The organism is Allorhizobium ampelinum S4, from assembly GCF_000016285.1.
Classification (GTDB): domain Bacteria; phylum Pseudomonadota; class Alphaproteobacteria; order Rhizobiales; family Rhizobiaceae; genus Allorhizobium; species Allorhizobium ampelinum.
On the sequence record NC_011989.1, the window covers coordinates 2,692,778 to 2,750,221 of the forward strand.

Annotated in this window: 52 protein-coding genes and 2 pseudogenes (2 of these 54 only partly in view); 37 read left to right on the forward strand and 17 right to left on the reverse strand. The window is 57.9% G+C overall.

Going from position 1 to position 57,444, the window contains the following annotated elements; genetic code table 11:
* The 9 genes from AVI_RS12830 to AVI_RS29145 all read left to right on the forward strand — a co-directional run.
* Positions 1–87 carry the 3' end of a hypothetical protein gene (locus AVI_RS12830; protein ID WP_015916750.1) on the forward strand. The gene continues 750 nt to the left of window position 1, outside the view, so the window shows 87 of its 837 coding nt (coding positions 751–837); its start codon lies off the left edge, out of view; the stop codon is at positions 85–87.
* 6 nt (positions 88–93) lie between these two features.
* The gene (locus AVI_RS30570; protein WP_015916751.1) at positions 94–561 is read left to right on the forward strand and encodes a hypothetical protein; all 468 of its coding nucleotides are present in this window, start codon (positions 94–96) and stop codon (positions 559–561) included.
* Positions 562–685: 124 nt separating this feature from the next.
* Entirely contained in the window at positions 686–991 is a 306-nt protein-coding gene (locus tag AVI_RS12835; RefSeq protein WP_015916752.1) for a PAAR domain-containing protein, read from the forward strand.
* A 153-nt stretch (positions 992–1,144) separates the two neighbouring features.
* Positions 1,145–1,915: a Stf0 family sulfotransferase gene (locus AVI_RS12840; protein WP_015916753.1), complete on the forward strand. Its 771-nt coding sequence runs from the start codon at positions 1,145–1,147 to the stop codon at positions 1,913–1,915.
* Positions 1,916–2,136: 221 nt separating this feature from the next.
* The gene (locus tag AVI_RS12845; protein WP_015916754.1) at positions 2,137–4,326 is read left to right on the forward strand and encodes an anthranilate synthase; all 2,190 of its coding nucleotides are present in this window, start codon (positions 2,137–2,139) and stop codon (positions 4,324–4,326) included.
* Positions 4,323–4,829, forward strand: coding sequence for a GNAT family N-acetyltransferase (locus AVI_RS12850; protein ID WP_015916755.1), 507 nt, complete (start codon positions 4,323–4,325; stop codon positions 4,827–4,829). Before AVI_RS12845 ends, AVI_RS12850 begins: the two co-directional genes overlap by 4 nt.
* Positions 4,830–5,028: 199 nt before the next feature.
* On the forward strand, positions 5,029–5,946 hold the full coding sequence (locus AVI_RS12855; protein ID WP_015916756.1) for a cation diffusion facilitator family transporter: 918 nt from the start codon (positions 5,029–5,031) through the stop codon (positions 5,944–5,946).
* The gene (queF, locus tag AVI_RS12860; RefSeq protein ID WP_015916757.1) at positions 5,943–6,407 is read left to right on the forward strand and encodes a preQ(1) synthase; all 465 of its coding nucleotides are present in this window, start codon (positions 5,943–5,945) and stop codon (positions 6,405–6,407) included. The genes AVI_RS12855 and queF overlap by 4 nt, the downstream gene beginning before the upstream one ends.
* A gap of 126 nt (positions 6,408–6,533) precedes the next feature.
* On the forward strand, positions 6,534–6,977 hold the full coding sequence (locus AVI_RS29145; RefSeq protein WP_015916758.1) for a hypothetical protein: 444 nt from the start codon (positions 6,534–6,536) through the stop codon (positions 6,975–6,977).
* A gap of 452 nt (positions 6,978–7,429) precedes the next feature.
* On the opposite strand, the gene AVI_RS12870 is transcribed toward AVI_RS29145, so the two are convergent.
* Both AVI_RS12870 and AVI_RS12875 read right to left on the reverse strand, forming a co-directional pair.
* Positions 7,430–8,260, reverse strand: coding sequence for a DUF2076 domain-containing protein (locus AVI_RS12870; RefSeq protein WP_015916759.1), 831 nt, complete (start codon positions 8,258–8,260; stop codon positions 7,430–7,432).
* Positions 8,261–8,416: 156 nt separating this feature from the next.
* Complete coding sequence (locus AVI_RS12875) at positions 8,417–8,989, reverse strand: HupE/UreJ family protein (protein WP_041698144.1); 573 nt, start codon at positions 8,987–8,989, stop codon at positions 8,417–8,419.
* Between the two features lie 205 nt (positions 8,990–9,194).
* On the opposite strand from AVI_RS12875, the gene AVI_RS12880 reads away from it, so the two are divergent.
* Positions 9,195–10,646: a protein adenylyltransferase SelO gene (locus tag AVI_RS12880; protein ID WP_015916761.1), complete on the forward strand. Its 1,452-nt coding sequence runs from the start codon at positions 9,195–9,197 to the stop codon at positions 10,644–10,646.
* A gap of 144 nt (positions 10,647–10,790) precedes the next feature.
* Positions 10,791–11,750 carry an extensin family protein gene (locus AVI_RS29640; RefSeq protein WP_015916762.1) on the forward strand — a complete coding sequence of 320 codons (960 nt, stop codon included), beginning with the start codon at positions 10,791–10,793 and terminating at the stop codon, positions 11,748–11,750.
* 15 nt (positions 11,751–11,765) lie between these two features.
* Here the strand turns inward: AVI_RS29640 and AVI_RS12890 are convergent, their stop codons facing one another.
* Both AVI_RS12890 and AVI_RS12895 read right to left on the reverse strand, forming a co-directional pair.
* Positions 11,766–13,952 (reverse strand): TonB-dependent hemoglobin/transferrin/lactoferrin family receptor, encoded by a 2,187-nt coding sequence (locus AVI_RS12890; protein ID WP_015916763.1) that lies wholly within the window; start codon positions 13,950–13,952, stop codon positions 11,766–11,768.
* Positions 13,953–14,175: 223 nt separating this feature from the next.
* Positions 14,176–15,843, reverse strand: coding sequence for a formate--tetrahydrofolate ligase (locus AVI_RS12895; RefSeq protein ID WP_015916764.1), 1,668 nt, complete (start codon positions 15,841–15,843; stop codon positions 14,176–14,178).
* 911 nt (positions 15,844–16,754) lie between these two features.
* On the opposite strand from AVI_RS12895, the gene AVI_RS12900 reads away from it, so the two are divergent.
* Together AVI_RS12900 and AVI_RS12905 are read left to right on the forward strand one after the other, a co-directional pair.
* Positions 16,755–17,432 (forward strand): helix-turn-helix transcriptional regulator, encoded by a 678-nt coding sequence (locus AVI_RS12900; protein ID WP_187152360.1) that lies wholly within the window; start codon positions 16,755–16,757, stop codon positions 17,430–17,432.
* Positions 17,433–17,567: 135 nt separating this feature from the next.
* Positions 17,568–17,921, forward strand: coding sequence for a PAS domain-containing protein (locus tag AVI_RS12905; protein ID WP_041696930.1), 354 nt, complete (start codon positions 17,568–17,570; stop codon positions 17,919–17,921).
* A 38-nt stretch (positions 17,922–17,959) separates the two neighbouring features.
* Here the strand turns inward: AVI_RS12905 and AVI_RS12910 are convergent, their stop codons facing one another.
* Positions 17,960–19,069, reverse strand: coding sequence for a DUF2333 family protein (locus AVI_RS12910; protein WP_015916767.1), 1,110 nt, complete (start codon positions 19,067–19,069; stop codon positions 17,960–17,962).
* Between the two features lie 191 nt (positions 19,070–19,260).
* Positions 19,261–19,839 (reverse strand): thymidine kinase, encoded by a 579-nt coding sequence (locus tag AVI_RS12915; RefSeq protein WP_015916768.1) that lies wholly within the window; start codon positions 19,837–19,839, stop codon positions 19,261–19,263.
* 476 nt (positions 19,840–20,315) lie between these two features.
* Between AVI_RS12915 and choX the strand changes: the two are divergent.
* The 5 genes and pseudogenes from choX to AVI_RS12940 all read left to right on the forward strand — a co-directional run bounded on the left by choX (position 20,316) and on the right by AVI_RS12940 (position 24,659).
* Positions 20,316–21,289 (forward strand): annotated as a pseudogene (gene choX / locus AVI_RS12920) (choline ABC transporter substrate-binding protein).
* Between the two features lie 106 nt (positions 21,290–21,395).
* Positions 21,396–22,241, forward strand: coding sequence for a choline ABC transporter permease subunit (choW, locus tag AVI_RS12925; protein WP_015916770.1), 846 nt, complete (start codon positions 21,396–21,398; stop codon positions 22,239–22,241).
* The gene (gene choV / locus AVI_RS12930; RefSeq protein ID WP_015916771.1) at positions 22,238–23,281 is read left to right on the forward strand and encodes a choline ABC transporter ATP-binding protein; all 1,044 of its coding nucleotides are present in this window, start codon (positions 22,238–22,240) and stop codon (positions 23,279–23,281) included. Before choW ends, choV begins: the two co-directional genes overlap by 4 nt.
* A gap of 191 nt (positions 23,282–23,472) precedes the next feature.
* On the forward strand, positions 23,473–24,204 hold the full coding sequence (locus AVI_RS12935) for a HugZ family pyridoxamine 5'-phosphate oxidase (RefSeq protein WP_015916772.1): 732 nt from the start codon (positions 23,473–23,475) through the stop codon (positions 24,202–24,204).
* A 137-nt stretch (positions 24,205–24,341) separates the two neighbouring features.
* Entirely contained in the window at positions 24,342–24,659 is a 318-nt protein-coding gene (locus AVI_RS12940) for an ArsR/SmtB family transcription factor (protein WP_015916773.1), read from the forward strand.
* A 365-nt stretch (positions 24,660–25,024) separates the two neighbouring features.
* On the opposite strand, the gene AVI_RS31135 is transcribed toward AVI_RS12940, so the two are convergent.
* Positions 25,025–25,201 carry a hypothetical protein gene (locus AVI_RS31135; protein WP_156555058.1) on the reverse strand — a complete coding sequence of 59 codons (177 nt, stop codon included), beginning with the start codon at positions 25,199–25,201 and terminating at the stop codon, positions 25,025–25,027.
* Between the two features lie 330 nt (positions 25,202–25,531).
* Here AVI_RS31135 and aptA point away from each other — a divergent pair, with 330 nt between their 5' ends.
* Positions 25,532–26,857 carry an omega-aminotransferase AptA gene (gene aptA / locus AVI_RS12950; RefSeq protein WP_041698146.1) on the forward strand — a complete coding sequence of 442 codons (1,326 nt, stop codon included), beginning with the start codon at positions 25,532–25,534 and terminating at the stop codon, positions 26,855–26,857.
* Between the two features lie 65 nt (positions 26,858–26,922).
* Here aptA and AVI_RS29645 read toward each other — a convergent pair.
* Positions 26,923–27,685, reverse strand: a pseudogene (locus AVI_RS29645) (IS5-like element IS869 family transposase).
* Positions 27,686–28,008: 323 nt separating this feature from the next.
* Here AVI_RS29645 and AVI_RS12970 point away from each other — a divergent pair.
* The 9 genes from AVI_RS12970 to AVI_RS13010 all read left to right on the forward strand — a co-directional run bounded on the left by AVI_RS12970 (position 28,009) and on the right by AVI_RS13010 (position 34,982).
* Entirely contained in the window at positions 28,009–28,968 is a 960-nt protein-coding gene (locus AVI_RS12970) for a hypothetical protein (protein ID WP_015916775.1), read from the forward strand.
* The gene (locus AVI_RS12975) at positions 28,958–29,224 is read left to right on the forward strand and encodes a hypothetical protein (RefSeq protein ID WP_041696936.1); all 267 of its coding nucleotides are present in this window, start codon (positions 28,958–28,960) and stop codon (positions 29,222–29,224) included. Before AVI_RS12970 ends, AVI_RS12975 begins: the two co-directional genes overlap by 11 nt.
* Before the next feature lie 41 nt (positions 29,225–29,265).
* Positions 29,266–29,532 carry a hypothetical protein gene (locus AVI_RS12980; protein WP_041696938.1) on the forward strand — a complete coding sequence of 89 codons (267 nt, stop codon included), beginning with the start codon at positions 29,266–29,268 and terminating at the stop codon, positions 29,530–29,532.
* Between the two features lie 229 nt (positions 29,533–29,761).
* On the forward strand, positions 29,762–30,868 hold the full coding sequence (locus AVI_RS12985; protein WP_015916776.1) for a branched-chain amino acid ABC transporter substrate-binding protein: 1,107 nt from the start codon (positions 29,762–29,764) through the stop codon (positions 30,866–30,868).
* Between the two features lie 283 nt (positions 30,869–31,151).
* Positions 31,152–32,021, forward strand: a complete 870-nt coding sequence (locus AVI_RS12990) for an aldose 1-epimerase family protein (RefSeq protein ID WP_015916777.1) — start codon at positions 31,152–31,154, stop codon at positions 32,019–32,021.
* Positions 32,018–32,680, forward strand: a complete 663-nt coding sequence (locus tag AVI_RS12995; RefSeq protein WP_015916778.1) for a chloramphenicol phosphotransferase CPT family protein — start codon at positions 32,018–32,020, stop codon at positions 32,678–32,680. Before AVI_RS12990 ends, AVI_RS12995 begins: the two co-directional genes overlap by 4 nt.
* Positions 32,681–32,699: 19 nt before the next feature.
* The gene (ade, locus tag AVI_RS13000; RefSeq protein ID WP_015916779.1) at positions 32,700–34,394 is read left to right on the forward strand and encodes an adenine deaminase; all 1,695 of its coding nucleotides are present in this window, start codon (positions 32,700–32,702) and stop codon (positions 34,392–34,394) included.
* A gap of 54 nt (positions 34,395–34,448) precedes the next feature.
* On the forward strand, positions 34,449–34,712 hold the full coding sequence (locus AVI_RS13005; protein WP_015916780.1) for a type II toxin-antitoxin system Phd/YefM family antitoxin: 264 nt from the start codon (positions 34,449–34,451) through the stop codon (positions 34,710–34,712).
* A gap of 3 nt (positions 34,713–34,715) precedes the next feature.
* Entirely contained in the window at positions 34,716–34,982 is a 267-nt protein-coding gene (locus AVI_RS13010) for a Txe/YoeB family addiction module toxin (RefSeq protein ID WP_015916781.1), read from the forward strand.
* 7 nt (positions 34,983–34,989) lie between these two features.
* On the opposite strand, the gene bglA is transcribed toward AVI_RS13010, so the two are convergent.
* Positions 34,990–36,657: a beta-galactosidase BglA gene (gene bglA, locus AVI_RS13015; RefSeq protein WP_015916782.1), complete on the reverse strand. Its 1,668-nt coding sequence runs from the start codon at positions 36,655–36,657 to the stop codon at positions 34,990–34,992.
* 276 nt (positions 36,658–36,933) lie between these two features.
* Here bglA and AVI_RS13020 point away from each other — a divergent pair, with 276 nt between their 5' ends.
* Positions 36,934–38,001: a glycosyltransferase family 4 protein gene (locus tag AVI_RS13020; protein WP_015916783.1), complete on the forward strand. Its 1,068-nt coding sequence runs from the start codon at positions 36,934–36,936 to the stop codon at positions 37,999–38,001.
* Positions 38,002–38,020: 19 nt separating this feature from the next.
* Here AVI_RS13020 and der read toward each other — a convergent pair whose 3' ends face one another.
* From der to AVI_RS13035, 3 genes are all read right to left on the reverse strand, one after another.
* Positions 38,021–39,445: a ribosome biogenesis GTPase Der gene (gene der, locus AVI_RS13025; protein ID WP_015916784.1), complete on the reverse strand. Its 1,425-nt coding sequence runs from the start codon at positions 39,443–39,445 to the stop codon at positions 38,021–38,023.
* 152 nt (positions 39,446–39,597) lie between these two features.
* Complete coding sequence (locus AVI_RS13030) at positions 39,598–40,269, reverse strand: tetratricopeptide repeat protein (RefSeq protein ID WP_015916785.1); 672 nt, start codon at positions 40,267–40,269, stop codon at positions 39,598–39,600.
* 264 nt (positions 40,270–40,533) lie between these two features.
* A complete protein-coding gene (locus AVI_RS13035; RefSeq protein WP_041698149.1) occupies positions 40,534–41,112 on the reverse strand; it encodes an NnrU family protein in 579 nt (192 codons plus the stop codon).
* A gap of 275 nt (positions 41,113–41,387) precedes the next feature.
* Between AVI_RS13035 and AVI_RS13040 the strand changes: the two genes are divergently transcribed.
* A complete protein-coding gene (locus AVI_RS13040; RefSeq protein WP_071203824.1) occupies positions 41,388–42,359 on the forward strand; it encodes a polysaccharide deacetylase family protein in 972 nt (323 codons plus the stop codon).
* A 148-nt stretch (positions 42,360–42,507) separates the two neighbouring features.
* Here AVI_RS13040 and sbmA read toward each other — a convergent pair whose 3' ends face one another.
* Both sbmA and AVI_RS13050 read right to left on the reverse strand, forming a co-directional pair.
* Positions 42,508–43,758, reverse strand: coding sequence for a peptide antibiotic transporter SbmA (sbmA, locus tag AVI_RS13045; RefSeq protein WP_015916788.1), 1,251 nt, complete (start codon positions 43,756–43,758; stop codon positions 42,508–42,510).
* A 169-nt stretch (positions 43,759–43,927) separates the two neighbouring features.
* On the reverse strand, positions 43,928–45,133 hold the full coding sequence (locus AVI_RS13050) for a YbfB/YjiJ family MFS transporter (protein WP_015916789.1): 1,206 nt from the start codon (positions 45,131–45,133) through the stop codon (positions 43,928–43,930).
* A gap of 198 nt (positions 45,134–45,331) precedes the next feature.
* Between AVI_RS13050 and AVI_RS13055 the strand changes: the two genes are divergently transcribed.
* Positions 45,332–45,562, forward strand: coding sequence for a hypothetical protein (locus tag AVI_RS13055; RefSeq protein WP_060719926.1), 231 nt, complete (start codon positions 45,332–45,334; stop codon positions 45,560–45,562).
* A 48-nt stretch (positions 45,563–45,610) separates the two neighbouring features.
* Here AVI_RS13055 and map read toward each other — a convergent pair whose 3' ends face one another.
* From map to glpK, 3 genes are all read right to left on the reverse strand, one after another.
* Positions 45,611–46,360, reverse strand: a complete 750-nt coding sequence (gene map / locus AVI_RS13060) for a type I methionyl aminopeptidase (RefSeq protein ID WP_015916791.1) — start codon at positions 46,358–46,360, stop codon at positions 45,611–45,613.
* A 39-nt stretch (positions 46,361–46,399) separates the two neighbouring features.
* Positions 46,400–47,458: an LLM class flavin-dependent oxidoreductase gene (locus AVI_RS13065; RefSeq protein ID WP_015916792.1), complete on the reverse strand. Its 1,059-nt coding sequence runs from the start codon at positions 47,456–47,458 to the stop codon at positions 46,400–46,402.
* Positions 47,459–47,768: 310 nt separating this feature from the next.
* On the reverse strand, positions 47,769–49,262 hold the full coding sequence (glpK, locus tag AVI_RS13070; RefSeq protein ID WP_015916793.1) for a glycerol kinase GlpK: 1,494 nt from the start codon (positions 49,260–49,262) through the stop codon (positions 47,769–47,771).
* 267 nt (positions 49,263–49,529) lie between these two features.
* Here glpK and AVI_RS13075 point away from each other — a divergent pair, with 267 nt between their 5' ends.
* The 6 genes from AVI_RS13075 to AVI_RS13100 form a co-directional block, all read left to right on the forward strand.
* On the forward strand, positions 49,530–50,300 hold the full coding sequence (locus AVI_RS13075; RefSeq protein WP_015916794.1) for a 3-hydroxybutyrate dehydrogenase: 771 nt from the start codon (positions 49,530–49,532) through the stop codon (positions 50,298–50,300).
* 30 nt (positions 50,301–50,330) lie between these two features.
* Complete coding sequence (gene xdhA / locus AVI_RS13080; RefSeq protein ID WP_015916795.1) at positions 50,331–51,803, forward strand: xanthine dehydrogenase small subunit; 1,473 nt, start codon at positions 50,331–50,333, stop codon at positions 51,801–51,803.
* Between the two features lie 252 nt (positions 51,804–52,055).
* The gene (gene xdhB / locus AVI_RS13085) at positions 52,056–54,401 is read left to right on the forward strand and encodes a xanthine dehydrogenase molybdopterin binding subunit (RefSeq protein WP_015916796.1); all 2,346 of its coding nucleotides are present in this window, start codon (positions 52,056–52,058) and stop codon (positions 54,399–54,401) included.
* Entirely contained in the window at positions 54,398–55,201 is an 804-nt protein-coding gene (gene xdhC, locus AVI_RS13090) for a xanthine dehydrogenase accessory protein XdhC (protein ID WP_015916797.1), read from the forward strand. The genes xdhB and xdhC overlap by 4 nt, the downstream gene beginning before the upstream one ends.
* A 64-nt stretch (positions 55,202–55,265) precedes the next feature.
* Complete coding sequence (locus AVI_RS13095) at positions 55,266–57,002, forward strand: tetratricopeptide repeat-containing sulfotransferase family protein (protein WP_015916798.1); 1,737 nt, start codon at positions 55,266–55,268, stop codon at positions 57,000–57,002.
* Positions 57,003–57,347: 345 nt separating this feature from the next.
* Positions 57,348–57,444, forward strand: the 5' end (the start) of a protein-coding gene (locus AVI_RS13100; protein ID WP_015916799.1) for a LysR substrate-binding domain-containing protein. 821 nt of this gene lie beyond the right edge of the window; the window shows 97 of its 918 coding nt (coding positions 1–97); its start codon is at positions 57,348–57,350; its stop codon lies off the right edge, out of view.

The window sequence follows — 57,444 nt, forward strand, 5'->3', positions numbered from 1 at the left end:
AGCCTTTCCGCTGCAAATAAAGCTAATTTTTTCGATATAGTCGGAGAAACACCCGAGCTATACGTGAATTACGGCCTCGCAAGGTGAACTAAAATGAAAAAAGTATTTTTTTTAATATTGATTATAATTTTTTCAATTGGAATTATATTGGTAATTTTATCAAAATTGGGCTCATCACTCAATTATTCTTCAGAAAGGGGAGACATTCTTTTGGAAAAAAATACAGTCTTAGAGCTAACAAAATTATCAGATATAAAAGAAATCATCCATATCGAAGAACAGGAAAAATGGGATGGAAAGGATCAGACACTCCGCCTGCGTGGCTTTTTTGAAACCAATAGGAAGGAAGATTTGATAAAAATACTCTATCAAAAAGGATTTTCAGAAAACAATGATCTATATTTTTTTACAGGTGATGATGATTTGTGGTGGCACAAACCCAACAATACAAAAAATCCAATTTATCTTACAAGAGAAGCGGTTTCTCAAACTGAAAATATAAAGATTTATGACACCCAGGAAAATAGAAGTATATTTCTTATGGAATCAGTAAGTTTTTAAATTTTAATATTTCATATAATTACCAGATTAAAATTGAGATAAAATTATTTTTTAAAAATTAAATCACAAGAAATATTTAATTGCATAAAATATTAAAAACCATTCGTGCTTAAAGGAGAACACCATGCCCGCCATCACCCGCCTCGGCGATATCGGTTCCGGCCATGCCTGCCATTTCCCGCCGACGCCCTCCATCGAGGCCAGTGGCAATGTGTTCATCAACGGTCGCGGGGCCGTCCGGGTTGGGGATGCCTATGGGGCGCATGCCTGTTCGTCCTGCCCGGAACCAAGCCATGGCCGGGCTTTGGCCGCAGGGTCGCCAACGGTTTTCATCAATGGTCAGCCTGCGGGGCGGATTGGCGATGCGATTGATTGCGGCGGGGCGGCTGCCGAAGGATCAGGCGACGTGTTCTTGGATGATGGCGCTTGAGCCGCTTCATAAACATTCGTTTCTTTAAAGTCCCCCAACAAGCATTGTTTCACCGCCTGTAATATCCGGTTTTATTGTCTGCGGTCACCGAGCTGTCACACCTCGTTACTATAGGGCTGGGCATCTTCAAATGATTGCTCGGTTCAAAAGACGATGGCGAAATTCCAGTCCTATGTGATCTGCACCTCGCCACGCAGCGGCAGCACCTTGTTGTGCAATATGCTGGCAGCAACCGGAGTGGCGGGTAAGCCGAAATCCTATTTTCATCACGGATCGATTACCGATTGGCTGTCCTATCTCAATCTGGACATCAACCCCTCTTTGCCGGAGAGCGATCTTCTGGCGGCAATCTTTGAAGCTGCGGTCGAGACGGGCCGCAATGGCACGGGGCTGTTTGGCCTGCGGCTGCAACGGCACAGTTTTGATCTGTTTGTCGAAAAGCTTGCCGTTCTTTACCCGACGCTGGCCAGTGACCGGCAGCGGATTGAGGCTGCGTTCGGATCCACGCTGTTCATTCACCTGACACGCCTCGATAAGGTGCAACAGGCCGTCTCCTATGTGAAAGCCCAACAAACTGGATTATGGCATCGCGCACCCGATGGTACGGAGCTGGAACGGCTGTCTGCGCCACGCGATCCAATTTACGACGCCGCCAAAATCCACGCCAGCTACGACGAATTCATCCAGTATGATCGCGCCTGGCAAAGCTGGTTCGACATGCAAGGCATCCAGCCCTTGCGGATCACCTATGAAGCGCTTTGCGCCGACCCCATTGCCAGCCTGAAGGATGTGCTGGTGCAACTGGGAGTGAATGGTGAGGCTGCAAGCAGCGTCGTGCCCGGCACCGCCAAGCTGGCAGACGGGATCAACCAAAGCTGGGAGACACGGTTCCGCACGGAGCATTTGCACAGCGATCCCCTATGATCGGGGGGCTGAAAATCACTCTTGCGCGGCGTGGCGGACCGGGTTATGAATTCCGCCATGAAGATCGTTTTGTCCATGAATGCTTGGTGGTGGGTTCGCTAACGCGGCCTTGACCAGTCATGTCTAAAGACGATTGACCCAAAGCCGCCCGGATTTCCTGAGGCGGCTTTTTTGTGTTCATGGCCCCTCACTGACGGGCTTTACGATGAGGAAGAAGCGCCATGGCAACCATTATTCGCGACGACAATAGCGATGTCTACCAGACCCGGGGCGGGATTACGGTCACGCGCCAGCGTCGTGCCACACCCTATGCCGATGCAGTGTCCAGCTATGTCGAAAAGCTGGATGAGCGGCGCGGCGCGGTGTTTTCCTCCAACTACGAATATCCGGGCCGCTATACCCGCTGGGATACGGCCATTGTCGATCCGCCGCTGGGCATTTCCAGCTTTGGCCGCGCCGTGTGGATCGAGGCCTATAATGGCCGGGGCGAAGTGCTGCTGTCGCTGATCGCCGAAAAGCTGAAGACCGTGCCGGAACTGGTGCTGGGCGCGCTGACCACGCAGCGGCTGGACTTGACCGTGAAGACCCCCGACCGGGTATTTACCGAGGAGGAGCGCTCCAAGGCACCTACGGTATTTACCGTGCTACGCGCCATTACCGATCTTTTCTATTCGTCGGCTGACAGCAGCATCGGCCTGTTCGGGGCTTTCGGCTATGATCTGGCCTTCCAGTTCGATGCCATCGATCTGAAACTGAAGCGGCCGGACGATCAGCGCGACATGGTGCTGTTCCTGCCCGATGAAATTCTGGTGGTTGACCATTATTCCGCCAAGGCCTGGATCGACCGCTATGATTTCGAAAAGGACGGCGTGACCACGGCGGGCAAGGCCGAGACGATTGCGCCGGAGCCTTTCCGCCACACCGATACCATTCCGCCGCGCGGCGATCACCGGCCCGGCGAATTTGCCGAACTGGTGGTGAAGGCCAAGGAAAGCTTCCGCAAGGGCGACCTGTTCGAAGTGGTTCCCGGCCAGAAATTCATGGAACGGTGCGATAGCAAGCCCTCGGATATTTCCAAGCGGTTGAAGGACATCAACCCGTCGCCCTATTCCTTCTTCATCAATCTCGGCAATCAGGAATATCTGGTCGGCGCTTCGCCGGAAATGTTCGTGCGCGTCAACGGACGGCGCATCGAGACCTGCCCGATTTCTGGCACGATCAAACGCGGCGACGACCCGATTGCCGATAGCGAACAGATCCTCAAGCTGTTGAATTCCAAGAAGGACGAATCCGAACTGACCATGTGTTCGGATGTTGACCGCAACGACAAAAGCCGGGTCTGCGAGCCGGGCTCCGTCAAGGTGATCGGCCGCCGCCAGATTGAAATGTATTCCCGGCTGATCCACACGGTGGACCATATTGAGGGCCGTCTGCGCGACGATATGGATGCGTTCGACGGCTTCCTCTCCCATGCCTGGGCCGTCACGGTTACCGGCGCGCCAAAACTCTGGGCGATGCGTTTTGTCGAAGCCCATGAGAAAAGCGCGCGCGCCTGGTATGGCGGCGCGGTCGGCATGGTCGGCTTTAATGGCGACATGAATACCGGGCTGACGCTGCGCACTGTGCGCATCAAGGACGGTATTGCCGAAGTGCGGGCCGGTGCGACGCTGCTGAATGACAGCGATCCGCAGGAAGAAGAAGCTGAAACCGAATTGAAGGCATCGGCCATGATTGCTGCAATCCGCGACGCCAAATCCGGCCAAAATGCCAAGGCCCAGCGCGGCGTGGCAGCTGTCGGCCATGGCGTCAAAATCCTGCTGGTCGATCATGAGGACTCTTTCGTCCACACGCTGGCCAATTACTTCCGCCAGACCGGCGCTACCGTCAGCACGGTGCGCAGCCCGGTGCCGGAAGAGGTGTTTGATCGCCTGAACCCCGATCTCGTCGTCTTGTCGCCCGGACCGGGTTCTCCGTCGGATTTTGATTGCACGGCAACAATCAAGAAAGCGCGCGACCGCAACCTGCCGATCTTCGGCGTCTGCCTTGGTCTCCAGGCGCTGACGGAAGCCTATGGCGGCGTGCTGCGCCAGTTGGATGTGCCGATGCATGGCAAGCCATCGCGCATCCGCGTGCTGGAACCCGGCATCGTGTTTTCCGGCCTGAACAAGGAAGTCACGGTCGGGCGCTATCACTCGATCCATGCCGATCCGGCCAGCTTGCCCAAGGATTTCATCATCACCGCCGAAAGCGAGGATGGGACGATCATGGGTATCGAACATGCCAAGGAACCGGTCGCTGCTGTGCAGTTCCACCCGGAATCGATCATGACGCTCGGCAACGATGCCGGGATGCGAATGATCGAGAATGTGGTGGAAAAGCTGGCCAAGCGGGCGAAGGTGAAGGCGGCGTGAGTGCGCTTGTCATTCAGCCGATAGAGGCGAGCAATGTCGAGAGCTTTCATCAGGCTCTCGACGCGGTCGCACGCGAGCGTCGCTATCTGAGCATGCTGGAAGCGCCGCCACTGGACCATATGCGGGATTTCGTCACCGGCCTCAAGCACGGCGGCAATCCGCAATTCGTGGCGCTTGATGGTGCGCGTGTCGTCGGCTGGTGCGACATTCGCCGCCACGACCGAGAAATCCACGCCCATCGCGGTGTGCTGGGCATGGGCATTATCGATGGCTACCGGGGCGCTGGCCTCGGAAAACGGCTGATCGAAACCACCCTTGCGGCATCATGGGCAATCGGCCTGCACCGGGTGGAACTGGATGTTCATGCCGATAACGACCGCGCCATTCGTCTTTACGAAAGCGTCGGCTTTGTCCGCGAAGGTGTGGCCCGCGATGCGGTGCGGATCGATGGACGATTTGTCGATGTCATCCATATGGCGATCCTTCGCTCGAACACAGCATGATCTTCATCGCACATTAATTAGCAATATCTACTATTTATTAACGCCGCTTTGGATTATCCATCCTTCGGGTTTGACAGATTAGCAGATATCAAGGATATGAGACCCATCATAAACCGTCCAGCCTTTGCAGGCTTGGGCGGTTTTGCCGTCTTAAGGGCATGAATTTTGCAACTGGTTCGCAAATGCAGGAGTGGGCGTGATGTCCGAGCATAATCCTATCGTCAAGCGACTGGCCTTCTGGGGCATTCCGCTATCTTTCGGCGTGCTGGGCCTGAAGCTTCTGGCCTGGTGGGTCACGGGGTCCGTGGCGCTGTTGTCGGATGGGTTGGAATCCACCGTCAATGTGGTGGCGGCTTTCATCGCCTATTTCGTGATCGGCTATGCTCAGAAGCCTGCCGACCATGACCATCCCTATGGGCATCACAAGGCGGAATATATCTCGGCTGTTATCGAGGGGGTGCTGATCGTCATTGCCGCGCTGCTGATCATGAAGGAGGCGGTGGCCGCCCTTGAAGCGCCAACCATGCTGGATGCACCGGCGCTTGGCCTGGCGATCAACTTCGTCGCCGGTGTCGTCAATGCGGTCTGGGCGACGATCCTGATCCGGGTCGGCAAGGCCAACCGGTCCCCTGCCCTGACGGCGGATGGGCAGCATATCATGTCGGATGTGGTGACATCGGTGGGCGTGCTGATCGGCCTTGTTCTGGTGGTGATCACCGGTTATGCCATTCTCGATCCGCTGCTGGCCATTCTGGTGGCCTGCAACATCATCTATCAGGGCTGGAAAGTGATCAGCCATTCCGTTGACGGTTTGATGGACAAAGCAGTCGAACCAGCGGAAGAAGACGCGATCAAGAAGGCGATTGCCGATCACGCCAGCGGCTCGCTCGGGGTGCATTACCTGCGCACCCGCCGGGCTGGGGCCGCGACCTTTGTTGGTTTCGATCTCGTCGTGCCAGCCGTGATGCCGGTGGGCGAGGCCCATGAGATTTGCGACAGGCTGGAAGCGGCGGTGCAAGCCGTGCAGCCGGGCGCGCGGGTGACGATCCATGTGGAGCCGGAAAGTGAAGAGGCCCATGGCGTCCGTGTTAAAGTTGTTGAAGGAGAACATGCATGAGCAAGACCGATGTTTCCGGCCTGTCGCAATTGGGCCGCCAGGTGGATGCGCCGACCAGCCCTGAGACCGCGGTGCTGGAACGGGTTCCCAATACCAATGCCGGAACCGATTACGTCGTGCGCTTCACCGCGCCGGAATTCACCTCGCTCTGCCCAATGACCGGCCAGCCGGATTTCGCCCATATCGTCATCGATTATATTCCGGGCGATTTCCTGGTGGAATCCAAGTCGCTGAAATTGTTCATGACCTCGTTCCGCAATCACGGTTCCTTCCACGAGGATTGCTCGATCTACATCGCCAAGCGGCTGGTGGATCTGCTCGACCCGAAATGGCTGCGGATCGGCGCCTATTGGTACCCACGCGGCGGCATTCCCATCGACGTGTTCTGGCAGACCGGAGAAGTGCCGAAGGGTGTCTGGTTGCCGGATCAAGGCGTGCCGACCTATCGTGGCCGGGGGTGAGTGGAATGGGAAGATTTGGCCTTTTCCCACCTCGAATAGATCGTGTTGAGCCAAAAAGTTATCGTCGTGTCTACGGTGATCTTTTCAGATATCCCTTGTGGAATCTGACGCCAGAGTGAGAAGCATATGCCAAGGAGAAAGCAGTTCAAGGCTATTGGCCACGACATTCTTCGGACCTTCGCCAGCCGATATAATGACCTCAATGGTTACTGGGCCTTGGGTCAATATGTCGCTTTCCTCCATGGTCTCGGCCAACACCACATCGAATTTGATCTGGAGCGCGGGACAGTCGTTCCTGACAATGCCGATTTCACTTTGTCCGCTCTCTATTATCGGGGTGCGATCCATCGCATGATGGCGGCGAATACGATGCCCGGAACGTGGTTGGCTGGCGCGACCATCCGGGTTTCAATCATGGGTTCAACCACAGCGTCGTGTGAAATTAAAATCGTCTCGGATCTCGGTAAAACCTACCGCAGCGACTATAGTGTGACGGCACGGCCTCACGATCCGGATAGGGAGCACCGACGGATAGACACGTTTGGGCCGTCGAACCAAATGGGGCGCTAGAGCATTTCCAGGAGAAGTGGAAACCGGTTTTGCCAATCGGAAATGGGTAAAACAAAAAGCCAGAGCGTTAATGCGAGTCCACGATGCAGGACACGACGCTGTCGTTTGCATCCGTGGCTTAACTCCCTCTGTCCTGCCGGACTTGGCCCTGCATTTTATCGGATACCGTCGTGATTTCCGACATTTTGAACGGCAAATGTGAAGCGACGCACTCATTCCGAGCCGATCTCCCCCCTTGAGGGGGAGATGCCTGGCAAGGCAGAGGGGGGTAAGCGGCACATAATAACGTTTGCGTCGTGTACTATGCTTCTGTGAAAGCAGACATTCTCTAGCATTCACCGGAGAAAAGCGGACCCGGCTTCACCTTCCGGTCCAATACTCTGTTCAGTTTGGTTTCGAGCCGACACGTTAAGCCGCGCGTAATGGCGCACGGCACCTGATGACCGCTTGGATCACGCATTCATGCTGTCATCGCCACCGAAATCACTGTCATCGAAGCTGCTATTATCATAGCTGTCATTATCAGTCTCCAGGCTGGCCTGCTGGACGCCGCTGTCATCGCTTTGAGCGGGCGTATCGTCGCGACCGTTCTCGGTGATATTATAGGTATTGTTGTTGATGATGGTTTCCTCGACCGGCGCTTGAGCCATGCCGCCCATTCCCCCAGCCCCCAGCATATTGCCGAAACCGCCGCCGTGGGTGGTGAAGATATCGCGCACCGCATCGGCCACCAGCACGCCACCGGCAACGCCCGCTGCCGTGGTCAAGGCGCCGCGCAGAAAGCCGCCGCCGGCTGGTGCTGCTGCTGGTTGTTGCCCCATTTGCTGCCATGAGTTCCCTGCTGGAGCTTGAGCGCCCCAAGGGCCGGATTGCGGCGGGGCGCTGCGGCTGTAATCGTCATAGCCGCGGTTCTGCGCTGGCGCGGCACCCCAAGGCCCTGCATTGCGGGCTGGAGCGGGCGCTTGGCTGCCGCCTCCAAAAATCGAGCTGATGCCACCGAGAAAGCCGCCGCCTTGTTGCGGAGCGGGCGCTTGAGCCGGTCCACGGGACAGTTCATCCTGCAAATGGGCGATCTGGTTTTCGAGATCGCGGATCTTGGCAGTCGCTGCCTCCAGGCCTTTTTCCTGAATAATCACGGCCTGGGCCAGATAATAGGTGGCATAGGGCTGGCTGCGCAATTCGCCTTCGATCAGGCTTTCGGCCTCGCGGTCGCGCGGCGTTGAAGACGCCTGGCGCACGCGGTCAAACAATTGGGTCAGTAACTGGCGCTCTTCCGGTGACATGGATCTCATCTCCGATGACATGACTGACCATGATCTAGGGTGGCAATCATGGCTGTTCCAAGCCCTTGTGAATTACAAATATGTAACCTGTTCTGGTCCACGACGAAAAACGGCGGGATTTCTCCCGCCGTTGCTGGTTTTAGCTTGAATGAGCTATCAGCCCAGCATCAGAGCCGCGCCGCCGAGAGCCGTGGCCACGCCGAGCAACCGGGTGATGCGCGGGCCGAAGCGGTTGAGGCCGACGCCAAGGCCAATACCGACTGCATGCAGGAAAGCTGTAGCGATCAGGAAGCCGAGGCCGAATTCCAGCGCACCAGCACCAGCCAGTTCGGTGCCATGCGCATAGCCATGGAACAGCGCGAAAAGAGCGACGACAGCAGACGCGCCACCGGCGGGCATGCGCACGGCAGTTGCCACCAGAAGACCGAGAGCCATGACGGAGGCCAGGATGGCCGGCTCAACGAAGGGAAGATGGACCCCTGCCAGCGCCAGAAGAAAGCCAATGGCCATGGTGCCGACAAAAGCGGCGGGCACGGCATAGAGCGCCTTGCCACCCTGCTGCGAGGCCCAAAGACCGACGGCAACCATCGCCATGATGTGGTCGGGTCCGGTCAGCGGATGGGAAATCCCGGCCAGAACCGAGCCGTGTTCGGCAGGATTAAGATGGGCGAAGGCCGGAGCGGCGGCGCTGGCGAAAATGGCCGCAGTGAATGAAATGCGTTTGAACATCAACAGTCCCTCTTTTTGGTCAACCTGGCGTCCGGGATTCGGTCCCGCCGATTTGCTCTTTATGTCAGCCGCAAATGTAACGTAAGCAATTTTCAATTGTCCATGCGCAATTTGCCGGGGATACGGCTTCGTCGCGGGTCTTGCCTTGCACTCCCATGTCCCTGCGCCACATATACACGAATGAACGTTGCCCGGAGAAACTCAAATGTTTGCCTTTGACAATAGCTACGCCCGTCTGCCGGAACCGTTTCACGCCGCCGTTCTGCCGCAACCCGTGGCGCAGCCGAAGCTGATCCGGTTCAATCATGCGCTTGCGCAGGATCTAGGCCTGGACATGGAAGGCAAGGATGACACGGCTCTGGCGGAGATCTTTTCCGGCAATCGCATCGTTCAGGGCGCCAGCCCATTGGCCATGGCCTATGCCGGGCATCAATTCGGCAATTTCGTGCCGCAATTGGGCGATGGCCGCGCCATTCTGCTGGGCGAGGTGCTGGACCGTCATGGCAGGCGACGTGATATCCAGCTGAAAGGCGCAGGCCCCACGCCCTTTTCCCGCAATGGCGACGGGCGCGCAGCACTTGGCCCTGTGATCCGCGAATATATCGTCTCGGAAGCCATGCATGCACTCGGCCTTCCCACCACACGGGCGCTGGCCGCCGTTGCCACTGGCCAGCCGGTCAGACGTGAAGTGGCGCTGCCGGGCGCGGTCCTGACGCGGGTTGCCGCCAGCCATATCCGCGTCGGCACTTTCCAGTTCTTTGCCGCCCGCCAGGATAATGACAGCCTGAAGGCATTGGCCGATCATGTCATCGACCGGCATTATCCCATCCTCAAAGATGCAGACAACCGCTATCTGGCACTGCTGAACGCCATTGCCGACCGGCAGGCGGCACTGATTGCCCGCTGGCTATCGATCGGCTTTATCCATGGGGTGATGAATACCGACAATGTCGCGGTATCAGGCGAAACCATCGATTTTGGCCCCTGTGCCTTTCTCGATGAATATAATCCGAAAAAGGTGTTTTCCTCCATCGACCAGCGCGGACGCTATGCCTATGCCAACCAACCCGGTATTGGCCAATGGAACATGGCGCGGCTGGCCGAATGCCTGCTGCCGCTGTTTGACGGCGGCGAAGACAAGGCCGTGGAAGACGCCAATGCGGCGCTGGCCCGCTTCGGCGAAGTGTTCCAGACCTATTGGCTCGCCGCCTTCCGCGCCAAGCTGGGCGTGACCGGTAATGATGAAGCCGATCTGGCGCTGATCAACGATTTCCTTGGCTTGATGGAGACACATGAGGCCGATTTCACCTTGACCTTCCGCCAGCTCGGCAGGATCGCCGGAGGCGGCGTGGCACAGGATCTGATCCCGGAAACCGACGCACTGATCGCCTGGCTGATCCGTTGGCGCGCAAGGCTTGGCACGGAGCGCCCGGCAGAGATGATTGAAGCGGAAATGCAAACTATCAACCCTGCCCTCATTCCGCGCAACCACCGCATCGAAGAGGCAATCTCGGCGGCGGTCTATGATGATTATTCGTTCTTTGAACGGCTGACGCAGGCCCTGGAACGGCCATTTGAAGAATTGGAAGACACCGCGGATCTCAGAGTGCCGCCGAAAGCGGAAGAGAGAGTGACGCGAACATTTTGCGGGACGTGACAGTCCAACGCTATACCCAAACCTCTATTCAAGGCAGTCTATCGTGCAGTAGCAATCAACCATATGCAGCAGCGGGCTTAAGTCACTGAAACCAATTGCAGGCTCAAACGTTCCCTCCAGCGACAAACCTTGGGGGACGACTCGATGAGATGCAAAACGCTGCTGCTGGCCTTAAGCCTGATATGCCTGAGCGGCGCATCTCTTCCTCCAAAAGACGCCCTTCCCGAGCAGGGCCCCATACCCGATAGCAAACCGAAAACCGCAACCGATACGCCAGATGTTCCCTCCGGCGTTAAAAGCCCAGATACAAAAGATGACGTCGGCAAGCCCGGCGATAAATCCGCCCTGGTTCCGGCACCGGAAACCGTTCCCGTGCCGACGCCCTCACCCGCCGCGCCAACCCCTGTCCCGGCCCCTACCCCGGCCTCACCTGCTCCACCCTCCCAAACACCACCCGCATCGGCAGAACCGGCACCGGCCCCAACACCAGCTCCGGCACCCGCACCGCCTCCACCACCGCCAATCATGACGGAGGATCCGCAGGCCTATGGGCAATGCCTTAAGGATCTGAAGGCGGCAGGCGCGCAATTTACCGAACGGCCCCGGATCGATGACGGCGATGGTTGTGGCATTGATAAGCCGCTGGAGGTGACGCAAATCCTGCCGGGTGTCAGCCTGAAGCCGAAGGCAACTCTCCGCTGCGCGGCGGCACTGGAACTTTCGGAATGGATGCGCACTCTGGTTATTCCCGCCGCCGATCAGGCGCTTCCCGACAAAGGTCGGCTGAAGGCCGTGGACCAGGCCTCCTCCTATATCTGCCGTAACCGCAATAGCCGCAGCGATGGCAAGATGTCCGAACATGCCAAGGGCAATGCTTTGGATATTGCCGGCTTCGAGTTTGAAAAGGGCAACGTGCCGATGAAGATCGTGCCGGACAGCGAACCAACCCTGCCCGGCGCGTTCCAGCGCACCATCAATTCCTCAGCCTGCCTGTATTTCACCACCGTTCTGGCACCCGGAGCCGATGAGACCCATAAGGATCACTTGCATCTGGATCTCATCAAACGCCGCAACGATTACCGCGTCTGTCAGGAGCCGAATTGATCGAAACCGGATATCTCAGAACTTCTGCGAGATGGCGATTTTGAAATAACGACCGGCCTCGGAGTAAAGCGCATTGGCGTTGGAGACGTCCTTCACTTCAAGCGCGTCGTAATATTGCTTGTCGAACAGATTGTAGACACCGGCCTGAAGGCGCAGGCCCTTGGCCTGTTCCGGCTCCCACCAGCCCGTCAGATTGACGACGCCGTATCCGGCTGGCTTGGTGGAGGCGCTGGAGTCGTCGGAGACGGCAGCGGCGGCCACCAGACTGACATCCGCGCCCCAGGTCTGCCGTTCATAGCCGACACCGACAATGGCTTTCAGCGGCGCTACCGTGCTCAACAACTCGTCGGTATCAAGATCCACGCCACGCGCATAGAACATCGAGCCATGCAGGTTGATGCCGTTGGTGAAGGTCTTGTGGCCCTCGATCTCGACGCCGCTGATGCGGACATTGGCGCGGTTGATATATTCATAGGTCCCAAGCACATAGCCGGTGGTGCGAATGATGTCCGAGGTGTCGATGAAATTCTTATAGCGGGTGGTAAAGGCGCTGATCCGTCCACCGAAATCCTCGTTGCCAAGATTGGCACCGACATCGAAGCCCCAGCTGGTTTCCGGCTTCAGATCGGGATTGCCGATTGAGCGATAGAGCGGGGAATTGTCGTAATCCACATAGAGCTGATAGGCGTTGGGCGATTTAAACGCCGTGGAGAACTGGGCGTAAAGCTCGGCATCCGGCGTCGCCTGCCAGGCGGCGCGCAGCTTGGGAGAGAGGTGGGCGCCGTCCTGACCCTCCGGCATGGTTCCCTTATAGGTGTCGGTCTCCTGCGGGTCTTCCTTGTACCAATCGACGCGCAGGCCAGGCGTCAGCGAAACGGGGCTGTTGCCCACCGAAATCTTGTCCTCGACAAAAGCGCCGAGCTTGTAGGAATTGACATCAGGCGAATAGGACTGGTTGGTGTGGTAATAGGCGCAACCGGACACGTAAGTGACTGAGCAGGTGTCCTGACCGGCGAGATAATAGCTGCTCTGGCTGAAGCGGAGATCGGTGCCAAAGGTCAGCTTGTGGTTCAGCGCGCCAGTGCTGAAATCGGAATTGGCATAGCCATTGAACCCGTAATCACGCTGCTCGCTTTCCATGGACCGGTCGTAAATGCCGATTGGAGCCGTCAGCCGGTAGCTGGATGTGCCTTCCACCCGGGTCGCGCGCTGCCAGTAAAGGGTGGCGAAGGCGCTGTCGATCCAGCTATCCGCAGAGGTGCTGTCATAGACATAATCGAGCGAAACCCGGTCGCGGCCCTTGTCCTGGATATAATCGTAATCACCGGCGCGATAGGTGGTGCCGTAGCTGGTATTGGACTTGTAATCCTTCTTGGAATTATAGTCGTAATGCTCCGCCGTCAGGCCGATCGTATGACCGCCTTCCAGCTCCTGGCGGATCTTGAACAGGAAATTGCGGTCGTTATAGCTCATCGGATCGGCTTCGGTCCGGGTTCCCCTGGTGCCGCCGACATCGCCTGTTGTTTCGGTCTCATGGCCGTATTTGTAGGAGGACTGGAACAGTACCGAGGTATTGTCGAATTTCTTGGCAATCGCGCCTGAGGCCGTCAGCGAGCGGTCCGAGCCATCATAGCCAAGCTTGGCGATACCGCCAAAGCTCTTGCCATCGCCAATCAGGTCCTCCGGCTCATAGGTATGCAGGAGCAACGCGCCGCCGAGCGCACCGGACCCGGCGCGGCTGGAATCGGCGCTGTGCAGCACGTCCACCGACGACAGCGAATTGAAATCATAGGTGTCGGCACCGCCGCCATAGCTATAAACCGTGTCGAAGAAATAGGGCACCGGAATGCCGTCGATGGTCGTCAGCACCCGGTCGGCCTCCAGGCCGCGAATGTTGACGCTCTTGGAATTCTTCACATAGGTCACACTCGGCTCGACCGTATTGCCGAGGTCATCGACATCGTCGATCTGCTTCTTCTGCAATTGCTCGGCCGAGGTATGGGTCGCCACCGGCGTGTCTTCCACGGAACCCTTTACAACCTTCTGGCCCTTGACGGTAATGGTCGAAAGTTCGGTCTGGCCATTAGAGCCGCCGTTTTCCGCCGTTTTTGCCGCTTCCTGCGCGATGACAGGCACGGCCGCATAGAAGGAGCAAAGTGCCGTGCAGGCAAGCAGAACAGGCCGAATTCCCCGAAAAGACATGGTGCAAACTTTCAATACGGCGCACGAAACCCCTCGGCCGCAGGGCAGTGCAGCCGGCTTCGCACGCAATTGGTCGTCCCCGAAACAAGCCGCCGTCAGAAAAGACGCGCCTTAATTCGGACACTTATTAAACATGATTTTTTATGTCAAGATTAAAAACATGATTAAATAAATCATGTTATATTTTGCACTTTAGTGATGTAAAGCAACGCAGCACTATTCTTTAAAACAGGCCTTCGACCAGCCCATCATCATCAAGCCGGATGGTTTCGGCTGCCGGCTTTCTCGGCAGGCCGGGCATGGTCATGATATCGCCGGTGATAGCCACCACGAAACCGGCACCCGCTGATAGCCGCACGTCACGCACATGCACTTCATGGCCATCGGGAGCGCCGAGCAGCGACGGGTCGGTGGAGAAGGAATACTGGGTTTTGGCGATGCAGACCGGCAGGTCGCCATAGCCCATAGCCTCAAACTGGGATAGTTGGTCGATGACAGCGCGGTCCGCAGTGACACTCCCCGCACGGTAAATCCGCTTGGCGACGGTTTCGATCTTGGCAAACAGCGGCATGTCGTCCGGGTAAAGAGGCTGGAAATCGGCAATGCCGCTGTCGGCCATGGCCGCCACTTTCCTGGCCAGTTCCTCAATGCCCGCACCACCCTCGGCCCAATGACGGCAGAGCACGGCTTCGACACCGATGCTGGCGGCATAATCCTGAAGGGCGGCGATTTCCGCCGGCGTATCCGACAGGAAATGGTTGATAGCGACAATGACAGGCACACCAAAGCCCCGAACATTTTCCACATGCCGCCCAAGGTTGACAGCACCCCGGACCAGGGCGGCCACATCCTCGTGGCCAAGCTCCGTTTTGGCAACACCGCCATTCATCTTCAACGCCCGCACCGTAGCGACGATGACGGCAGCCGCCGGGCGCAAACCGGCCTTGCGGCATTTGATATCGAAGAACTTTTCAGCGCCAAGATCGGCACCAAAGCCCGCTTCCGTCACCACATAATCGGCAAGCTTCAGGGCTGCCCTCGTCGCCACCACCGAATTGCAGCCGTGGGCGATATTGGCAAACGGGCCGCCATGCACCAGCGCCGGATTGTTTTCCAGCGTCTGCACCAGATTGGGCTGCATCGCCTCTTTCAGCAGCACCGTCATGGCTTGATGGGCCTTGATATCACGGGCATGCACGGGCGTCTTGTCACGCCGGTAGCCGATGACGATCTGGCCCAACCGCTCTTCCAGATCAGCCAGATCGCGGGCCAGACAGAGGATGGCCATCACTTCGGAAGCAACCGTGATATCGAAGCCGGTTTCGCGCGGAAAGCCGTTGCGAACGCCACCCAGCGCCCCGACCATCTCGCGCAGCGCACGGTCATTCATGTCCACCACCCGGCGCCAGGCGATACGGCGCGTATCGAGATCCTGTTCATTGCCCCAGTAAATATGGTTATCGATCATCGCCGCCAGCAGGTTATGCGCGGAGGTGATGGCGTGGAAATCGCCGGTGAAATGCAGGTTAATGTCTTCCATCGGCACGACCTGCGCCCGCCCGCCACCGGCAGCGCCACCCTTCACCCCGAAACAGGGACCAAGCGACGGCTCACGCACGCAGACCATGGCCTTGGCGCCGATACGGTTAAGCCCGTCCACCAGGCCGACCGTGGTCGTGGTCTTGCCCTCGCCTGCTGGTGTCGGATTGATTGCCGTCACCAGGATGAGCTTGCCATCCTTGCGATCTTCAAGCGAATGCAGGAATGAAGCGCTGATCTTAGCCTTGTCATGGCCATAGGGCTGCAAATCACCGGGGCTGATTCCCAAACGCTCGCCAATCTGCGTGATCGCAAGCTTGGATGCTGCACGTGCAATTTCAATATCCGACATCAGCCTCTTAACCCTGTCTCTCCACCGTTTCCGGCACTTTTCCTTCAGGTCGCTCGCACTACAGCGCCGCGCATTGACCCTTTATATCAAGTCTTCAAGATGCTCACGCATCCCTGCCGCGAAAACATTGAAAATATCGCAAAGGCATCAGCTGCTTGAGATATTTGCAAAGGCAATACGATTGGCTATCTTCCATGGCGCATCGTATTACCGCATAATTCAGCGCGCCCGGTAGAGCGCGACACAAAAATTCTCGTGCCTGCGGAAAATCTCGGTCAATCCATGAAACAGCCCACCCCGACGAACTCATCGGCAGGGGCAAATGAACAGCCTAAATCATCATAAAGCCCTGCATGATGCATCCCATTTTAAAGTAGGATTTTACGGATAAGGAGTTATGCAGGCCCTAGTGCATCGATCCAAACGGAGGCTTCAGCCGAGTTTGGAAAAATCGATGCATAAACAAAAAATGAGTGCACGAAAGCATGAACGAAGTGAATGCGTCAGTGCACTAGGCGCGGTAAGCTCAACAGAAGGCGCTTATTTTCGCAAGACACGTTATTACCTTGACTTTTAGGGGGACCGGCGCTCATTTAACACTCACTTCAATGCATTTCCGACCGCATGGACGCGGAAGCGCCACAGTGGAAGAAATACAACCGAAGGCAAGCATCAGCACAACCATTTCAATTAAAGCGAAAGATATATATTTTTTCGCTAATGAGTTCACAGGGTTTTGAAAGACATTTTTTGAAATTAATCGATAAGAACTTTCGAAAGCTCTAGGATTTAATATATAAAATCCCCCTATATCCGCTTCGTCGCCAAACACACCGCCCTTACCTCAAATTCAGTCGCCCCACATGTTGATCGCCGAGCGCCAGACACTGCTCAGTACAGAAATAACCGCAATGGAAAGCCGTGAGCATTGTGCGGAGATCCTGCGCACTGTTGCCCAGGCGTTTGGCCTGTCGCATGGCAGTATCCTGCTCGCACCGTGTGCGACCGATGTGCATCTCCTGCCACTGGTCATGGAAACCACCTTGCCGATGGAATTCGGCCATGAATTCGACCGCCACCAATTTGTCAAATTCTGTCCGGTGGTCAAGAAATTCGCCGGCTCGATCCTGCCGCGAACCTGGGACATGAAATTCAGGGAACCCAATGACATGGCGGAGGAATGGCCGCCTGCCATGCGCGACCTGATGATGCGGTTCAAGCTGATCGTCGGCGTTGTCTTCATTTTCCCCTCCCTTGATTCCCGGCTGTATTTCATGCGGTTCGATGGGGATCGCTCACCTCTCTCCCAATGCGAGGTCAATGAACTGGGCATGCTGGCAATGGCGGTTTTCGACACCTATGACCGCCTCCGCCGCACCGAGTTGATGAATGTCGATGTTCTCTCCGTGCGCGAACTGGAAGTGCTTCGCTGGACGGCGCAGGGCAAAACCTCGGTAGAAATTGGCCAGATCCTCAGCCTCTCCGACCACACCATAAACGCGTATATGACAACAGCTATGAAAAAGCTGGATTGCGTCAACCGGACGCAATTGGTAGCAAAGGCCATTAGGCTGAAGCTCATTCAATAATTCATTTGCTTCAGCCAAGCCAAAAGGGAGGCTATTCACTTGGCTTGGCGCTCGAACAAACCGCGGCCTTGTCCGCTTCAGGATTTTCATTCAATTGGATTGCAGGAATGTGATGTCGTCAATCTAACCCATGCCATGAATATCTGTGGCTTCTGGCGACTGGATATAGATCAGGGTCATTTATATGGCACGCCGCATGTGTCGAAGCTCTACGAGCTAGACCATTCTGAAGGTCCATTGAATATAAAGGATTTTTGCGACCGCATGCACCCGCAGGACGTGGACCAGGTGATGGACAGCTATTATCGCGCCGGTACCAATCGCGGTGTTTTCCACAATATCCACCGGATCATCACCACAAGCGGTACCTTGAAATATATTCGCACCGTCGGTCTCTATTATCCGGTCGAGGGCGCATCCGGCGAATATCGCGGCATGCTGCATGAGTTGTTTCAACTGGAACCCACGGCAAGCTTCATCGAATTATAAGACATGGCCCGGCGGTCTGCCCGCCGGGCCATTGACAATCAGCGCTGCAGAACGGCTCGCAATTCCACCATATTGGCGCGCACGCGCAACGTGTAGAATCCCATAGTTGAAAGATGGTTCGGCATGAACAGGCCGTCCTCGCTGCCATTGGAGACAATCATCGGCTGAACCTTGAGTGCAGCTTCGAACTGCTTTTCCAGCTCTGCCCAGATCGCTGTCAGGTTACGCTCGCGCACCACGTCGATAAAATCGGCCTTTGCCGCCTGAAACAGCGCATACTGCCCATAGAGCTGACCATAAGCGAACCAGAAACGGTCGTCGGCCCGCGTGTCGAACCAGCCGCCATTATGCTCTTCGGAGCGGCGGCGCAGAATGTCGGATGTGTTGCCGAGGTCGCTGGCCAGGCCGTCGAGCAGTTTGACGAGATTGTCAGCCCGGGCATCGAACACTGCCTTGCAGGTTTCCAGATCGGAATTAAATCCACGCCAACTGGTGATTGCGGCGCGATAATAGCTTGGCGTCGGCGTCTTGAATCCGAACGGATTGGAGCCGAAATACCAGGTGCCTTCGTTGAACTGGATATTGCCACGCGCATCCTGCAGATCGGTGTTGATACCGGAAGTACCCCTCACCCGGCCAAGATCGTCGGCTAATACGATGCCAACCCGGCGCGCCACCTGATTGATACCGCGCTGGAACGAGGCCTTGTTGTCAAAGAACGGCGTGTCATCCCAGCTCATCCCGAACAGGCCAAGCTTGTAGAGCAGCGTCGAAGACACCCAGACATTCTGGTTGACGTTGGAATCCGTCAGATCGGCAACCGTGGTGACGATAGCGGAATTCTGGCAGGTGCCGGGCTTGTCGGCGATCTGCTGTCCGGCAGCGACCTTGCGGTCGGCAAAGCCAAAGGCCTTGGCAAAGGCCGGATCAAAGCCATACCAGACCTGCGTGCGCCACAAAAACTGCCCATAGGCCGCAATCAGCACCAGCACAATCAGCGCGACGGAACCACGGAAAATATAGGCACGCTTGCCCGCTTCGCTATGGCGGGCGCGGAAGGGCCAGGCCACCGCCGTATAGAGAAGATTACCGCTGCGCCGAAGCGCTCCCCAGAGCCCTCGGAAAAACCCCGTTAGCGCATTCAGCATCTGCCCTGTCTCCCGTCCTGTGGTCATGGCAACGGCGGACGCACGGCGTCCGGTCACTGCTCAACAGATATGTCTGCCCATCAACAATAACAACGACAAACCGCGTTTTTAACGACACAAGGTTCTCAGGTGGCGATATTTTTGAAAAACAACCGGTTGGACTTGTCGACTGTCAAATATCAGCGCACGCTTCACCCATTGAACAGTTCATCCCAATGCAGGCGGCAGAAGGACACATATTTCTCGTTGCCGCCAACTTCGATCTGCGCACCCTCGCGCATCACCTGGCCGCTCGCATCGAAGCGGGCATTCATCGTCGCCTTGCGGCCGCAATGGCAGATCGTGCGGATTTCGCGCAATTCGTCGGCAATCCCCAGCAGCAACCGAGAGGCCGGAAACAGCTGGCCCTGGAAATCCGTGCGCAGGCCATAGGCCATGACCGGAATATGCAGGCGGTCGGCAATCCGCGCCAATTGCCAGACATGGTGCTCGCTCAAAAAATTGGCCTCGTCGACAAAAACGCAGGCAATCGGCTCGCTTGCATGCATGGCCTCGACCACGGCAAACAGATCGGTGCCCGGCTCGAAGGTTTCGGCGGGGCTGGAAAGCCCAATGCGGGAAGCGACCCGCCCGCGCCCGGCTCGATCATCCAGTGCGGCGACAAAAATTACCGTGCGCATACCGCGCTCCTGATAATTGTAGGAGGCCTGCAACAGCATGGTGGATTTACCGGCATTCATGGCGGCATAATTGAAATACAGCTTGGCCACTGGCACCAGCTCCCTGCGGTTCATCTTTTATACAAAGTCACGACGATGCTAACGCATCCTCGACGGACAAAAATTTCGAATACCTAAAATACATCAGAGGCTTGAGCTATCCGAAAACGGCATACGACCCACCATTTCAATGACAGTTCGCATTCGCGCCGCCATGCAGCACAAAAACGAGGCGGTTTTAACCCGCAAAATCGAAAATCCCACGATTTCTGTCGGGATTTCGACAAGAGTTTAGACAAGACCGCGCCACAAAATCCTATCCCGGAAGGCATCGTCATAAAAAAATTCAACCATACGGATGCCTTCCTGCTCCGCACCCGAGCAGCCCGGATTTGCGGCTATAGAGCACATTTTCAGGTCGGGATGACAAAATGTCGCAAATACCCCCTATGGACCGGCGCGAACACGCAGGCTTGCCTCGGCTGTTTATGTATTCATAATGACGGGAACTAAAAAAGGAGCAGAATATGCCGATTGCCAAGACACTGAAATTTGCACTGCCGAAATACGCTCTGGCCTTGGCCGGATGCGTCGCAGCATTCAGCCCGGCTGCCTTTGCGGCGGAAGCCGCCAGTTGCGGCACCGTTCGCATCTCGGATGTCGGCTGGACGGACTTGGCCTCCACCAATGCCTCCTTCGTCACCGTTCTGGAGGCATTGGGTTACAAGGCCGACGTCAAGACGCTCGGCGTGCCCGTGACCTATTCCTCAATGAAGAACAAGGATATCGACGTCTTCCTTGGCAATTGGATGCCAGCCCAGAAGGAAGCCATCCAGCAATATATCTCGATGACAAGTCGATCGACAGTGTCGCCGTCAATCTCGAAGGCGCAAAATACACGCTGGCCACCAACGCCGCTGGCGCCAAGCTCGGCATCAAGAGCTTCAAGGATGTCGCTGCTCACAAGGCCGAACTTGATGGCAAGATTTACGGGATCGAGCCGGGCAATGAAGGCAATGGCATGATCGTGTCGCTGATCGAGGGCGACAAATTCGGCCTCAAGGGCTTTAACGTCGTGGAGTCCTCCGAACAGGGCATGTTGAGCCAGGTGACCCGCGCCGACAAGGAAAACAAGCCGGTGATCTTCCTGGCCTGGGCACCACATCCGATGAACACCGCCCACCAGATCACCTATCTCGCCGATGGCGACGACACGGTGTTCGGCCCCAATTACGGTGGAGCGACAGTCTATACGGTGGCGCGCGGCGGCTATGCCAAGGAATGTCCAAATGTCGGCAAGCTGCTGACCAACATGAAGTTTTCGCTCGACATGGAAAATGCCATCATGGGCAAGATCCTCGATGATGGCGAAGACGCCGACAAGGCTGCCAAGACCTGGCTGAAGGCCAACCCAACCGTGATCGAGCCCTGGCTGGCTGGCGTCACCACCAAGGATGGCAAGGACGGCCTGGCGGCGGTCAAGACCAAGCTTGGCTTGTAAGCACCACTGAACGATAGCGCCAGGGCGAAACATTGCGCCCTGGCATCGCTATTCTTTATTCTCTTTTTTACGCATTTCCTGCAAATGCTCGAAAGGATGCGTTTCAGTGGATTGGCTGACTGATTTCAAAATTCCCATCGGCCCCACCGCCAAAGTCGTTGTTGACTGGCTGACGGCCAACGGAGCCTGGTTTTTCGACTGGCTCTCCCACCTCATTTCAAGCAGTATCGATGGCGTTCTGTTCGTGCTGCAATATCCCAACCCGCTGGTGACAGCACTTGCCATCAGCATTATCGCCTGGCTGCTGCGCCGCTCCCTTCTCGTGGCGATCTTCACCTTTCTCGGCCTGGCGCTGATCATCAACCAGGGCTATTTCAAGGAAACCACCGAGACGCTGGCGCTGGTTCTGGCCTCCACCGCCGTCTGTATGCTGATCGGCGTGCCGCTCGGCATCCTGGCCGCGCGCCGCGCATGGATCTACGCCCTCATGCGCCCGGTCCTGGACCTGATGCAGACCATCCCGACCTTCGTCTATCTCATCCCGGCGCTGATCCTGTTCGGGCTCGGCATGGTGCCCGGTCTGATCGCCACGGTGATCTTTGCCGTCCCCTCACCCATTCGTCTGACCCGGCTCGGCATCGTCTCCACCCCTTCCTCCCTGGTGGAAGCTGCCGTTGCCTTCGGCGCCACGCCCACCCAGGTGCTGCGCAAGGTGGAATTGCCCTATGCCCTGCCACAGATCATGGCAGGACTGACCCAGACCATCATGCTGTCGCTGTCCATGGTGGTGATTGCCGCGCTGGTCGGCGCTGCCGGTCTCGGCGTTCCGGTGGTGCGGGCGCTGAATACCGTCAATATCGCCAGGGGTTTCGAAGCCGGCCTTTGTATCGTCATCCTGGCAATCATTCTGGATCGGATGTTCCGCATTCCATCGGCGGGAGATGACCAATGAGCGATGCAGTCATCTTCGGAAATGTCGACATCATATTCGGCGATCGGCCACAAAAGGCACTTGCCCTGGTCGATCAGGGCCGGACACGCGACGAGATCAACAAGGAAACCGGCCTGATCCTCGGCGTGGCCAATGCCTCGCTGACTTTGAAGGAAGGCGAAATCCTGGTGCTGATGGGCCTGTCCGGCTCCGGCAAATCGACACTGCTGCGGGCCGTCAACGGCTTGGCGCCCGTGGTGCGCGGCTCGGTGTCGGTTAAGTCGCGCAATGGCTTTGTTGATCCCTACCAGGCCAGCCGCAAGGCGTTGCGCGACCTGCGCATGCACAGCGTCTCGATGGTGTTCCAGCAATTCGGCCTGCTGCCTTGGCGCAGCGTTGCCGACAATATCGGCTTCGGGCTGGAATTGGCGGGCGTTGGCGAAAAGGAGCGGCGGAAAATCGTTGCCGAGCAATTGGAATTGGTCAACCTGACGCAATGGGCCGACCGCAAGGTGGACGAATTGTCCGGTGGCATGCAGCAGCGGGTCGGCCTGGCCCGCGCCTTTGCCACCGGCGCACCGATCCTGTTGATGGACGAACCGTTCTCGGCGCTCGATCCGCTGATCCGCACACGCTTGCAGGATGAATTGCTGGAATTCCAGCATCGACTAAAAAAGACCATCCTGTTCGTCAGCCACGATCTGGATGAGGCCTTCCGGATTGGCAACCGCATCGCCATCATGGAAAGCGGCAGGATCATCCAATGCGGCACGCCGCAGCAGATCGTCCAGAACCCGGCGGATCAATATGTCGCCGATTTCGTGCGCAACATGAACCCGATCAGCATGTTGACGGCGAGAGATGTCATGACTGCCGGTACCAGTCACACGCCGGGTCTCGGCGTCACCGCCACCGCCGCGCCGGAAACGCCGCTGATCGATATTCTTGACGCCATGGCCCGCCAGCCCGGCCTGGTCGGCGTGGTGGAGAACGGCACGGTGATCGGCGCGATCGGCGCGCAGGATGTGGTCTCGGCTCTAACCCGGCACCGCCAGACCTGACGTAGAAAGAGGCGCAGAACGACGCCATTTAGCCGAGGGCCGCTGCTTACGGTATCATGCGTTTATTAAAACCCGTGATGCCATGAGCGGCGGCCCTTGACGCTTTCCCGCTAGGGAACGCTGGGATATGGTTGAAGCTCCGCTCTGCCCACAAGCAGCACGCACCCAGCCGCAAACCATGAGACAGCCCGATGATCGACCGCCCCTCTCCCATCCGTCCAACTGATGACGAGGCGCGGCGCCAGGCGCGGACCCTGTTGCGCAGCGCCACCCATGTTCCCCTGGGCGTTCTCGATCCGCAAACCGGTGGGCCTTTCGTCAGTCGCGTGCTGATGGGCACCATGCCGGATGGAACGCTGACCGTTCTGGTCTCACGCCTCTCGGCTCATACCCGGGCCATGCTGGCCGATCCGCGCGTATCGCTGCTGGCCGGCGAACCCGGCAAGGGTGATCCCCTCGCCTATCCGCGTCTCACCGTTCAATGCCTTGCAAGCCCGGTGGACCCCGATAGCGACATTCATCAGGCGATGCGTTGCCGCTTTCTGGCCCGTCATCCCAAGGCAAAGCTCTATATCGATTTTCCGGATTTTCTGTTTTTCCAGCTCATGCCGCAACGTGCCGCCATGAACGGCGGGTTCGGAAAAGCCTTCCTGCTGGATGGAGAGGATTTGTTGATTCGAACAAAGCTTACGTTCGCCGACGGTAAAACCGAGGCTCAAACCATACAAGATTTAGGGTATGGACTTCTGCAAATCATAAAAAATCCCCCTTATCATAAGGGGCAAAAGCCGAAGGGAAAAGTCACAATCTGCGGGTTGGATGCGTCGGGAATCGACTTTTTTTGGGGTAAAAGGCTGTTTCGATGCGAATTTGAGCGTGAAATTGTGTCTTTGGACACACACCCTTCACTCCAATCTAATTAAGATGAAACGATACCTTAAATTTAGGCATATACAATCCTCCTCATATTGCTAGACTCAAGGCGTAGGGTTTCTTGTGGGATGCAACAACCAGGGCCTGCCATGTGTGCAGGCCAATCGCTTCAAAGGAAGATTGAGAGATGAAAGCCAATGACTTGTCTGATCACTCGAATGCGGCTGCCGGCCTCCTCACGGCCATGGCCAATCCTAAGCGACTGATGATTCTCTGCAGCCTGGTTCAAGGTGAGGTGCCGGTTGGCGTCTTGGCCTCGCAGGTTGGCTTGAGCCAGTCAGCGCTGTCCCAGCACCTGTCCAAGCTTCGCGCCCAGAAGCTGGTCAAGACCCGCCGCGATGCCCAGACCATCTATTATTCCAGCACGTCGGATGCCGTCATGAAAGTGCTCGGCACGCTCGAGGATATATTCTGCCATCAGGAAAGCAGCAGAAACGCTGCTTGAATGATAACGCTGACATAACAGCTTAATCTAAAATAAAAGGCGGCTTGATGTTAAAAATACATCGGCCGCCTATCCTATTCTTGACTGAACCGCGGGAAACAGATCAGCAGGACATCAGCCAGCGCGCATCTGCATTAATGGCTATTCCTGACAGCTAGCTGAACAGGCAATCTGCTTTATAAAATTTCAGATTTTCAAAACCCGTTGGCGACCTATATTTTGGCGCTCGTCTGATGTCGCAAGCAGGCCTGTCCGGCCAGCAGATGACAGACCCCGAACCACCAATGCAGTTCGGAGCCCGCTCTCTTCAAAAAAAGCGTCTATTCCTACTCCCGCACACTTCAAATCCCGTGGGATTGAGAGAGTTATGCAGCAGTGGCCGCCGGTCGATCGATGCTGTCGAACTGCCCTTCGATCCTGCATCTGATCATGCTGGCATATACCCATGGCGAGCTTGTGCCGACCTTGCCCGCTGAACGTGCAATCCGCGATGCTTCCGTATTTTGCGTTTTATCAAATGCAGAAAAACGCTGCGCCGTCATCGCGTTTCAACTCCATTTCCTTCTTTTTCCCATTCTGGTTTGAGGAGGACATTATGCATCAGGATAAACACTGACTTCGCTGATTATTCAGGATAGCCGCCCTCTGGCCGCTTGACGGCACAAGGCCGGCTGCTAGTTTGACCGCGCGGTAAATTTATGCGGAGCGGCTGGCCTAGATGGACGGCTGATTTGCCAGTTACAGCGCCATATGTCCATGTCACTGCGGCGTGACCTTCAATATGTGAAGACACGAACCCGCAGCCGATTGAACCACCGGATATGGCCCCGAAACCACTGACAGGGCCCGCGGAAAGGGCCATGGAGAGCATCATGTCCAATCGCACCACTATTCCCAACGACCTGCGCGCCTTCTGGATGCCGTTTACCGCCAATCGCCAATACAAGCAGGAGCCGCGCCTGTTCGTTGGCGCCAAGGACATGTATTACACCACCCATGATGGCCGTCAGGTTCTGGATGGCACGGCAGGTCTGTGGTGCGTCAACGCCGGCCATTGCCGCCCTCTGATCACCGAGGCGATCCGTCAGCAGGCGGGCGAACTGGATTACGCCCCCGCCTTCCAGCTCGGCCATCCCAAGGCCTTCGAGCTGGCCAACCGCCTGGTGGATATCGCTCCTGCCGGCATGGAGCATGTGCTTTACACCAATTCCGGCTCCGAATCGGTCGAGACCGCGCTGAAGGTGGCGCTGGCCTATCACCGCGTCAAAGGCAATGGCTCGCGCTTCCGCCTGATCGGCCGCGAGCGCGGCTATCACGGCGTCAATTTCGGCGGCATTTCGGTGGGTGGCATCGTCTCCAACCGCAAGATGTTCGGCACGCTTTTGACCGGCGTCGACCACATGCCCCATACCCATTTGCCAGAAAAGAACGCCTTCACCAAGGGACAGCCGGAGCATGGTGGCGATCTGGCAGCCGAGCTGGAGCGCATCGTCACCCTGCATGACGCCTCCACGGTTGCTGCCGTTATCGTCGAGCCGGTCGCAGGCTCCACCGGCGTGCTGATCCCGCCGAAGGGCTATCTGCAAAAGCTGCGCGATATCTGCACCAAGCACGGTATCCTGTTGATTTTCGATGAAGTCATCACCGGCTATGGCCGTCTTGGCGCGCCGTTTGCCGCCCAGTATTTCGATGTGACGCCGGACATTATCGTCACCGCCAAGGGCCTGACCAATGGCGTCATCCCGATGGGCGCGGTGTTCGTGACATCAGAAATCCACGATGCCTTCATGTCCGGCCCGGAACACATGATCGAGTTCTTCCACGGCTATACCTATTCCGGCAACCCGATTGCCTCAGCCGCAGCGCTTGGCACGCTCGACACCTACCGGGACGAAGGCCTGCTGACCCGCGCCAGCGAACTCGCCCCCTATTGGGAAGAACAGCTTCACAGCCTTGCCGACTGCCCCAATGTCATTGATATCAGAAATATTGGCCTGATCGGCGCCGTGGAGCTGAAACCCATCGACGGCGAACCCACCAAACGCGCCTTCAACGCCTTCCTGAAGGCCTATGAAGACGGATTGCTGATCCGCACCACCGGCGACATCATCGCCCTGTCACCGCCGCTGATCATCTCCAAGGCCGAAATCGACCAATTGATCGACAAGCTGCGCAAGGTGCTGATGAGCAATATCTGACGGCGGTTACGCGTTAGACATGATAAAGGCGGCGGGTTTCCTGCCGCCTTTTTTAGGCCGTAGACTCATAACGATCTGATCCAAATTCTTGCTGCTGCCAATTTGACAGCGGCGAGAAAGTTCAATGGGTCTTTGTCGTAACGGGTTGCGATGCCTCTGAACTGTTTGAGTTTGCTGAAGAAACGCTCAACGAGATTGCGCTGTCGGTAAACCCATTGGCTGAAAGGGAAGCTTCCCTTCCGATTGCTCTTGGCAGGAATATTGGCCCATGCCTGCCTTTGCTTTGCAAATGCTCTGATCGCGTTGGTATCGTAGGCCTTGTCCGCCAGCAGGATCGCACCCTTGGAGATTGTCTGTAACAATGGTTCTGCCATGCGACCATCATGGGCTTGACCGGCTGTGAGTGCGAGACGGATCGTCGGCCATCGGCGTCGACAACGGCGTGGATTTTGGTGGTCAAGCCGCCACGGGAACGTCCCATGCAGCCATCGTGTTGATCCCCCTTTTTCCCGTGGCCGCATGTTGATGAACACGGACACAGGAGCTGTCGATCATAACGATATCGCCGTCGAAAGCCTTGGAAATCTCGCCCAGAACATGATCCCAGACACCCGCCTTTCGCCATCGCACGAACCGGTTGTAGCAGGTTGTATATGGACCATATCGATCAGGAACGTCTGCCCAGGGTGAACCTGTCCGAAACCGCCACAAGATGCCGTTGATCACCCGCCGGTCGTCAACCCGTGGCACCCCACGCGGCTTGTTGGGCAACAAGGGCTGGATGACAGTCCATTCGAAATCGGTGAGATCAAACCGGCGACGGGTCATGAGAGGCCTCCAAATCAAGGCCTCAGTGAATCAAAATCAGGCCGATTTGCAAACCCGGTTTATGAGTGTGCGGCCTAATAGAAGTTGGTGCCTCTGAACAAAGTGTTGAAGCAGTTCATACGCTTGCTATATGTCGCTTTCAGAAGGCATCCAGTCGCTTCAACTTGCGACACACACTCTTATTTTCAAGCACTTCTGGATGGAATCTCGTTGCGAACGTCTCCCTAAAATGATCTAATTGCGTCATGATCGATATTTTGTAGCGCTCCGCCGGGAATAGAGACATATCCTGCCGAGGCTTTCGAAAATGGGGGGAATTGTGCATGGATATCACCGCATCTGCTGCATCCGTCTCCGGCTTGTCGCTGCAAGCAAAGCTTGAAATTGTCCTGCGCAAGGCAGCCGCCCTCCTCCCTGCCGATATCGGCAACCGGCTGCTGGCGCTTGTCACCCCCACGTCACTTGCCATCATGGCGGGGGTCGTACTGATCTGGGCGGGATCGCATTTTGTCGGCGTCGGTGAAATTGCCGATGTGATCCTTCTAGCCGCTGGCTGGCTGATGATCGGAACGGCAGCGGTGCAAGGCGGCGAAAAGCTTTTGGATTTCGCGGTTGGCACACATTCCGCCAAGACCACCGCAGATCTGGACAAAGCGGCAAAGGATCTGGCGGATGCCATCACCATTCTCGGTGTCGATGTCGTGCTTGGGCTGCTGCTCAAGGGCAAGCCGAAAGGAACGTTCAAGAGCGTCCAAGGCACGATGCCAAGCTATAGTCAGTTCACTCGAGCCATGCCTAAAGCCGGACCAATGCGGATCTACGAGGCAAAACTGGTGTTCTCGCGCAGCAAATTCGCCGGACAGGGCGGCACCCGGCCGGACAATGTCGCGACCATCGGCCGCGACTTCTTTCCGGGAGCGAAACCTTTTCCAGAGGTTATCCGGTCCGTTCGCCAGACGGTCTATCACGAGCGTATCCATCAGCGGCTGACACAAGCCTTTTCCCTGCTCGGTCGTCCCGGTCTTTATATGAAGATGGGCGCTTACAAGCGCTCCTATATCCTGCGCTATATAGAGGAAGCCGCCGCCGAGGCCTACGGACTGGCCCGCACTGGCGGTGCGCGCCCAGGCGAACTTTCGGCAATCCAGTTCCCGCTGAACGGCAATTACGGCATCACCGTCGCCAAGATGGGCGAGGAAGCCAAAGGGGTTTTGCTCGGCCCGATCGCGGTGGGCGGCGCCACATACAACGCCTTTTACGGGGCAGCACACAATGATCACTGAGCAGCAAGCGATCGAGGCTGCCGAGCGTTTCTTGACGCAACGAAAATACACGCCTTGGGACGAGACCTCGGTCCGGGTGACATTTTCCGAAATTGAGAACCGCTCGACATTCGTGGTCTCTGCCTACGACGCCGTTCCGCCCGGGGAAGAAGAGTGGATGCAGCCCCCGCCGGTGCCTGTCGCCTATCTCGTCGATGCCATCGGCGGCATCGTATACGGCGTTGAAACCGAGCGTGGACGCACGGTGTTCGGTTGATCTCCTGCGCGAGCGCCGACCATACTATGGCTTGATCGAAGATGCTCGCTGAGGAAGAGGCACGAGAGGCGGTGCGCCAATTCCTGGCGCAAAGGCATCACGCGCCCTTGCGGGAGAGCCTGACGACGGCTGAGCGACAAGTGATCGAAGACCGCGATGCCTGGGTGATCAGTGGGGTGTCAGAAGATTCTCCTGCCGACGAAGACTGGATGTATTTTCTCATTCAGCTGACACTTTATTTCGTCGATGCCGCAACAGGCAGCGTGTTTGGCTACCAAGCCGGAAGCAGCCGCACGATCTTCAAGTGAAGAATTTTAGTTTGGCTTGATTGCTCCTCTTCCAACGGTCGCCGATAGATGAAATTTTCCAGTATCTGGCCCCGCTTAACGAGACATATTGATCGATGGCCTTAGATAGACGGCCTTCCGGTCTTCAGGGTTTTCCGTTACATCCACAGTCAATGCGGGGAACGAAACAGAACAACCCGAAAGGCGTGCAAACCGGCATAGATCGGAACGCTGACCCAAGGAGACGACAATGAAACTTCATCTTTTGGCGAGCGCTGCCTTTGCCGCCCTTCTCGCCGCTGCCCCCGCAGCCCATGCCGATATTACCATCGGTCTGATGGCGCCGCTGACCGGACCGTTGGCGGCCATTGGCGCGCAGATCAAGAATGGCACGGAAACCGCGATTGCCGATATCAATGCCAAGGGTGGCATCAAGGGCGAAAAGCTGGTGCTGAAGACCGCTGACGATGCGGGCGAGCCGAAGCAAGGCGTGTCCGCTGCCAACCAGTTGGTTGGCGAAGGCGTGCGTTTCGTGGTCGGCCCGGTGACGTCAGGCGTCGCCGTTCCGGCCTCCGACGTGCTGGCGGAAAACGGCGCGCTGATGGTCACCCCGACCGCCACGGCCCCAAGCCTGACCAAGCGCGGGTTGCCAACCGTGCTGCGCACCTGCGGTCGTGACGACCAGCAGGCCGATGTGGCGGCCAAATATGTGCTGGCCCATTTCAAGGACAAGAAAATCGCCATCCTCAATGACAAGGGCCAGTATGGCAAGGGTCTGGCGGATGCCTTCAAAGCCGCGCTCAATGCCGATGGCGTCAAGGAAGTGTTCAACGATTCACTGACCGCAGGTGAAAAGGATTTCAGCGCGCTCGTCACCCGGTTAAAGTCGGCCAATGTCGAAGTACTGTATTTTGGCGGCTATCATCCAGAAGCAGGACTGCTGGTGCGCCAGATGAAGGATGCCGGGCTGAAAGCCGTGGTGGTGGCGGGTGATGGCCTCTCCAACAGCGAATATACCACTGTCGGCGGTGACGCTGCCAATGGCACGCTGTTCACCAATGCCGCCGACGCGCTGAAAAACCCGGATTCCAAGGTTGCCGCCGATGTGCTGACCGCCAAAGGTATCCCGGCGGAGGCCTTCACGCTCAACGCCTATGCCGCCGTGCAGGTCATTGCCGCTGGTATCGAAAAGGTCGGTAGCGCCGAAGATGCCGAAGCCGTCGCCACCGCGATCAAATCCGGCGACGCAATCCCCACCGCCATTGGCAAGCTGACCTATGGCGAAACCGGCGACCTCACCTCGCAGAGCTTCTCCATGTACAAATGGGAAGGTGGCAAGACCGTCGCGGCTGAGTAATTCAGTTGTAACATTAAAGCGTGTTGCGGCTTATCAGCCTCAAGCAACACGCTTTAAGCTTTTGTTTTTACGCATGTCGTTACCGCAAAACCGCTGCACACTTTTGCGCGACATGCTCTAGACGCGGATGTCACCATCCGCGTCTAATGCCGTTTATGTGCCATGAAGAGCGGGTAAAGTTTTCTCCGTACCTCTTCATATACGTTTCTGCATTGCATAAGTTTTCCCGACATCACCACGCATGACTATTCCAGCCCACGCCCAGCTTATGAAAGACACGCCCATGCCTACACTGACCGAGATCGGCAATGACCAGCTTACCGTGCAGATCTCCTCGCTTGGCGCGGAGATGCAGTCCCTTCGCACAAAAGACGGCCAATCGCTGCTCTGGCATGGCGATGCGGCCTATTGGGGCGGGCGTTCGCCCATTCTGTTTCCGATTGTTGGCAAGGCCAAGGACGATACGCTGCTGATCGATGGCAAACCATACTCCATGGCCCAGCATGGCATTGCCCGACGCCGCGAGTTTACGCTGCTGGAGGCCGGAGCCGATGTCTGTCGCCACGAACTGACCGCCGGTGATGAAACCAAAGCCGCTTATCCTTTCGATTTTTCGCTGGTGCTGGAACACCGGCTACATGGCGCGGCCCTGACGGTTGCCGCCACGGTCAGCAATCGTAGCGACACGCCCATGCCCTATGGCCTCGGTTTCCACCCGGCTTTTCTCTGGCCCTTGCCGGGGGCAGAGGGCAAGCCGCATACGATCACCCTGGAAAATGGCGCAGAACCGCCCCTGCTCCGGCTGGGCGGTGGCCTGCTGGCCGAGGAAGCCCGCCCTTCGCCTTTCCATGCCGGGCGGCTGGTGCTGGACAAGAGCCAGTTCGAGGAAGACGCGATGATCTTTCCCGAAGGTGCCGGAACGGAGTTGACCTATCGCGCCGAGGATGCGGCCAGCCTGCATTTCCACTTTGAAAACCTGCCCAATCTGGCGCTCTGGCAAAAGCCCGGCGCGCCCTTCATTTGCATCGAGCCATGGCACGGCATGGCCGCCCGCCATGGCAAAAGTGGCGAACTGACGGAGCGGCCCTATACCGTCATACTCGCCCCCGGCGACAGCGCCCGCCACGGCTTTACCGTGACCGTCGAGGCGTGAGGCTGGACACAGAGCGGGAGATCGGTTCGGCGGGACAGATCCTGATCCTGAACGGCGCACCGCGTTCCGGTAAGTCCAGCATTGCAAAGGTGGTGCTGGACAGTTTTCCGGGCCTCTGGGTCAATCTTGGCGTTGATGCACAGATGGCCACGATCAGCGAACAACACAGGCCCGGCATCGGCCTGCGGCCGGGGGGCGAGCACCCGGAAAAAGAAGCGGTCGTGCAGCAACTATATGCCGCCCTGCATGAAACGATTGCCGCCCATAGCCGGCTCGGGATCAATGTGGTGGTCGATGTGGGCTATCACCAGGCCTATTCGCGGCCTCTGCATATCCTGGATGATTGTGCGCGGCGGCTGGCTGGCCTGCCGGTGCTGTTCATTGGTGTGCATTGCGCGCTCACGACAATCATGGCCCGCCGGGCCGCGTCCCCCTCGAATGGCACAATAAATTATTTGCAAGGCTCAGCGGACGATCCAGTGCCGGAACCCGTACAACGCTGGCAAATGGCTGTGCATGAGCACGGCCCCTATGATCTGGACGTCGATACCACAGACAAGACGCCTGAAGATTGTGCTAGAGAGATTCTGACATTGCTGGCTAAGGATCGCCCACAGCCCAGCTTTTTCGAGCGGCGTTTGTCGCTCATCCAGACCTGAGACCGAAGGAGCCACATCCATGAGCCCATTGGAACGCCGTATCGACCAGGGCGTCGGCCGCGAAACCGCTGATATCGTGCTGAAAGGCGGCCGGTTTTTCGATCTCGTCACCGGTGATCTGGTGGAAAGCGATATTGCCATCTGCGGCGATACCATTGTCGGCACCTGCGGAACCTACCAGGGCCGCGAGGAAATCGACATATCCGGCAAGATCGTCGTGCCGGGTTTTATCGACACGCATCTGCATATTGAAAGCTCGCTGGTCACGCCACATGAATTCGACCGCTGCGTGCTGCCTTACGGCGTCACCACAGTGATCTGCGATCCCCATGAAATTGCCAATGTGCTGGGCACCGAAGGCATCGAGTTCTTCCTGGAATCGGCGCTGGAAACCATCATGGATATCCGCGTGCAGCTGTCCTCCTGCGTGCCCGCGACCCATCTGGAAACCTCGGGCGCGGACCTGCCCATCGAGCGGCTTTTGCCATTCCGCGACCATCCGAAGGTGATCGGCCTTGCCGAATTCATGAATTTTCCCGGCGTGATCCATAAAGACCCGATCTGCATGGCCAAGCTGGAAGCCTTTCAGGGCGGCCATATCGATGGTCATGCGCCGCTGCTGCGCGGTAACGATTTGAACGGCTATCTCTCGGCGGGTATTCGCACCGAGCATGAATGCACCACGGCGGAAGAAGCCCTGGAGAAGATCCGCAAAGGCATGCATATTCTGGTGCGCGAAGGCTCGGTTTCCAAGGATTTGCACGCCCTGATGCCAATCATAACCGAGCGGCTGTCGCCCTTTCTGGCGCTCTGCACCGATGACCGCAACCCGCTGGATATCGCTGAACAAGGTCATCTGGATTATATGATCCGCACGGCCATTGCCCATGGTGTCGAGCCGCTGGCCATCTACCGTGCCGCCTCCATCTCAGCGGCCCGCGCCTTTGGCCTGCGGGATCGCGGCCTGGTCGCCCCCGGCTGGCGGGCCGATCTGGTGGTGGTGGACAGTCTGGAAAACTGCAAGGCCGAGACCGTTTTTGCGAGCGGTCGCCGCGTCACCGATGCGCTGTTTGCCACCCGCAAGCCGGTTGCCCCGGTTGGCCTCGACAGCGTCAAGGCCCGGATCGTCAAGTCAGCCGATTTCGCCGTGCCTGTCAGTGACGGCGAAGTGCCTGTCATGGGCGTGTTGCCGGGCAAGATTATCACCGAATATCGCCGCTACCACCTGCCCGCATCCGGCAACCAGACCAGCGTCGATCTCGACCGCGACATCATCAAGGTTGCCGTCATCGAGCGGCATGGCAAAAACGGCAACCACGCCAATGGCTTTGTACAGGGCTTCGGGCTGAAAAAGGGCGCCATCGCCTCCACCGTCGGCCATGACAGCCACAATATCTGCGTGGTCGGCGTCAGTGAGGATGACATGACCATGGCCGCCAACCGCCTCTCCGACATCAAGGGCGGCTTCGTGGTGGTGGAAGACGGCAAGGTGACAGGCGAAATCCCCCTGCCCGTCGCGGGCCTGATGAGCCTTGAGCCCTTCGAGAGCGTGCGCGACACTCTCCATGAACTGCGCCAGGCCGCTTACGCGCTCGGCACCACCTTGCAGGAGCCGTTTTTGCAGGTCGCCTTCCTGCCGCTGCCGGTCATTCCGCATTTGAAGATTTCCGACAAGGGCATGGTGGATGTCGATAAGTTTATGCTGATTGGGTGAGTGATTGCACCGACCTTCGACTTGTACTATATTCAGTACAAGTGGGAGATCCTGATGGACACTGTGTTTTTTTCCAAAGCCCGGGCCGAACTGGCCGGGCTGCTCGACAAGGTGAACGAGGATGCATCGGCTGTGGAGATCGTGCGCCGGGACAAGCCCTCTGCCGTGCTTATGAGCAAGGAAGAATATGAGAGCATGGTGGAAACTCTGCATCTCCTCTCCTCGCCCGCCAATGCCAGCCGTCTGCTGAAGGCGAAACAGGCTATAGAAGCAGGCCGCTTTTCCCCGCGCCACCTCCCTGATCTGGATGACGCCTGATCCATGCTGGTCGCCTTTACAGATGAAGGCTGGGAAGATTACTGCTTCTGGCAGGAAACCGATCCCAAAACGGCGCAGCGGATCAATGCCCTGCTAAAGGACACCAAACGCCATCCCTTTTCCGGCATTGGCAAGCCAGAGCCACTGAAAGGCCAGTTCAAAGGCTTCTGGTCACGCCGCATCAGCCAGGAACACCGCCTGGTTTATGCGGTGAAAGGTCAGGATAGCGATCAAGTGCTGATCGTGGCGCAATGCCGCTATCATTATTGAAAAACGGTCACACCCGCGCGCAAAAACCGTCCAGCGCATCGAGCGTAATCACGCCCTTTTCGAACGTACTGCGGGCATCTGGCAAAGCGATGATCTCCTTAACCGTCATGTGCTCCGGCAGGCGAACCTCCTGCGGTCCGCGCCGCATGTTGAAGACGAACAGCAATCTTTCGCTGTTCTCCCCGCGCAAAAAGGCCAGCACATCCTCGTTGATATCTAGGAAGGACATTGACCCATCGCGCAGGGCCGGATGGGCTTTGCGCAAGGCAAGCATGCTGCGGTAATGGTTGAGCACCGAGCTTTTGTCCTTGTCCTGGGCGTCCACCGACAGAGCCTGCTGGTCCGGCTGAACCGGCAGCCATGGTTTGCCACTGGTAAAACCGGCCTGAGCCTTGGCTTTTTCCCAGACCATCGGCGTGCGGCATCCGTCGCGGCCCTTGAAAGACGGCCAGAAACGGATGCCATAGGGATCGCGCAGGTCTTCAAAGGCGATATCCGCCTCCGGCAGGCCGAGTTCCTCGCCCTGATAAAGGCAGATCGAGCCGCGCAGGCTGGCGAGAATACTGATCGCCAGCTTAGCCACCTGCGGCATCTCTTCCGGCCCCTGGGCAAAGCGCGACACATGACGCATCACGTCATGGTTGGAAAAGGCCCAACACACCCAGCCGTCTTTGACCATGGACTGGAAGGAGGTGACACAATCACGAATATGAGACGGCGTGAAATGTGGCCCCAGCAGATCGAATGTGTAGCACATATGCAGCTTGTCGCCGCCGCTGGTATAGGCGGCCACGGTTTTCAACGAACGCGCGCCATCGCCGACCTCGCCCACCGTAGCACGGTCTGGATATTCATCCAGCAGCGCCCGAAGCTTTTGCAGAAAGCCGATGTTTTCCGGCTGGGTTTTGTCGTGCAGATGCTCCTGCATACCATAGGGATTGACATCCGGCGCATCGAGCCCGGCATCGCCGCTGTCTGGCGCATGTGGCGGGTTGTTGCGCAATTCCTTGTCATGAAAATAATAGTTCACGGTATCCAGCCGGAAACCATCCACGCCGCGCTCCAGCCAGAAACGGGTGGCGTCCAGCACCGCCTGCTGCACCTGCGGATTGTGGAAATTCAAATCGGGCTGCGAGCCCAGGAAATTATGCATGTAATATTGCTTGCGCACCCCATCCCATTCCCAGGCCGGGCCGCCGAACACTGATAGCCAATTGCTCGGTGCGGTGCCATCCGGCTTGGCATTGGCCCAGACATACCAATCAGCTTTGGGATTGTTGCGGCTGGAGCGGCTCTCAATGAACCAGGGGTGCTGGTCGGACGTATGGGAAATTACCTGGTCGATAATCACTTTCAGGCCGAGATCATGCGCCTTGGTCATCATCGCGTCGAAATCGGCAAGTGTGCCGAACATCGGATCGACATCGCAATAGTCAGAGACGTCATAGCCCATGTCTGCCATGGGCGAGGTGAAGAACGGCGACAGCCAGATGGCATCGACACCCAGCGAGGCGATATAGGGCAAGCGCTGGGTTATGCCCTTGATGTCGCCGATGCCATCGCCTGTCGTGTCCTGAAACGAGCGTGGATAGACCTGATAAATAACCGCGCCGCGCCACCAATCACCCCCTGCTTTCACTGCGGTTTTGCTGGCTCGATCAGTTTTGGTCGGCATCTGGCCCATCCTCTGCTCAAAAAATTCGGCATCTTCAAGACTATAGGGTTCGAAGCGGCTATGACCAGTGGCAATGGTCAAGTCCAGCGATCAATCCACCTTCATTCCTTTGTTACAATGCTGGCCCATAAGCCAAAGGACAGTGGCGGGGGCTTCTGCGTGATTCCCCGGCGAAATGGCACCCGATATCAGGCTCTCGTTTCGCCGGGGGAGCATTTCAAGCGGGACTATCCCACCTGTCCGTGAAGCACCGCATCGGACCGAGGAGCACGCGCGATGAGATTGACAATCGTGACCGATGCCTGGCATCCGCAGGTGAATGGCGTGGTGCGCTCCATTGAAAACACCAATGCCGAACTGACCAGGATGGGCGTTACCGTCACCATGGTGACGCCTGCGGACTATCGCAGCCTGCCCATGCCGACCTACCCGGAAATCCGCCTGTCGCTGGCCAGCCCGTGGCGCATTGCCGCCGCCATCAAGCAAAGCCGCCCGGACCTGATCCATATCGCCACCGAAGGGCCGCTGGGTCTATTGGCGCGGCGCTGGTGCCTGAGCCAGGGCCTCGCCTTTTCCACCAGCTATCACACCCGGTTTCCCGAATATGTCGCGGCCCGGCTGCCATTGCCGCTTTCGCTGCTCTATGCCTATGTGCGCTGGTTTCACCGCGCCGGTGGCGCGTGCATGGTGGCGACCGAAAGCCTGAAACGAGAGCTGGAAGGCCGCAAGATCGGCAATCTGCGGCTCTGGAGCCGGGGAATCGATACCGAACTGTTCCACCCGCAGCCGCTTGAGGCAGATCCCTTCGGCCTGCCCCGCCCGATCTTCATGACGGTTGGCCGGGTCGCGGTGGAGAAAAACCTGCCGGCCTTTCTCGATCTCGACCTGCCGGGTTCGAAAGTGGTGGTTGGCGACGGCCCTGCCCGCGCCGAATTGGCGGAACGCTATCCAGATGTGCTGTTTACCGGCGTCAAATTCGGCGCCGAGCTGGCGAGTGCCTATGCGCAGGCCGATGTTTTCGTTTTCCCCTCGAAAACCGACACATTCGGCAATACGATCTTGGAAGCACTGGCCTGCGGCGTACCCGTGGCGGGCTTTCCCGTGACCGGACCGATCGACATCATCTCTGATCCAAAGGCTGGTGCTCTCAACGACGACCTGAAAACCGCGTGCCTTGAAGCACTGAACTGCTCTCGCAGCCATGCCAGAGCCTTGGCCGAAACCTATTCCTGGGCCTCCGCCACCCGCCAGTTTCTCGACAATGTCATCGAGGCCAAGACGCAGGGGCGCTGGCGGATGCTGATGCGGCGGAAAAAGCCGATCAACCAAGCCTTGGAAAATTGATCCGTCCGGGAAAGTTGAATCAGCGCCTTTTGCGCTTATTCTCGAACGGGTTTTCCGACGCCTTCAGATGGATGCGGATCGGCACGCCGGGCATGTTGAAATCGGCGCGCAAGCCGTTGGTGAGATAACGGATATAGCTTTCCGGCACGGAATCGGGCCTGGTGCAGGAAATCATGAAGGCGGGCGGGCGGGCCTTGACCTGGGTCATGTATTTCAGTTTCAACCGGCGCCCGGAGACAGCCGGTGGCGGATGCTGGGTCTGGACACTGTCCAGCCAGCGATTGAGCTTGGCGGTCGAGATCCGCTTGTTCCACACCATGTCAGTGTCGATGATCGACTGCATCAGCTTTTCAAGGCCGTAACCTGTCTGGCCAGCCATTGGCACGGCGCGAATGCCGCGCGCCTGTGGCAGGAGCCGTTCGGTCTTTTCGCGCAGCTCGGCCAAAACCGCCTGCGGATCTTCCACCAGATCCCATTTGTTGAAGGCGAGAACCGCGGCACGGCCTTCGCGCAGCACCAGATCGACGATCTGAATATCCTGCTTTTCAAACGGAATGGTGGCGTCGAAGACGATGACAACGGTTTCGGCAAAGCGGATGGCGCGCAATGTATCGGCCACCGACAGCTTTTCCAGCTTCTCGATCACCCGCGCCTTGCGGCGCATGCCCGCTGTGTCGAACATCTTGATGGTACGGCCACGCCAGTCCCATTCGACCGAAATCGAATCGCGGGTAATCCCGGCTTCTGGGCCGGTCAGCAACCGGTCCTCACCAAGGAAGCGATTGATCAGCGTTGATTTACCGGCATTCGGACGTCCGACAATGGCAACGCGCAGCGGCTTGGTGTCGTCATAGGCCAGATCTTCTTCGTCATCCTCACCCTCGACTGTGGGCCTGAGGACGATATCGGTCTCGGCCACGTCGTCATCGTCTTCGGGAAAGGCGCGATCCACGCCGATAGCCTCGACAATGGCGTCGCGCAGGTCGATCATCCCCTGACCGTGTTCGGCGGAAATCGGCACCGGTTCGCCAAGCCCAAGCGTGAAGGCGTCGTAAAAACCGCCATCCGAACCACGGGCTTCGGACTTGTTGGCCACCAGCACCACCGGCTTGCCGCGCTTGCGCAGCATATCGGCCAGTGCCTTGTCCACATGGGTCAGGCCCATTTTCGCATCGACCACGAACAGCGACAGATCGGCCTCGTCGATGGCGATTTCGGTCTGGGCGCGCATCCGGCCTTCCAGCGTGTCAGCACCCGCCTCTTCCAGACCGGCAGTATCAACGATGTGGAAGCGCAGGTCCACCAACTTGGCCTCACCGGGCCGCCGGTCGCGGGTCACGCCCGGCGTGTCATCGACAAGCGCCAGCTTTTTGCCAACCAGACGGTTGAACAGAGTGGATTTGCCGACATTGGGACGTCCGACGATGGCGACGGTAAAGCTCATGATAATCTGGTATCCGGTTATATCCAGCCCGTCTTCAAGCGGACTTTAAAACAGTAGCGCATCGGAGCGAAACCTGTGAAGCGGTTTTCGATCCGATGCGTGATGGCATGTCGGGCGACGGCGAAAAATCCCGCCAAAAACCCTTGAAAGTATCAGGACGCCTTTCCGGCGGCAGCGATATTGTCCAGCATGATCTGGGCGCGATTGGCCACATTGCGCGGTGCCTCGCTGTCCTCGGTGATCTGCTGGAACCATTCGCGGGCGCGTTCCGTCTGGCCAGCCTTATAGGCGGCAAGACCGAGTGCCTCACGGGCGGAATGGCGCAGGCCCTGGCCGGGAACCGCCAGCGCTTCGACCTCAGTGGACACCTGTTCATAGGTGCCGTTGTCAATCAGCAGCCAGGCGGCGCGGATATGGGCGACATCGCGGATCACCTGCGGAACACTGTTATCCTTGCCGATGGCAGTGAAGGCGTCGATGGCCGCTTTGGCATCGCCCTTCTCCGCCATGAGGGAGGCCGCCCGAAGCTTGGCCAGCACCGGATAAGCGCCGAACCCGTCTTTTTCGAGGGCTTGCAGATCACTCAGCGCCTGATCATTCTTGCCATCTGTCGCCAGCTTGGTCGCTGCCAGAAAGCGGTCGCCGGACTTGGAGGCACGGTCGTCCGTGTAATAATCATAAAGCCGGTATCCGGCGGTGCCAACCACGATCAACACGGCAATGCCAATGAACACTGGCCCCAGACGCCGCCAGAAACGGCGCATCTGTTCGGAGCGAAGCTCGTCATTGACTTCGCGGATAAAGCTGTCGTTCTGATTTGCCATTACATTGTCCGGATATCTGGGCCTGTATCATCGTTTACGCTTGCCATCGTCCGTTCCAGAATTGGCGATGGCGTGGCGAAAATGGTGATTTCGAGAACCGGAGCGGAACGTACTTGACGTACGTGAGCACCGGGAGCGCAGAAATTGCCATTTGCAGCCCGCCAGTGACTATTCTGGGATGGACGATGTGGCCTTCTACCCGATTTTTGCGCCGATGTAAGGGGGAGAAGGGCAAAACACCCGTCTCCCCATCAAAAAGCGCGATTACATCGGCAATGGCGAGACGCCAATCAGCACCTCATGCAGCTTGAGGAGGATAGCAACGTAAGCGACCAGACCGATGACCACGGCATAGACATCGTATTTGGCCGACACGAACGGTGCGCGCACCAGCAGGCCTGCCCGCTCCCGGCGCTTCAGCGAAATCCGCAGGATGACGCCCCAGGCCAGCAACCAGCCGAACAGCAGGATTGAGCGCAGGTCGCCATTCGACAGCAGATGCGCCAGCGCCCAGATTTTCACAGAGAGAACCATGGGATGCTTGGTTTTTGCAGCGATATGGCCAGCCGGGAGAAGGCTGGCCACCAGACAGATCATCGCGATGACCATCAGGGTCAAGGTCAGATGGGTCATGCCAGCCGGTGGAAACCAGACATTGACGATTGGCGCGATACTGTAGCCATAGGCAATAATGGCTATGCCCAGCAGGGACAGCACCGAAAACAGCGACTTCCAGCCGTTCAGGCTGAGGCGGGCCACCATGGAATCGCGAAAGCCCGGCGCAATCGTCCGGGTGAGATGCACCAATGTAAAAAACAACAGACCGAGAACAAGAATAAGCATAAAAAATCCCCGCGAATGAGAGAGCATAGAGATAGCCGCTCGGCTTCGTCTTTACCAGCCTGCATAATCTGGGGGGATAGCGATAAACTCCCGAAAATGCAGGAGACGTGCGACCGGATGGAAGAAAACCGAACCCGATGAGCCACACGGTCGATCAAAGCTTCGCCGCATTTGCCCGCCAGGAAGCGGCAAATATTCACAACAAGGTTGTTCGCTTGGCACCGTTTCGCCCGCTTTTCTCCTCATCGCTTCGAACCCTGCTGGCCGCGCTATGCATGCCGGGCATCGCCATTGCCCAGAACGCGGCTGACGCCCCGCAAAAGCCGAAGCAATTGCTGCTGATTTCCTTCGATGGTGCTGCCGATAACCGACTTTGGGAGCGCAGCGGCGAGATCGCCAGCCGGGCCAATGCGCATTTTACCTATTTTCTGTCCTGCACCACGCTGATTGCCAGAGGCCCCGCCTCGAAAGCCTATCAGGCACCCGGCCAAAAGCCCGGCAAGTCCAATGTCGGCTTTGCCCCTGACGAGGCCGATGCTGCGGCAAGGCTAGAGCATATCTGGGCCGCCCACCTCGCCGGTCACGACATTTCCAGCCATGCCTGCGGTCATTTCGATGGCAAGGACTGGAGCAAAGCGGACTGGCTAACCGAATTTTCGACCTTCAAAACCGTCTTGGCCGGGGCCTGGAAGCAGAATGGCGTGGCTGACAAGGAGCCGGAGGGCTGGCAGGAGTTCGTCAAGACCGGCATCAAGGGCTTTCGCGCACCCTATCTCTCGACCAGCAAAGGCATGGTGGAGGCCGAAAAGCAGGCTGGTTTTCTCTATGACGCCAGCCTCGTCACCAAAGGTCCACAAGAGCCCGAACAGGACGGCACTCTCACCCGCTTCGGCCTGCCGCTGATTGCGGAAGGACCGGGCAACCGCCCGATCATCGGCATGGATTACAATATGTTTGTGCGCCATTCGGCAGGATTCGACAACCCGTCGAAAAGCGCCGAATTTGAGGAACGCACCTATCAAGCCTTCAAAACCGCCTTTGAGGCGCAATATAGTGGCGACCGCAAACCTGTACAGTTCGGCTTCCACTTCGTGTTGATGAACGGTGGCGCCTATTGGCGGGCAATGGAGCGGCTGGTGACGGATGTCTGCCACCGCGAGGATGTCGCTTGCGTCAGTTATTCGGAAGCTGTGGCGATATTGGAAAAGCAGAACGGCCGGAAAAATCCGGCCGGGTCTTCGTTTTAGGGAATTTGAAGGCAGCCCTCCTAGAGTCTGTCAGGTTCAGACTGAACCAGACAGACTCTCGATTCTCTTGTTTTCGTTTGTCTTTTCGGGAAAACCGGAGTCCACTTTTCCCTGACAAACTCTAAAAAGACTGACAGCTTCAGGATTTTTAATCACTGTCTTGCCGTGCCAAATATCGTTGATCAATTTGAGGCAATGGCTCATCCTGGATTGCGGCTTCAAACGCCTTCAAACGCTTTTGAATAGAAAGAAGCTCAACGATCGTTGTCCAAGAATTCGCGAGGTATTGCAGAGAAGACGTAACTTGTCCGAATGCTCCCGATATCTGGTTCAACAAGCCAAGAGTAATTGTGCCAGCGACAAATGAAGGCACAAGAACTGCAACAGAAAATATCGTATCCAAGTTCAGATAAAAATACCGAGCGACATTGAAATAAATATAATGGAAGTAGTAACGAAAGTAATTGCGACGCACGGCATCAAACAAACCATTCATCGTCTGCAATTCTGCTCGGTCAGCATGGTCTTCACCGTATACAAGTTCTTTGCGGTACGCAGCTTCCACACGTTGGTTGCGAAACTCAAGACCTGGCAATTTAATGCCGACCAATGCAAGAAGAGCAGTACCAAAGGCAGACCACAAAACCGCAGCGAACACGAGCGGATAAGGGATAGCCCCGACCAAGGGCAGTTCCTTAACATTTTCCGAAAGTCGTATTAACAGCGGAGTGAAAGCGATCAGCGTCATAACGCTGCTGATGAGGCTCACACCTAAACTTTCGACAGTCGTTGCAAAGCGCATCGTATCTTCCTGAACGCGCTGTGAGGCACCTTCGATATGACGCAACTTTGGCCAGTTGGCCATGTAAAAGTCCGTCATAGCGATGCGCCAGCGAAAGATATAATGACTAACGAAAAACCGGGTTAGAACGGAAACAGCCACTGCAAGAAAAGCAATTTCAAGAAAAACAATAAATTGCGAATAAAATTCACCCGCAGCGACCGGGCGCGATTTTGATACAGCTGCCTGTATCAAATCACCAAACGGCCCGTTCCAAGTATTGATCGCAATGCTGACTTGAACCTGGAAATAGACAGTAAAAAGAACGATCGCGGAACCAACTACCGACCACCGTTGCCATGGATGCGGCGATGCAACTGCCCAAGCCCCAGCAAAAATAGCGACAACCACAGAAAAGTAGATGTAAAACCAAATAAAATCAGGTGCCCAAAAAATCGAAACACCTACTGTTGGTTCGGCACCTTGAGCCTGAGATGCAAAGCCCAAGTGAGTACCAAGTTGTTCACCCAAACCGTACCAAAATGCGATGGCAAGCATGGCCCACAGCGCGGCGGTTGGAAAAAACAATTTCGGCTTGGGGAAGAATGAGTGAAACACGGGGTCTCGCTTTCCTGAAGATATGGTCGTGGCCGTCTTTATAGCATCGTGCAGAAAACCGGTTTCCACTTTTCGGTCCGATGCTGTAGCGCGGCAAACTATGCCAGAAGCCGCAGTGCAGCAATGGTTGGAATACCACCTTAACGATTTGTAATCGCTGCAAAGGTCTTCAGACCGTCTTTCTCCACAGGCTTGCGGCCAGAATGAGGCTGACCAGCAATACAGCGCCTGCAACAAGGCTTGGCAGCGCGAAACTGCCGCTGATGGCGGCAAGCCAGCCGGCGACCAGCGGCCCGATTGTCTGCCCGACGCCGAAGGCCGCCGTCATGATCGACAGCGCCTTGCGGGGACTGGCTGGCGCAAGGGTTCTAGCCAGCCGCAGGCCATAGGCGGTAATCGTCATGAAGGTTAAGCCGAGAAGAGCCGCTCCCACCAGCGGGGCAGCCATGCCCGGCAATCCAACCGAGGCAAAAACCCCAATGGCTGCCAGAAGCAGGGCAAGGCTGTAGGCGCCTGCCAGTCCAAGCCTGTCCAGCACCGGACGCCAGACAAACAGCGAGGCAGCCGCCATGATGCCCGCCAGAAACCACGCCAGAAATTCCGCCACCGGCCCCGCATTGGCCATGCGGGCCATGGTGACGATAAACGTCGCCGTCACCACATATCCGAAGCCGAACAGGCCGTAGGAGGCAAACAACAAAAGAAATGGCCTGCCCCAGGAAAGCGGCGGCTCCTGCTCGGCCCTCACCTCAGTTTTGCGCACCCGTGGCAAAAGCAGGCTGACGACAAGGAAGACAACAAAGGTCAGTCCCGCCCCGGCCAGCCAGTCCAGCCGCCACCCGGCGGAGGCGCCAAACAGATGCGGCCCAAACAGGTGCGGCAATGCATAGACCATCAGGGACGACGCGGCGATCCCCATACCTACCCCGCCAAAATGCGTGGATTGCGCATATTCTCGACCATGGACGCTGGCATGGGTGCTGATATGGGCAAGCACAATCGAACTCGTGAAGATCATCGCGAAGGCACTTGCCACGCCTGACAGAAAGCGGATGACCATGAACAAGCCGACATGCTGCGTCAGCGCCATGGCGGCCAGAAGCAGGCTGGTGGCCAAAAGCGAAGACAGCGCAATCAACCTTTCGCGCCCAGCCGCCCAACCCTGGCCGGCAAGCACGGCCCCTAGGAGGTAGCCGAGAAAATTCGCCGCCGCGATCAGGCCAGCATCGGCGGGGACGAGATGAAGATCGGTCATCATCCCCGGCAGAATGGGGGTGAAGGAAAACCGGCCAAAGCCCATGGCCGCCGCCATGGCCAGCGCACCGGCAAGGGCGGTAAATGGAAGATGGGGATGTCGGGAAGGCGTGATCGTCATGGTCTGCTTATCGCACCGCCGCTTTGGCCCAACAAACCAAAAAAACTGATTGAGCCATCAAAGGAAATAGGGACTCACGGGTTCCCCACCATCCTAAAAAACGCCCGGTCGTGCTTCAAGTCGACAGTTTCTGATCGCTAAAGCTTGCTGAAATCGCAAAAATCGCTAGTGGAGGGAGAAAATTCCAAGGAGTGCATTATGAGCGACCTCAGCCTGCAACAGGCCATCGACAATATCTACACCTCGATCAACAACGATAACGAGGAGATCGATGTGCATATCGCCGCTCTCAAGGCCGCCATGGCCCGCGAGGGTGCGAAGGAAGCCGTGTTTGAGGCGGCAAAGCTTGCGCAGCCGAATCGTCAGGGCCGCAAGATCATGCAGGCCTATTTCAAGAAAAAGGGCGTTGCTGTCAGCTTTGCGAGCTGACGCCATATCTGAATGGACGGCGAAAAGTCATTGAAATGACTTTTGGTCTCACTCCACCATCGTCAAAATCAGCGGCCCATTGCGAGTTGCCACCACCGTATGCTCGAATTGCACGGTCGGCGCTTTCGGGTCGCTGTAGAGCGTCCACGGGTCATCGCCATCCTCCGCCCATTGACCGCCCAGCGACAGGAAAGGCTCGATGGTGAAGACCTGGCCTTCTTCCATGATCCTTGTTTCATCCGGGTCGGCCCAGGTGGACAGCTCGCGCGGTTCCTCATGCAGCTCGCGGCCAATGCCGTGGCTGGCAAGATTGGCGATCAGCGTATAGCGGTTCTTGGCGGCAAAAGCGCCGATGGCTTGGCCGATACTAGCAAAAGGCGCTCCGGTCTTGACCTGGGTGACGCCGAGAAACAGCGCCCGCTTGCCATCACGCAGCAATTTTTCGATCTTCGGCTTTCCCGGCGGCACGATGAAGGATGAGCCGGTATCACCGAAAAACCCGTTCTTGACGCCGGAAACGTCGATATTGACCAGATCGCCGCGGGCAATCACCCGATCGCCGGGAATGCCATGCGCCACTTCCTCGTTGACGCTGATGCAGGTGGCACCGGGAAACTGATAGCAGAATTCCGGTGCTGACTGCGCGCCATTGTCTTCCAATATCTTGCGACCAATCAGATCCAGCTCGCGGGTGGTAATCCCCGGCTCCAGCGCCGCACCCATGGTTTTCACCGCCAGCGCGCAGAGATGGCCGATCTCCTTCAAGTGCTGGAGTTCCTCGTCGCTGGAGATGATCATTGTTGGACTTTCATGAGCGTTTGCGGATTTTGCCGCTGCTTACGCCCCCGCCCCGACCGGCGTCAAGTCATGGCCAAGCTCTTGCCGCACCAATGGCGCAACCTTTGTGCCGTAAAGCTCAATGCCGCGCATGATATCCTTGTGCGGCATCGGGCCGATGGCCATTTGCAGCAGGAAGCGGTCGTTTTTGAACAGAGCGTGATGGGCGACGATCTTTTCGGCCACCGCCTCCGGGTCGCCGACAAACAGTGCCCCATGCGGCCCGCGCATTGCGTCATACTGGGAACGATTGCCCGGCCCCCAACCGCGCTCCCGGCCGATCCGGTCCATGACTTCGGCCTGCGGTGCGTAGAAGATATCGGCCGCCGATTGGGTCGTGTCATGGATGAAGCCATGCACATTGATCGAGGTTTTCAAGGCGGACGGATCGACCCCGGCCTTCGCCCCGCTCTGCCGGTAGAGATCGACCAGCGGCGCAAAGCGGCGCGGCTCACCGCCGATGATGGCAATGGCCAGCGGCAGGCCGAGATAGCCAGCCCGCGCCACCGATTGCGGCGTACCACCGACCGCAATCCACAGCGGCAGCGGGTCCTGCAAGGGGCGCGGATAAACGCCGCGACCTTGGATCGGCTTGCGGGTCTCGCCTTCCCAGGTGACGATTTCGTTGTCGCGGATCTCCATCAGCAATTGCAGCTTTTCGGCAAACAAAAGATCATAATCATCAAGATCATAGCCGAACAATGGAAAGCTTTCGATGAAGGAGCCGCGCCCGGCCATCATCTCCACACGGCCATTGGACAGCAGATCGGCGGTTGCAAATTGCTGGAACACCCGCACCGGATCATCGGAGCTGAGAACCGACACCGCACTGGTCAGGCGAATATTTTTGGTCTGCACCGCCGCCGCCGCCAGAATGGTCGCAGGCGAAGAGGCCATATAATCGGGCCGGTGGTGTTCGCCAAGGCCGAAGACATCCAGCCCCACCTCGTCCGCCAGCCGGATTTCCTCCAGCAGATCATCCACCCGCCGCTTGGCCTCCAGCCCCTTGTTGGGCGCCGCAGGGTCCACATCCGCGAAGGTATAAAGGCCAAGTTCCATGGGTCGCATCCTCAGTTGTTCACTACAGCGCCTCTCACCATACATGGCGCACAAAGGTTCGCTGTAGCTCCTTATATCTGCTGCATAATTTTCTCTTCAAACCGATTCCGGTTTAAAGAATTATGCAGTAGGCAGGTAAGTGTAAATGAACCGCTTGGCAAACCCTGGGATGAGAACGCAGCGTTCAATAAATGCGAGTTTGAAGCAAGAACAAGCCTCGGAGCAGGTCAAAGCTTCAATAAATACCTATAAATATCAATGGATTTCCATAGGTTTTTGATTCATTGCGAAATCAACCTGACTCATTTTCTCAACCCGCCGTCAGCGTCCGTCTGACCGCATCCCGCCAGCCTCTGAGCTTTTCCGTGCGGGTCTCAGCATCCATGACCGGCTCAAACCGATGGTCGCGCGCCCAGGCGCGGGCAAACGCATCCATGCCGGGCCACAGACCGACACGGCTGGCCGCAAGGAAGGCAGCACCGAGTGCTGTCGTCTCAATAACAGACGGACGGTCAACCGGCGCGTCCAGCAGATCGGCCAGCCGCTGCATCGTCCAGTCCGAGGCCGCCATGCCACCGTCAACCCGCAGCACCATGTCGTCCTCGCCATTCTGCCAGTCCTTGTGCATGGCATCCAGGAGGTCGCGGGTCTGGTAACACACCGCTTCCAGCGCGGCGCGGGCCAGTTCCGCCGGTCCTGTATTGCGGGTCAGGCCAAACAGCGCGCCACGCGCATCCGGGTCCCACCAGGGCGCACCGAGACCCGTGAAGGCTGGCACCAGATAGACCGGCTGGCCGGGATCGGCTTCAGCCGCCAGCCGTCCGGTTTCTGCCGCATCACCAATCACCTTCAATCCATCGCGCAGCCATTGTACGGCGGCACCGGCAATGAAGATCGAGCCTTCCAGCGCATAGGTGGTCTTGCCGTCCATCCGGTAGGCGATGGTGGTCAGCAACCGGCTTTTCGAAACCACCCGGTCCGCGCCGGTATTGAGCAGCGCGAAACAGCCGGTGCCATAGGTGGATTTGACCATGCCCGGAGCAAAGCAGGCCTGACCGATGGTGGCGGCCTGCTGGTCGCCCGCCACGCCAAGGATCGGCACCGCCGCGCCGAATACCGCCTTGTCGGTCACGCCGAAATCGGCGGCGCAATCCTTCACCTCTGGCAGCATGGCGGCGGGGATGTTCAACAGCGCCAGCAATTCTTCATCCCAGCCATGCTCGGCAATGTTGAAGATCAGCGTGCGCGAGGCATTGGTGGCATCGGTGACGAAGCTTTTGCCGCCCGTCAGCCGCCAGATCAGGTAGGTATCGACGGTTCCGAAGCACAGGCCACCTTGCTCTGCCCTGGCGCGAGCACCCTCGACATGGTCGAGCAACCAGGACAGTTTGGTGCCGGAGAAATACGGGTCGAGCAGCAGGCCGGTTTTGGTGGTAACCGTTGCCTCCAGCCCATCGCGCTTCAGCGTTTCGCAAAAAGCCGATGTGCGGCGATCCTGCCAGACGATGGCGTTGTGGATCGGCTTGCCGGTGTCCTTGTCCCAGACCACAACGGTTTCCCGCTGGTTGGTAATGCCGATGGCGGCGAGATCGCCTGCCGTGATCCGGGCGCGGGCCAGCGCATCGTGAATAGAGCTGACGACGCTGTCCCAGATGGCGTCCGGGTCATGCTCCACCCAACCCGATTGCGGGAAGATCTGCGGAAATTCCTTCTGACCCGTGCCGACAATCCGCATGGCCCCATCAAACACGATAGCACGGCTCGACGTCGTTCCCTGGTCAATCGCCAGCACAAAACCGCCCATGATACTCCTCCCAGAGTTTTCGCTTTCTTTCGCTTATATCAAGATACGAAAGTTTTATGCCAAGTCAAAACCGAAAATGAAAAACAAACGAAGGCGTAAAGGCTGTGTTTCCTCATCCCCATCTGTTGTTGGTTTTCATCTCCATGTGATGACACAGGACAATTGCATAGGACAGGGGTTTGGGCATAGGTTTAGCTTTGTTGCGGCGCAACCGCCCGCTTCGCCAATAGGCCAGACCAAAAAAATCATCGCACAGGGAGTTACGCCATGACCAGGACTGTCGTTATCACCGGTTCCACCAGCGGCATCGGGCTTGGCATCGCCCGCGCCTTTGCGGCTGAAGGCGCCAATGTGCTGATCAACGGCTTTGGCCCGCTTGGTGAAATCGAATCGATCCGCAAGGAATTGGAAGCGGGCGGCGGCAAGGCGCTCTACCACCCCGCCGACATGACCAAGCCCAAGGAAATCGCCGAACTGGTGGAAACCGCCATCGCCGAATTCGGCGGCATCGATGTTCTCGTCAACAATGCGGGCATTCAGCATGTCGCTCCCGTCGAGGAATTTCCCATCGACAAATGGGACCAGATCATCGCTATCAACATGTCCAGCGCCTTCCACACCATGCGCGCCGCCATCCCGGCGATGAAGGCGAAAAAATATGGGCGGATCATCAATATCGCCTCGGCCCATGGCCTGGTCGCCTCGCCGTTCAAATCCGCCTATGTCACCGCCAAGCACGGCATTCTCGGCATGACCAAGTCGGTGGCGCTGGAAGTGGCGCAAAGCGGCATTACCGTCAACGCCATCTGCCCCGGCTATGTGCTGACGCCGCTGGTGGAAAAGCAGATTCCCGATACCGCCAAGGCGCGCGGCATTGCCGAGAGCGAGGTCAAGGATGTGATGCTGCATTTGCAGGCCACCAAGGAATTCGTCACCGTCGAGGACATTGCCGCCATGACACTCTATCTTGCCAGCGATGCGGCAAAGCAGATCACCGGCACCAGCCTATCCATCGACGGCGGCTGGACGGCGCAGTAATCTTTCCAACGCATCGCTCAAAGGGCCATCATGACCAACCGCATCCGCTTTCTGCTCAACGACCAGCCCGTGACGCTTGATAGCGCCGACCCGACCGGCACGCTGCTGGATTATCTGCGTCTGGCAAAGCGGCTGACCGGGTCAAAGGAAGGCTGCGCGGAAGGCGATTGCGGGGCCTGCACGGTATTGGTCGGGCGGCTGGTGAAGGGCGCGCTGCACTATGAGGCGGTCAATGCCTGCATCCGCTTCATCGGCTCGCTCAACGCCACCCATGTGGTGACGGTCGAGCATCTGGCCGCCACGGATGGCACTTTGCATCCGGTGCAGCAGGCCATGGTGGATTGCCATGGCTCGCAATGCGGTTTCTGCACCCCCGGCTTCGTCATGTCGCTCTACGGCCTGTGGCTAACCAGCGAAGCGCCTAGCCGGGCCGAAATCGAGCGGGCCTTGCAAGGCAATCTCTGTCGTTGCACCGGCTATGAACCCATTGTCAAAGCTGCCGAACAGATGGGCCGGACAAGGCCTTCAGCGCTGTTCGATCCTTTGGCACGGGAACGGGAGCAGATCATCGCCACGCTGGACGCCATGACCAGCACCGATACCATTACCCTTGAAGGAGATGATGGCCGCAGCCTGATCGTCCCCAACAGCGTCGAGGCGCTGGCCAATGTGCTGGCGGCTCACCCCAAGGCGACGATTGTTGCAGGTGCAACCGATGTCGGTCTGTGGGTGACGAAGCAGATGCGGACGTTAAGCCCCGTGGTGTTCATCAACCATCTGGAAGCCTTGCAGGCGATCACGGTCGATGAGAGCGGCATCACCCTTGGTGCTGGCGTCAGCTACAGCGCCGCCTTCGACTGTCTTCGGGCGGAAATTCCCGCCTTTGGCCGGTTGATCGAGCGGATCGGCGGCCAGCAGGTGCGCAATATGGGCACGATTGGCGGCAATATCGCCAATGGTTCGCCGATTGGCGACACGCCTCCGGCGCTGATCGCGCTTGGCGCGACGGTGACCCTGCGCTCGGCTTCGGGAACGCGAACCTTGCTGCTGGAAGATTTTTTCATTGAATACGGCCGCCAAGACCGGCAGTCGGGCGAATTTGTCGAGAGCATTTTTCTGCCCCGCCCCAAGGCCGGAACCGATTTTGCCATCTACAAGATCTCCAAGCGCCGCGACGAGGATATTTCAGCGCTTTGTGGGGCCTTTTATCTCGAAAAAGACAGTAAAGGCAGCGTCACCACCCTGCGCATCGCCTTTGGCGGCATGGCCGGAACGCCGAAACGGGCGCGTGCTGTGGAAGCGGCTATGATGGGGAAAGTCTGGAGCCGGGAGAGCATCGAGGCTGCCCGCGCCGCCTTTGATGCAGATTATCAGCCGCTCTCCGACTGGCGGGCCAGCGCCGATTACCGGCAATTGACGGCGAAAAACCTGCTGACGCGGTTCCTTTTGGAAACATCCGGCGAGAAGCAAGAACTGGAACGCTTTGCGGTGGAGAGGGTTTGATGGGTATGAACATCTGGCAATTGGCTTCGCCCCCCTCATCCGGCTGCCGCCACCTTCTCCCCGCCGGGGAGAAGACGCGAGCTGCCAGCGCCTCGTTGATATCGCAACCTTTTCGAACACGGCAAGTGCGGCATTTCACTTGGAGCAAGGCATCACCACTCGTCTCTTCTCCCCGGCGGGGAGAAGGTCCCGGCAGGGGGATGAGGGGGGCGAAGCCATATTATGTTGCCACGGATGCAAGGAACCAACCCCATGGATAAGGCCCTTTTCACCACCACTGCCACCATCCAGGGTCCGATGCATCAATCGCTGCGCCATGATTCAGCCCATAAGCATGTGGCTGGAAGTGCCGAATATATCGACGATATTCCAGAACCCGCAGGCCTGTTGCACGGCGCGCTCGGCATGGCGGATCGCGCCCATGCCGACATTCTCTCCATCGATCTGTCCGGTGTTCAGACCTATCCCGGCGTCGTCGCGGTGCTGACGGCCAGCGACATTCCCGGCACCAACGATGTCTCCTCCGGTGGACGCCATGACGAGCCGTTGATCGCCACCGACAGGGTGGAGTTTCACGGCCAGACCGTTTTTGCGGTAATTGCCGAGACCCGCGACGCGGCCCGCAAGGCAGCACGGCTCGCCAAAATAGAATACCGCGACCTGCCCTTCTGGACCGATATCGATTCAGCACTAGAAAATGGCGCGCCGCTCGTCACCCCAGGCATGGTGCTGAAGCGCGGCACGCCGGAAAGCGAGCTGGACAAGGCCGAGCACCGGCTGCAAGGCGCGATGCGGATCGGCGGACAGGAGCATTTCTATCTGGAAAGCCATATCGCGCTGGCCATTCCCGGCGAAGACGATGATGTCACCGTCTGGTCATCGACCCAGCATCCGTCGGAAATCCAGCATATCGTTGGCCATGTGCTGGATATTTCATCGCATGCGATCACGGTCAATGTGCGGCGCATGGGCGGCGGCTTCGGTGGCAAGGAAACCCAGGGCAATCAGTTTGCGGCACTGGCGGCCTTGGCCGCCAAGAAGCTCAACCGGGCTGTGAAGTTTCGTCCGGACCGCGACGAAGACATGAGCGTTACCGGCAAACGCCATGATTTTAAAATGGATTTCGACGTTGCCTTCGATGGTGATGGCCGTATCCACGCCATAGAAGCAAACTTCGCCGCCCGCTGCGGCTATTCCTCGGATCTTTCCGGCCCCGTCACCGACCGGGCGCTGTTTCACGCCGATAGCAGCTATTTCTACCCGCATGTGAAGCTGACCTCTCAACCGCTGAAAACCCACACGGTCTCCAACACCGCCTATCGCGGCTTCGGTGGCCCCCAGGGCATGCTGGGGGCCGAACGGGTGATCGAGGAAATCGCCTACGCCTTGCGCAAAGACCCGCTTGAGGTTCGCAAGGCCAATTTCTACGGCGAGACCGGCTCTGGCCGCGACCTGACGCCCTATCACCAGCAGGTCACCGACAATATCATCGCCCGCGTGGTCGAGGAGCTGGAAACCTCCTGCGATTATCAGGCACGGCGCGCCGCGATCCTCGACTTCAACAAGACCAGTTCGGTGATCAAAAAAGGCATTGCGCTGACCCCGGTCAAGTTCGGTATCTCCTTCACCATGACCGCCTTCAACCAGGCCGGCGCGCTGGTGCATGTCTATCAGGACGGCTCCATCCATCTTAACCATGGCGGCACCGAAATGGGCCAGGGTCTCTATACCAAGGTGGCCCAGGTGATTGCCGATGGCTTCCAGGTTGATATCGACAAGGTGAAGATCACCGCCACCACGACGGGCAAGGTGCCGAATACCTCGGCCACCGCTGCCTCTTCCGGCTCGGACCTGAACGGCATGGCCGCCTATGATGCCGTGCGCCAGATCAAGGAGCGGCTGGTGGCGTTTGCCGCGGAAAAATGGGGCGTGTCGCAGGCCGAAGTGGTGTTCCTGCCCAATCGGGTCAGGGTTGGCGGTGAAGAGATTGCGTTCCCCGATTTCATCCGTCAGGCCTATTTTGCCCGCGTCCAGCTTTCCGCAGCTGGTTTCTACAAGACACCGAAAATCCACTGGAACCGCGAGACCGGGCGCGGCACGCCGTTCTATTACTATGCCTATGGCGCGTCCTGCACCGAGGTCTCAATCGATACGCTGACCGGCGAATATCTTGTTGACCGTACCGATATTCTCCACGATGTCGGCAAATCGCTCAATCCGGCTATCGATATCGGCCAGATCGAAGGCGGTTTCGTGCAGGGCATGGGCTGGCTGACCACGGAGGAATTGTGGTGGGACGGCAAGGGGCGGCTGCGCACCCACGCGCCCTCCACCTACAAGATCCCGCTCGCCTCCGACCGGCCGAAGATTTTCAACGTCAAGCTGGCGGACTGGGCGGAAAATACCGAACTCACCATTGGCCGTTCCAAGGCAGTCGGCGAACCGCCCTTCATGCTGGCCAATTCGGTGCTGGAGGCAATCTCCATGGCAGCGGCCAGCGTGGCCGATTACCGGTTCTGCGCGCGCCTCGATACACCCGCCACGCCGGAGCGGGTATTGATGGCGGTGGAACGTTTGAAGGAGGCACAGCGCGCGTGACTGATCTTTCCGGCGCAGTGCTTGCCGCCTTCCTCGCGCGTCATGCAGACTGTGTGGCGGTGACTGTCACCGAAGCCAAAGGCTCGACCCCACGCGACGTGGGTGCTCTGATGGTGGTGGCGCGCGACAGCGTATTCGGCACCATCGGCGGCGGGCAGCTGGAATATCTGGCAATTGAAAAAGCCCGCACCATGCTGGCAGGAGGCGAAGATGAAGCGGTGCTGAGCGTGCCGCTTGGCCCGGAAATCGGCCAATGCTGCGGTGGGCGGGTGACGCTGACGCTTGCCCTGATGACGCCGGACCGCCAGCAGGCTCTACTGGCTGGCGAGGATCAGGCACGCCGGGCCGGGCCCCAGGTCTTCGTTTTTGGCGCAGGCCATGTTGGGTTGGCGCTGGCCGCCGCCTTGGCGCCGCTGCCGTTTCGCACCCGGCTGATCGACGCACGCGACGCAATCGATGGCGAGGTGCCAACCGGTATTCCGCTTGACCGCACGGCCATGCCGGAAAGCCATGTGGCGCAAATCGCCCCTGGCGGTGCTGTGGTCATCGTCACCCATGACCATGCGCTGGATTTCCTGATTGCCCGCGAAGCCTTGGCCCGCGACGATCTCGCCTATATCGGCATGATCGGCTCTGCCACCAAACGCGCCACGTTTGCCCATTGGCTGGCGCGAGAAGGCGGTGATCCGGCCAGCCTGGCGCGTCTGATTCTGCCAATCGGCGCAAGCACCATCAAGGACAAGCGCCCGCCTGTCATCGCCGCGCTGGTCGCCGCCGAACTGGTCAACCGCCTGCTGTAAACCAGCCTCACGCAGGGATGCTCTGCCATTCAAGCGTGATGATGGCAATGAAAGAACCGACACGATGAGCGCCCTGGAAAAGCTACAGGCCCAGCGCCAGAAACTGGAACCGCTGCTGGCTATGGCGCGCCAGTATAAGCCAGCCGATCTGGCCAAATTGCCGCCAGAAGACCGCCGCAAGGCCGAGGATCTGCAACAGATGGCCTGCAAGGCCGCACGCGATCTGGCCGAGATTTCGATCCGCCTTCACGACCATGCCGGGGCAACAGAGCTTCTACAAGCGGTTCTATTGATCCACGCCGACCCATCCGCCCATAGCCGGCTTGCCGATCTGGCCCAGATCAACGGGCGCTGGCCGGACGCAATCGCCCATTATCAGGCCGCGATAGCAGCAGGCGGCCCGAATGCCACGCTCTACAGCGCCCTTGCCCATTGCCTGAAACAGGCTGGCCGCCATCAGGAGGCCAATGAGGCCTACGATCTTCTCCTCAACCACGACCCGAACCATTTGGTCGCGCTGAGTGACAAAAGTTTCCGCAGCCTGATTGCAGGTGATTTCGAGCAGGGACTTGCGTTGGCTGAGCGGGCGGTAAGCGCCCATCCCGGCGACATCACAGCCCATTTTTACCTGGGACAGGCGTTGCAGGGCGTCGGGCGGATGGATGAGGCAAAAGCCGCCTATCGCAAGGTACTGGACCTCGATCCCACCCATGTCGATAGCTATCTGCTGCTGGGCATGTTGAGCCGCGCCCGGCCAGACGATCCCGATATCGCCGCCATGCAGGCCCTGCATGCAACGCTGGCAGAGGAACCTGCCCGGCGGCTGAAACTCGGCTTCGCGCTTTACAAGGCGCTGAACGATATCAGCCGATATGACGACGCCTTCAGCTATCTCGAAGACGCCAACCGTGAACGGCGGCGGCAATTCACGGCCTATACCATCGATCAGGATCTTGACCTCATGCAGGCATTGGAAGCTCGGTTCACCCCCGACTTCATCCGCTCAACGCAAGACAGCATCGCCAAGGCGGGATATCTCCAGCCGGAACGGCCGATCTTCGTGGTTGGCCTGCCGCGCTCCGGCACCAGCCTGACCGAACAGATCCTTGCCAGCCACGCCGATGTGTACGGCGCCGGTGAGTTGGAAACGCTGAGCTATGCGATTACCGACGCCTTCTTCGAGCCAGACCGCCAGACATTGCGCGGCCCCGATAGCGTGACGTCTAAGGCCCTGGCCGATGCGGCCCGGCGCTATATCGTCCCGGTCCGCGAAAAAGCAGGAAACGCCCGTGTCGTCGATAAGATGCCGGTCAATTTCCTCTGGGTTGGCTTTATCAAGCTGATGTTTCCTGACGCCAGGATCGTCATTATGAAGCGCGATCCGCTGGCCAGCGGCTTTGCGCTTTATTCCAGCTATTTTCCCAGCGACGGCATGCAATATAGCTACGACCAGACCGAGACCGCCCACTATATCGCCGCCCAGCGGCGGCTCTGCGCCCATTGGCAATCCCTGTTTCCAGGCGACGTGCTGGAGCTGGGCTATGAGCAACTGACGCTCGACCAGGAATCTGAAACCCGCCGCCTCCTGGATTTTTGCGGCCTGCCCTGGGACGCAAACTGCCTCGATTTCCACAAGGCTGAACGCGCGGTGATGACACTCAGCAGCGCCCAAGTCCGCCAGGGGCTCTATAGCGGCGTCGATAAAAAGACCACCCATTACCGCCACCATTTGGGCGAGATGATTGCCGGGTTGACGCAGGCAGGATTGATCAACGAAGAACGCCTTGCAGCAAATGCCTAAGCCTACTGTTAGGCAACCAGACGCCATCGGCAACCTGCTCCGGCACCCTATCGTCAAGGCCGACATCCCGCCTCAGATCCTCTGGCAGATCTTGGCTTCGACGACTGATTTTCGGACCAGAAAGACCGCTCATCATCGTGCTAAAAAACCTCTCAATGAGGCATGACAATGCTTTCGCAGATGGCATAATGCTCCGCGGCTCCCCAAAATCTATTGATGTGTGAGACCGGGCGGGCAGAGGCATACATTCAGCAGCCACACCCGGCTTGATATGTGGATATTGGCGGCAATTGCCTCAACAATCCAATCGGATTACGATGCTCATCCATAAAGAGAGCTTATCTGATGAAATTGTCGAAACAGTTCCCCGTCAATGCCCTGCGCGTGTTCGAGGCCGTCGCCCGCCACAATGGCTTTACCCGCGCCGCCGAAGAACTGGGCA

Excerpts from the sequence above, each read along its gene's own strand:
- AVI_RS30570 (WP_015916751.1), top strand. The coding sequence starts at position 94 with ATGAAAAAAGTATTTTTTTTAATATTGATTATAATTTTTTCAATTGGA.
- AVI_RS12835 (WP_015916752.1), top strand. The coding sequence starts at position 686 with ATGCCCGCCATCACCCGCCTCGGCGATATCGGTTCCGGCCATGCCTGC.
- AVI_RS12840 (WP_015916753.1), top strand. The coding sequence starts at position 1,145 with ATGGCGAAATTCCAGTCCTATGTGATCTGCACCTCGCCACGCAGCGGC.
- AVI_RS12845 (WP_015916754.1), top strand. The coding sequence starts at position 2,137 with ATGGCAACCATTATTCGCGACGACAATAGCGATGTCTACCAGACCCGG.
- AVI_RS12855 (WP_015916756.1), top strand. The coding sequence starts at position 5,029 with ATGTCCGAGCATAATCCTATCGTCAAGCGACTGGCCTTCTGGGGCATT.
- queF (WP_015916757.1), top strand. The coding sequence starts at position 5,943 with ATGAGCAAGACCGATGTTTCCGGCCTGTCGCAATTGGGCCGCCAGGTG.
- AVI_RS29145 (WP_015916758.1), top strand. The coding sequence starts at position 6,534 with ATGCCAAGGAGAAAGCAGTTCAAGGCTATTGGCCACGACATTCTTCGG.
- AVI_RS12870 (WP_015916759.1), bottom strand. The coding sequence starts at position 8,260 with ATGTCACCGGAAGAGCGCCAGTTACTGACCCAATTGTTTGACCGCGTG.
- AVI_RS12875 (WP_041698144.1), bottom strand. The coding sequence starts at position 8,989 with ATGTTCAAACGCATTTCATTCACTGCGGCCATTTTCGCCAGCGCCGCC.
- AVI_RS12880 (WP_015916761.1), top strand. The coding sequence starts at position 9,195 with ATGTTTGCCTTTGACAATAGCTACGCCCGTCTGCCGGAACCGTTTCAC.
- AVI_RS29640 (WP_015916762.1), top strand. The coding sequence starts at position 10,791 with ATGAGATGCAAAACGCTGCTGCTGGCCTTAAGCCTGATATGCCTGAGC.
- AVI_RS12890 (WP_015916763.1), bottom strand. The coding sequence starts at position 13,952 with ATGTCTTTTCGGGGAATTCGGCCTGTTCTGCTTGCCTGCACGGCACTT.
- AVI_RS12895 (WP_015916764.1), bottom strand. The coding sequence starts at position 15,843 with ATGTCGGATATTGAAATTGCACGTGCAGCATCCAAGCTTGCGATCACG.
- AVI_RS12900 (WP_187152360.1), top strand. The coding sequence starts at position 16,755 with ATGGAAAGCCGTGAGCATTGTGCGGAGATCCTGCGCACTGTTGCCCAG.
- AVI_RS12905 (WP_041696930.1), top strand. The coding sequence starts at position 17,568 with ATGAATATCTGTGGCTTCTGGCGACTGGATATAGATCAGGGTCATTTA.
- AVI_RS12910 (WP_015916767.1), bottom strand. The coding sequence starts at position 19,069 with ATGCTGAATGCGCTAACGGGGTTTTTCCGAGGGCTCTGGGGAGCGCTT.
- choV (WP_015916771.1), top strand. The coding sequence starts at position 22,238 with ATGAGCGATGCAGTCATCTTCGGAAATGTCGACATCATATTCGGCGAT.
- AVI_RS12935 (WP_015916772.1), top strand. The coding sequence starts at position 23,473 with ATGATCGACCGCCCCTCTCCCATCCGTCCAACTGATGACGAGGCGCGG.
- AVI_RS12940 (WP_015916773.1), top strand. The coding sequence starts at position 24,342 with ATGAAAGCCAATGACTTGTCTGATCACTCGAATGCGGCTGCCGGCCTC.
- AVI_RS31135 (WP_156555058.1), bottom strand. The coding sequence starts at position 25,201 with ATGACGGCGCAGCGTTTTTCTGCATTTGATAAAACGCAAAATACGGAA.
- aptA (WP_041698146.1), top strand. The coding sequence starts at position 25,532 with ATGTCCAATCGCACCACTATTCCCAACGACCTGCGCGCCTTCTGGATG.
- AVI_RS12970 (WP_015916775.1), top strand. The coding sequence starts at position 28,009 with ATGGATATCACCGCATCTGCTGCATCCGTCTCCGGCTTGTCGCTGCAA.
- AVI_RS12975 (WP_041696936.1), top strand. The coding sequence starts at position 28,958 with ATGATCACTGAGCAGCAAGCGATCGAGGCTGCCGAGCGTTTCTTGACG.
- AVI_RS12980 (WP_041696938.1), top strand. The coding sequence starts at position 29,266 with ATGCTCGCTGAGGAAGAGGCACGAGAGGCGGTGCGCCAATTCCTGGCG.
- AVI_RS12985 (WP_015916776.1), top strand. The coding sequence starts at position 29,762 with ATGAAACTTCATCTTTTGGCGAGCGCTGCCTTTGCCGCCCTTCTCGCC.
- AVI_RS12990 (WP_015916777.1), top strand. The coding sequence starts at position 31,152 with ATGCCTACACTGACCGAGATCGGCAATGACCAGCTTACCGTGCAGATC.
- ade (WP_015916779.1), top strand. The coding sequence starts at position 32,700 with ATGAGCCCATTGGAACGCCGTATCGACCAGGGCGTCGGCCGCGAAACC.
- AVI_RS13005 (WP_015916780.1), top strand. The coding sequence starts at position 34,449 with ATGGACACTGTGTTTTTTTCCAAAGCCCGGGCCGAACTGGCCGGGCTG.
- AVI_RS13010 (WP_015916781.1), top strand. The coding sequence starts at position 34,716 with ATGCTGGTCGCCTTTACAGATGAAGGCTGGGAAGATTACTGCTTCTGG.
- bglA (WP_015916782.1), bottom strand. The coding sequence starts at position 36,657 with ATGCCGACCAAAACTGATCGAGCCAGCAAAACCGCAGTGAAAGCAGGG.
- AVI_RS13020 (WP_015916783.1), top strand. The coding sequence starts at position 36,934 with ATGAGATTGACAATCGTGACCGATGCCTGGCATCCGCAGGTGAATGGC.
- der (WP_015916784.1), bottom strand. The coding sequence starts at position 39,445 with ATGAGCTTTACCGTCGCCATCGTCGGACGTCCCAATGTCGGCAAATCC.
- AVI_RS13030 (WP_015916785.1), bottom strand. The coding sequence starts at position 40,269 with ATGGCAAATCAGAACGACAGCTTTATCCGCGAAGTCAATGACGAGCTT.
- AVI_RS13035 (WP_041698149.1), bottom strand. The coding sequence starts at position 41,112 with ATGCTTATTCTTGTTCTCGGTCTGTTGTTTTTTACATTGGTGCATCTC.
- AVI_RS13040 (WP_071203824.1), top strand. The coding sequence starts at position 41,388 with ATGCCGGGCATCGCCATTGCCCAGAACGCGGCTGACGCCCCGCAAAAG.
- AVI_RS13050 (WP_015916789.1), bottom strand. The coding sequence starts at position 45,133 with ATGACGATCACGCCTTCCCGACATCCCCATCTTCCATTTACCGCCCTT.
- AVI_RS13055 (WP_060719926.1), top strand. The coding sequence starts at position 45,332 with ATGAGCGACCTCAGCCTGCAACAGGCCATCGACAATATCTACACCTCG.
- map (WP_015916791.1), bottom strand. The coding sequence starts at position 46,360 with ATGATCATCTCCAGCGACGAGGAACTCCAGCACTTGAAGGAGATCGGC.
- AVI_RS13065 (WP_015916792.1), bottom strand. The coding sequence starts at position 47,458 with ATGGAACTTGGCCTTTATACCTTCGCGGATGTGGACCCTGCGGCGCCC.
- glpK (WP_015916793.1), bottom strand. The coding sequence starts at position 49,262 with ATGGGCGGTTTTGTGCTGGCGATTGACCAGGGAACGACGTCGAGCCGT.
- AVI_RS13075 (WP_015916794.1), top strand. The coding sequence starts at position 49,530 with ATGACCAGGACTGTCGTTATCACCGGTTCCACCAGCGGCATCGGGCTT.
- xdhA (WP_015916795.1), top strand. The coding sequence starts at position 50,331 with ATGACCAACCGCATCCGCTTTCTGCTCAACGACCAGCCCGTGACGCTT.
- xdhB (WP_015916796.1), top strand. The coding sequence starts at position 52,056 with ATGGATAAGGCCCTTTTCACCACCACTGCCACCATCCAGGGTCCGATG.
- AVI_RS13095 (WP_015916798.1), top strand. The coding sequence starts at position 55,266 with ATGAGCGCCCTGGAAAAGCTACAGGCCCAGCGCCAGAAACTGGAACCG.